This is a genomic window from Candidatus Pseudomonas phytovorans (genome assembly GCA_029202525.1).
In the GTDB taxonomy this organism is placed as follows: domain Bacteria; phylum Pseudomonadota; class Gammaproteobacteria; order Pseudomonadales; family Pseudomonadaceae; genus Aquipseudomonas; species Aquipseudomonas phytovorans.
In genome coordinates this window covers 3,461,811-3,519,481 of the sequence record CP119325.1, presented here as the reverse complement: position 1 = coordinate 3,519,481, position 57,671 = coordinate 3,461,811, and the positions used below count along the sequence as shown (strand labels likewise).

Sequence of the window (57,671 nt, the reverse complement as noted above, 5' to 3'; positions counted from 1 at the left end):
GCTGTATGCCCTGGTCACCTTTGCCCACCTGCTGGTCAACGACCTCAATTCGGCCATCGCCGTGCGTGCGGCCCACGGCATGGTCGGCGCGGCGCTCAGCTCGCTGGGGCTGTACTACATGATCCAGGCGTTTCCCGCGCAATGGCGGCTAAAGGCGATGGTATTGGGCCTGGGCGCCTCGCAGCTGGCGCTGCCGCTGGCGCGGATCTTTTCCGAAGACCTGCTGCAGATCGCCGAATGGCGTGGTCTGTACCTGTTCGAACTGGGCCTGGCGCTGGCTGCGCTGGGTTGCGTACTGATGCTCAAACTGCCGCCCGGTGACCGCTTCAAGACGTTCGAACCACTGGACTTCCTGACCTTCACCCTGATGGCCAGCGGCACCGCCCTGCTCTGCGCCGCGCTGTCGCTGGGGCGCATCGACTGGTGGCTGGAGGCGCCGTGGATCGGCGTGGCACTGGCGGCATCGATTGCGCTGATCTTCAGTGGCCTGGCCATCGAACACAACCGGCGCAACCCGTTGCTGATGACCCACTGGCTGGGCAGCGGTGCAATCATTCGCCTGGCCCTGTGTGTGGTGCTGATCCGCATGGTCACCTCCGAACAGTCCACCGGCGCGGTTGGTTTCCTGCAGGTGCTCAACATGGGCAGCGAGCAAATGCGCACGCTGTACTGGATCATGCTGCTGGGGGCAGTGGCGGGCCTGGCCAGCAGTGCCCTGACCATCAACCCCAACCACCTGGTGATCCCGCTGTTCGTCTCGCTGCTGGCCATGGCCACAGGTGCGTTTATGGACAGCAGCTCAAGCAACCTCACGCGCCCGGCACAGATGTACTTCAGCCAGTTTCTGCTGGCGTTCGGCAGCACCTTTTTCCTCGGCCCGTCGATGGCCCTGGGCATCAGCCATGTCCGCGCCAACCCGCGCAACCTGGTGAGCTTTTCGGTGTTGTTCGGCATCTGCAACAACCTCGGCGGGCTGATTGGCGCGGCATTGCTGGGCACCTTCCAGACCTGGCGCGAAAAGTTTCACTCCAGCCACCTGATGGACCGCCTCAGCTACCTGGAACCGTTGGTAACTGCCCGGGTACAAAGCGGCGGCAGCGCCTACGGTGGCCTGTTTGCCGACCCGGCACTGCGCAGCGAGGCCGGCATGCGTGTGCTGGCCAATGCCGCCACCCGCGAAGCCAATGTCATGGCCTACAACGATGTGTTCGTGCTGATCGGCAGCATCGCTATCCTGACCATGATCTGGATCTGCATCCGCAGCACCTGGCTCTGGCACGCAAGACGCCAGACCATCTCCACCGACTCCACCCCCGGCGCGCCCACCCGATGACCGACGACACCCGTACCACGACCACCACCGCCATCGCCGAAACCCCGGAAGGCGCCACACCACCCAGCGAGCCGACCAGCCCGGTGCGCTCCCGGCGGGTGCGCATCCTTTCAACCATCAGCTTCGCTTGCGTGGCCCTGGCCGGCATTCTGCTGGTGCTGTATGCCTGGCGCCTGCCGCCGTTCGGCAGCGCCATCGAGAGTACCGAAAATGCCCTGATACGCGGCCAGGTGACCATCATCGGCCCACAACTCAGCGGCTACATCGTCGACGTGCCGGTGCACGACTTTCAGTTCGTCAAGACCGGTGACCTGCTGGTGCAACTGGACGACCGCATCTACAAGCAGCGCCTGGCCCAGGCCAGTGCCCAGCTACAGCAACAGCAGGCAGCCCTGGCCAACAACCTGCAGCAGCGTAAAAGCGCGGAAGCGACCATTGCCCAGCGCCAGGCGGCCATCGGCGATGCGGCGGCCCAGGTAGCCAAGGCCAAAGCCGACCTTGGGCGCAATCAGGCGCTGGTCAATGACGGATCGGTATCGCGCCGTGACCTGGACCTGGCCCGGGCCAGTGAAGCCGCTGCGGTTGCCAGCCTGGATCAAGCCAGGGCGGCGCTGGAAATTGCCCGCCAGGACCGGGAAACGGTGGTGGTCAACCGGGAGGCGTTGCAGGCCTCGGTAGAGAATGCCAAGGCGGCTGTGGAACTGGCGCGCATCGACCTCGACAATACCCGGGTCACCGCCCCCCGCGACGGCCAACTGGGGCAGATCGGTACGCGCCTGGGGGCATATGTGAATTCCGGTGCACAGTTGATGGCGCTGGTGCCCGACACCCTGTGGGTGATTGCCAACATGAAGGAAACCCAAATGGCCAATGTACGCATCGGCCAACCGGTGAGCTTCACCGTGGATGCACTCAACCACCGCAAGCTGCTGGGGCACGTGCAGCAGATTTCACCCGCTGCCGGCTCGGAGTTCGCCCTGCTGCAGGCGGACAATGCCACCGGCAACTTCGTCAAGATTGCCCAGCGTATTCCGGTGCGCATCACTGTCGATGCCGACCAGCCGGAGGCCCGGCAACTACGGCCGGGGATGTCGGTGGTGGTCAGTATCGACACACGCAGCCAGGATTGATGGGGTGGCGACTGGCCCACGGGATGTCTGCCAAAGACATATTCATGTCGCCTTTGGACTGCGGCGTCTCGTCGCATGCCGATGCCCCTTGGGCAAACGCTTGCAAGCCCGTAGAATTGCGCCTCCTTTTCGCCCGTCGCCTTGAACGGTGGCAACCCGTAGCAATGACAGAGTCCGTGCCTGAACACATGAACGCACATGTGAAATAGGCTCAACCCTCCCCGCACAGCCCTGTTCCCGACAGGCCAGCGGTTGAGTCTTGCCCAGGTCGCATCCGTGTAGCCACTCGCCCCGTTGTCGGGTCGAGCCGGCGTGCGCGTCCGAGAAGGCGCTCATTCCGCTCATCCAACTAGAGGTTCGTATGTCTCCGCGTTTGCTGGCCATGGCGCTGGCGCCCCTGCTCGGGCTGTTCATCATTGCCCTGGGCAACGGCTTCATGTCTTCCCTGACTACCCTGCGCCTGGGCGCTGCCGGTGAATCGGCCACCACCATCGGTGTCGTCTCGGCGAGCTACTTCATCGGCCTGACCCTCGGTGCCGTCTTCAACGACCGGCTGATCTTGCGCATCGGCCACATTCGCGCATACACAAGTTTTGCTTCGCTGATCGCCGCGACCATCCTGCTGCAGGGGTTGTTCTACGACGTCACCTGGTGGTCGGTGTTGCGCCTGATCAACGGCTGGGCGGCAGTGGGCGTGTTCCTGGTAATCGAAAGCTGGCTGCTGCTGGCCGGCGATGCGAAGATCCGTGGCCGCCTGCTGGCGCTGTACATGATCGCCTTCTACGGCGCCGGGGTGATTGCCCAGGCAGGCCTTGGCGAAATCACCCAGCTCGGTGACACCGCACCGTTCATGCTGGCTGGCGTACTGGCTGCCCTGTCGGTACTGCCCATCGTGATCCTGCCGCGAGTATCGCCACTGCTGGATCAGGTCGAGCCGCTCAAGCCCCGCCAACTGCTGGGCGTTGCACCGTCCGGGCTGGTAGGCTGCTTTGGCTCAGGTGTGATCATTGCCGGCATCTATTCCTTGCTGCCCCTGTACTTGCAACGCATCGGCCTGGACGTGGGTGAGGTCGGCACGATGATGGCCTGGGTGATCCTGGGCGCCATGCTGTTGCAGTACCCGGTCGGGCGCTGGTCGGACCGCAAGGACCGCCTGGATGTGCTGCTGGCCCTGGCTGCATTGTGCGTGGTGCTGTCACTGATTACGGTGTTCCTGTCATCGGACTCGCTCTTGCTGCCTGCAGTGCTGTTCCTGCTGGGTGGGGGCGTGTTCACACTGTACCCGGTGGCGGTCAGCCATGCGGCCGACCGGGCGCCGTCCGATGCACTGGTACCCATGATTCAAGGCTTGCTGCTGATCAACTCGCTGGGTTCGGCCATGGCGCCACTGGCCATTTCGCCGCTGATGACCTCGTTTGGCGAGGTCGGTCTGTTCTGGGCATTTGCCGTGGTCAACCTGGGCATGGTGTGCTTCTTCATGTGGCGCCGCGGCAAGCGCCCGGCGGCAGAGCACCCGGCACCGTTCACCGCATCCACCACCTTCTCGCCAACCGGCGCCGAGCTGCGGGTAACCGAAGACCTGATGCACGCGGCGCAGGAGCATCCGCCGCTGGAGCCGGTGGAAAGCCCGGCGCCAGCGCAGCGTTCGGACTCTCATTGATTCCTGGGGCCGCTTCGCGGCCCCAGAACCCACCGCTCGTCGCCCAGAAGGCACCCCGGCACCACTACCCAGCCAAACGAATGACAGATCATCCGCAACGGAGAAATCCCATGATCCGCATTCGCCCTCTCTCCCTGTGCCTGGCGCTCGCGCTGGCGAGCCTCACCCCCACCACCTTTGCCGCCACCGACACCAACACCGACAGCCGTCCGCAAACCGACCAGTCTGGCGGCAAGACCGCAGGTGACGACAGCAGCGTCAACACCCCCGGCAGCGGCCAGGACAACGACAGCAGTGACACTGGCAGCAACAGCGACGCCGCCGACGGCGCCAGTGGCGGCTCCAACAGCACCGGTGAGGCCACGGGGTCTGGCGCCGGGCACACCGGCGGTACCGCCGAGGACCAGGACAGCCATTGAGCCAGGCCAGCCTGTAGCCCTACGCTACGACGGCAGCAACTGTTGCCCCCAGCACCGGTCCGGTATGTAACTTGATCAATGGCGCAACATCGAGAAACCCAATGGCCCTGAGGAAGGGGACCTGCGCAACCGTCTTGACGGTAAGCTGTGTTTTCAACCCTGCGATGGAGTCGCCATGAACCTCAAAGTTTGGCTGTTCGCAACCTTGCTGCCTTGCAGTGCCCTTGCCGCCGGTAACAATCAAGGGGCGCTTTCCGTCAACTCATCATCTTTCACCGACGGCGGCGTGATCGCTTTACAACAGGTCGGCCCGGAGCCGGCCTGCGGCGCCGGTGAAGGGCGTACCCCGCAAATCAGCTGGAGCAACCTGCCGGAGGGTACCCGGTCGCTTGCCCTGATCATGTTCGACCCGGACGGCGCCAAGGGTCTCGGCGTGGTGCACTGGCTTGCCTACAACATCGACCCGGAACAGGATGGGCTCAAGGAGGGTACGGCCGGCTCAAGCGGGCAATACGTGACCGTGGGCCGCAACTCGCGTGGCACGCTCAGCTATCGAGGCCCCTGCCCACCCGCTGGCGACAACCCGCATCATTACGCACTGACCCTGATTTCCACCGACCTGCCGTTAGGCACGCTGCCCGAGGGCCTGGACCGCAGTGGCCTTTTGCAGTTGCTGCAGAACCACGCATTGGGCGCGCAGAGCCTGGTCGGTCGTTACGGCCATTGAACCAACCAGTACAAAAATAAATGATCGGCCCCATCGCATTTATCCATTGAATGGCCCGGGGAAACTGAAGTAAGCTCGGGCTCATTCACTGGAGAGCAACATGCCGAAGCACACCCGCAAACACGCCAACCACACCGGTCGCAACCTGCGTCCTGTGTTGGCTGTTGCCGGCTGCGTGGCACCTGCCAGCTATTACTTTGGGTATTGGTTTAGCCACTAGGCGCCGATACCCACACGGCGCCCACCTTCGAGGGGCCGCCGAACATGAGAATACTCAACCCCCGGTCGGCTCCCCGACCGGGGGTTTTGCTTTTCAGGCCTTTGAACATCACCGATTCAAATTGAGGACACATTCATGAACTACGCCACTTATTACTACGCAAACACCTATGCATGGCGATTTAGCCAATCCCGTTCGGGCCAGCCTGCCGCCTCCGATCGGTCTTCTACAGGTGGCAACACAGCAGCCAATACGAATTCAACGATCTGTCGAACACCTCGATAGGGCCGACCACGCGGGCTTGAACCCGCCGTCCGCCCAGGGAAAAACGCCATGCAAGCATCCAACCTCGCCCTGCCCCTGCCCCTGACCCAGCCGCAAGCTGCCAATACCACCGTCAGCAAGCGCCTGCCCAGCCCGCACCTGCTCAAGCAGCAAATGCCGCTGCCCAGTGAACTGGCCCAGCAAGTCCAGGCCCACCGCCTGGCCATTCGCAACATCCTCGAAGGCCGCGACGAGCGCCTGCTGGTCATCGTTGGCCCGTGCTCGATCCACGACCCACGCTCGGCCCTGGAATACGCCGACCGCCTGGCCGCCCTCAGCCGCGAAGTCGATGACAAGCTGCTGCTGGTGATGCGCGCCTATGTCGAAAAACCGCGTACCACGGTGGGTTGGAAAGGCCTGGCCTACGACCCGCACCTCGATGGCAGCGACGACATGCACTCGGGTATCGCCTTGTCCCGCGGGCTGATGCTGAGCATGATCGAACGTGGCCTGCCAGTTGCCACCGAGCTGCTGCAACCGATGGCCGCCGGCTACTTCGACGACCTGCTGGCCTGGGCCGCGATTGGCGCACGCACCACCGAATCGCAAATTCACCGCGAAATGGTCAGTGGCCTGGAGCTGCCCGTCGGGTTCAAGAACGGCACCGACGGCGGCATCGCCATCGCCAGCGACGCCATGCGTAGCGCTTGCCACCCGCACCGCCACTTCGGCATGGATGCGCAGGGCCACCCGGCAATCATCGAAACCCTCGGCAACCCGGACACGCACCTGGTACTTCGCGGTGGCCACAAAGGCCCCAACTACGATGCCAACAGCATCGCCATGGCCCGCCAGGCACTGGCCAAGGTTGGCGTGCAGGCGCGGATCATGGTCGATTGCAGCCACGCCAACAGCGGCAAGGACCCGGCACGTCAACCTGCGGTGTTCAACGATGTGTTGGAACAACGCCTGGCCGGAGACCGCTCGATTGTTGGCGTGATGATCGAGGGGCACCTGTTCGATGGCTGCCAGGCACTGGGCAAGGGTGCGCTCAAGTACGGCGTGTCGATCACCGACGGCTGCCTGGGCTGGGTCTCGACTGAAACCCTGTTGCGTGAAGCGGCACAAAAACTGTAAGCCGAGGTTGCGAGCCTGGCGAGACATACGCCAAGCAAGTGCGCTAGGCTTGCATTTTTACCCCAAGGAGCAGTACCCATGGCCCGTGCAACCGCCCGCCACATCCTCGTTGCCAGCGAAGACAAGTGCAACGAACTCAAAACCCAGATCGAAGCGGGTGCCGACTTCGCTGAAATCGCCAAAGCCAACTCCACCTGCCCGTCCAGCCGCCAAGGCGGTGACCTGGGCTCGTTCGGCCCAGGCCAGATGGTCAAGGAATTCGACACCGTGGTGTTCAGCGCCCCGATCAACACCGTGCAAGGCCCGGTGAAGACCCAGTTCGGCTATCACCTGCTGGAAGTGACCAGCCGCCAGGACTAATTCACCTCTTAAGGTGATGAACCCCTTTGTAGGAGCGGCCTTGCGTCGCGAAAGGGCCGCGCAGCGGCCCCAGGATTTGCGTAGAAATGCAAAAATCCCTGGGTCTGCTTCGCAGCACTTTCGCGACGCAAGGCCGCTCCTACATAAATGTCTATCGGCTCTTCTGCTGTTTTTTATGAGTCCAATGGGTCAGGCCGCCCCCACCCACGCCCTCACCGTCTACGACGAAGCCCCCCGCTACTCCTCCGGCTTCCAGCATTTCGACTACGTAAACCCCGACGCCCCCAAGGGCGGTATCCTGCGCCGCTCGGCCATCGAGATCGGCCAGTTCGACCATATCCTGCCGTACATCGACAAGGGCATCGGTGTCAGCGAAGTCGACGGCCTGCTCTACGCGCCACTGGCCGTACGCTCGTTCGACGAACCCTACACCGTCTATGGCCTGATCGCCCGCAACATGGAGCGTGGCCCGGACGATGCCTGGCTGCGTTTCGAGATAGACCCGCGCGCCACCTTCGCCGATGGCAAGCCGGTGCGCGCTGAAGACGTGCGGTTCACGTTCGAGCTGTTGATGAGCAAGGGCAGCCTCAAGTACCGCACCCAGTTCGCCGACGTGACCGGCGTGACCGTGGAAGGCCGGCAACACGTGCGCTTCGATTTCAAACCCGACCATGGCCGCACCCTGGCGCTGGACCTCGCCAGCCTGCCGGTATTGCCCGAACATGACTGGCAGCAGCGCGACTTCGCCAATGGTGCAGGTTTCGACAAACCGATCGGCAGCGGGCCGTACCGCATCGGGCGCATCGACAACGGCCGCAGCATTACCTTCGAGCGCAACCCTGCCTGGTGGGCACGCAACCTGCCGGCCAGCCGTGGTCGCTACAATTTCGACCAACTGCGCATCGAGTACTTCGGCGACACCGAAGTGGCGCGGCAGGTGCTCAAAGGGGGTGGCTACGACTATAACCGCGAGTTCTCCGCCACCGCCTACACCCTGGGCTACAACGGCGCGCAACTGGACGACGGCCGACTGCAGCGCGCCCACCTGGGCCCGGCCAAACCGCAGGTTGCCCAGGGGTTCGTGTTCAACCTCGACCAGCCGCAGTTCAAAGACCGCCGTGTGCGCCAGGCGCTGGGCATGTTGTGGGACTACGAGTGGAGCAACCGGCAGATGATGCGCAACCTGTACATCCGCCAGCAGAGCATCTTCTCCAACACTCCACTGGCGGCCCGCAAATTGCCGGATGCCGGCGAACTCAAGCTGCTTGAACCGCTGCGTGGCAAAGTACCGGACGAAGTTTTCACCGCCGTATTCACCGCCCCGGTCACCGATGGTTCGGGCATTATCCGCAAGCAGCAGTTGCAGGCCTTGAGCCTGCTTGAACAAGCCGGTTGGCACCCCGAAGGTGACCGCCTGGTGAACAGCCAGGGTACACCGCTGGCATTCACCTTCCTCAACGGCCAGTCAGGGCTCGAGCGCCTGCTGCTGCCGTGGAAGCGCAACCTGGCACAGATCGGCGTCACCCTGAACATCCGCAATGTCGATTCGGCCCAGTACGTCAACCGCCTTATGGCCCGTGACTACGACATGATCGTCACCGGCTACCCGGTCACCCTGTCGCCCGGCGCCGAGTTGTACAACTACTTTGGCTCGGCAGCCGCCCACGACCCAGGCTCGAACAACCTGATGGTGTTACAGGACCCTGCCGTGGACCATCTTATAGACGGCCTGGTGCGCGCCGACACCCAGGCCGACATGCTGCACCACGCCCATGCCCTGGACCGGGTGCTGCAATGGAACTACTACTGGATCCCCAACTACTACCCGCCGGGCAGCTCCACTGCCTGGTGGAACCGTTTCGGCCTGCCCAAGGTCCAGGCCACTTACGACGAAGGCCTGGACACCTGGTGGGAGGTAAGCCCCACCCCGCTGACCAACGCGCAAATGGCCGAGCGCCGGAAGGTCTCGCCATGACCACCTACATCCTGCGCCGTCTGTTGCTGATCATCCCGACGCTGCTGGCGATCCTGCTGGTCAACTTCGCCATCGTCCAGGCCGCGCCAGGTGGCCCGGTCGAACAGGCCGTGGCGCGCTTGCAAGGCCTCGGTGGCGGCGCACCCGGCGCCCGCGCCGAAGTGGTGCACGGCGAATCGCGTGCCACCCGCGGCCTGGACCCGAAATTGATCGAAGAGATCAAGCGCCAGTACGGCTTTGACAAATCCGCCCCCGAACGCCTGTGGTTGATGCTCGGCCAGTATGCCCGGCTGGACTTCGGCAGTAGTTTCTTTCGCGGCGCCAAAGTCACTGACCTGATCCTCGACAAGCTACCGGTCACCCTGTCCCTGGGCTTCTGGGCCACGCTGATCACCTACCTGGTGTCGATCCCGCTGGGCATCCGCAAGGCGGTGCGCCACGGCAGCCGTTTCGATGCCTGGAGCAGCGCATTGATCGTGATCGGCTACGCCCTGCCCTCGTTCCTGTTTGCCCTGCTGCTGATCGTGCTGTTCGCCGGTGGCACCTCGCTCAACTGGTTCCCGGTACGCGGCCTGGTCTCGGAAAACTTCGACGAGCTCAGCCTGCTGGGCAAGGTCGCCGACTACTTCTGGCACCTGGTGCTGCCGGTCGGTGCTTTGGTGATTGGCGGTTTCGCAACCCTTACGCTGCTGACCAAAAACGCCTTTCTCGATGAGATTTCCCGCCAGTACGTGGTTACCGCCCGGGCCAAGGGCCTGAGTGAACGCAGGGTGCTGTATGGGCATGTGCTGCGCAATGCCATGCTGCTGGTAGTGGCCGGGCTACCACAGGCGCTGATTACGGTGTTCTTCGCCGGGTCGCTGCTGATCGAAGTGATCTTCTCGCTCGATGGCCTGGGCCGCCTGAGTTACGAGTCCGCTGTATCGCGGGATTACCCGGTGGTGTTCGGCACCCTGTTCATCTTCACCCTGGCAGGCCTGTTGATCCGCCTGATCGGTGACCTGTCGTACACCCTGCTCGACCCGCGCATCGACTTCGACACGAGGGCGCGCTGATGCTTTCACCTGTCTCGCGCCGCCGCCTGCAACGCTTTCGCCGCAACCGCCTCGGCTGGGTCTCGCTATGGCTGTTCACCGGCCTTCTGGTGCTGTGCATGGGCGCTGAGCTGGTGGCCAATGACAAGCCGCTGCTGCTGGGCTACAAGGGCGAGCTGTATGTGCCTGCGCTGAAGCGCTACACCGAACAGCAGTTCGGTGGCCAGTTGCCGTTCCAGCCCGACTACCGCAGCGCCTATGTGCGACAACTGATAGCCGATCAAGGCGGCTGGATGCTGTTCGCGCCCATCCCGTTCAGCGCCGACACCCCTAACTACGACCTGCAAGTACCGACCCCCAGCCCGCCCAGCGCCAGCAACTGGCTTGGCACCGATGACCAGGGCCGCGACGTGCTGGCGCGGGTGCTATATGGCACGCGGGTATCGCTGCTGTTCGCCTTTGCCCTGACCGTAGTCAGCGTGTTTATCGGCGTGGTGGCCGGCGCGTTGCAGGGCTACCACGGCGGCTGGGTCGACCTGTTCGGCCAGCGCCTGCTGGAGGTGTGGTCAGGCTTGCCGGTGCTGTACCTGCTGATCATTCTCAGCGGTTTTGTCGAGCCGGATTTCTGGTGGCTATTGGGGATCATGGCGCTGTTTTCCTGGCTTACCCTGGTCGATGTGGTGCGCGCCGAGTTCCTGCGTGGGCGCAACCTGGAGTACGTGAAAGCCGCCCGCGCGCTGGGGTTGCCGGACAGCCAGGTGATGCTGCGGCATATCTTGCCCAACGCCATGAACGCTACCCTGACCTATGTACCGTTCATGCTGACCGGGGCGATCACCACACTGACTGCACTGGATTTTCTCGGTTTCGGCATGCCGGCCGGGAGCGCCTCGCTGGGCGAGCTGGTAACCCAGGGCAAGCAGCACCTGGAGGCGCCGTGGCTAGGCTTTACCGCGTTTTTTGCGCTGGCGCTGATCTTGTCACTGCTGGTGTTTATCGGCGATGCATTGCGCGAAGCGTTTGATCCCCGAAGATGAGTTTTCACGCCCGCCCTTTACTTGATAAGGAGCTTTGCATGGCCCTCACAGGCAAGACTGCACTCATCACCGGTTCCACCAGCGGCATCGGCCTGGGCATCGCTCAGGTGCTGGCCCGCGCTGGCGCCAACATCGTGCTCAACGGCTTTGGCGACCCGGCACCCGCCATCGCCGAGATCGCCCGCCATGGGGTGAAGGTTGTCCATCACCCGGCCGACCTGTCGGACGTGGCCCAGATTGAAGCGTTGTTCGCACTGGCCGAACGCGAATTCGCGGGCATCGACATTCTGGTCAACAACGCCGGTATCCAGCATGTGGCGCCGGTAGAGCAATTCCCCCAGGAAAGCTGGGACAAGATCATCGCCCTCAACCTGTCAGCCGTGTTCCATGGCACACGCCTTGCGCTGCCGGGTATGCGCACGCGCAACTGGGGGCGCATCATCAACATCGCTTCCGTGCATGGCCTGGTCGGCTCCACCGGCAAGGCGGCCTACGTGGCAGCCAAGCACGGTGTGGTCGGCCTGACCAAGGTGGTGGGCCTGGAAACTGCCACCAGCAACGTCACCTGCAACGCCATCTGCCCCGGCTGGGTGCTGACACCGCTGGTGCAAAAGCAGATCGACGATCGTGCTGCCAACGGTGGCGATCCGCTGCAAGCACAGCATGATCTGCTGGCCGAGAAGCAACCGTCGCTGGCGTTTGTCACCCCCGAGCACCTGGGTGAACTGGTACTCTTCCTGTGCAGCGAGGCCGCAAGCCAGGTTCGTGGCGCCGCCTGGAACGTCGATGGTGGCTGGTTGGCCCAGTGACTGGCGGCGGGTTCGCGTTCGATTATTTGCATGGAGGCCCTATGCGCCATACCCCGATAACCGCAATTCTGGCTCTCACCCTGGCTGCCGCCGCGCCTGCGATGGCTGCCAGCCTGAAGGACGTCGCGCCTTACCCAGCGGCGGAAAAAGGCTTTACCCGGCAGGTCATCCACCTGCCGGTACAGGCCGATGAGTCGGCATACAAACTGGAAATCCTCGCCGGCAAAACGTTGCAGGTCGACTGCAATCACCAGCGCCTGGGCGGTAGCCTGGAAGAACGCACTCTGGAGGGCTGGGGGTACAACTACTACCGTCTGGACAAAGTCAGCGGCCCGGTGAGCACGCTGATGGCTTGCCCGGACGGCAAAAAGACCGAGGCCTTCGTGCCGGTGGTGGGCGACGGCTTCCTGCTGCGCTACAACAGCAAGCTGCCGGTGGTGGTCTATGTGCCCAAGGATGTCGAGGTACGCTACCGCGTGTGGTCGGCGTCGCAGGATGTGCAAAAGGCCAAAGTAGAGTAAAGACCGCCGATCATGTAAGGGGCGGCTAGCAACTTGCTCGGAAGCTGGACGCTTACGCGGTCCAATCAGGCATAATGCGCCCCTTTTTTGCGCCACGAAGCACAGGTACCCCATGAAAGCCCAAGCCCGCCACATCCTGGTCAAAACCGCTGACGAAGCCGAAAAGCTCAAACAGCGCATCGCCAACGGCGAGGCTTTCGATGTGCTCGCCAAAAAATTTTCTATCTGCCCTTCCGGCAAGCGCGGCGGCGACTTGGGCGAGGTGCGCCCGGGCCAGATGGTCGGCGCTATCGACCAGGTGATTTTCAAGAAGCCTTTGCGTGTAGTGCACGGGCCGATCAAGAGCAAGTTCGGCTACCACCTGGTGCAAACGTTCTACCGCGATTGATGGCAGCGGGCCACCTGACATTATTGCCAGTTGCCCCGTCACCGCACATTACATACAACTCAGGCAGGGCCGAAGCCGCCCCGCTGGCGTCGCTTCAGGTAGTGGACCCTTCAAAGGACCCGGAGACCTGCCTATGCGATGCACCCGCTTGCTGTTGCCTGTTGCCTTTCCCCTGCTGGCACTGCCATTGCTGGCCCACTCCCAATCCCTGACGGTTACGCCCGGTGAGAATCTTGGCGCCCTTGTGCAAACGCCGGCTGCTGACGACTTCACCATCAGCGGCGGTACAGTGCAGTCGTTGCAACAAGGCGATGGCCAGGACACCTTCACCATGTCTGGCGGTACGCTAGGGTCTTTAAACCAGGGCGGTGACATGGACACGTTCACCATGACCGGCGGCACCATCACGGGCGCGTTTGAAGATGGCGACACGGCGTGGTTCAAAGGCGGCAGCATTGGCCGAATAGACCTCAAGCTCGCTGACAACTTCCTGGAGATATCCCAAGGGCTCGGGGTCGACACAGTTGTTGTTGGCAACGTAGTCAGCGGCCTTGGTAACGACACGATCATCCTGACTGGCGGCACCATCGGAGGTGACATCAGTACCAGTAGCGGCGTTGACAAGATAACCATCAGCGGCGGCACGCTCAAAGGCGAAATACGAACGGGCAACGGCAAAGATGAATTTACCTGGACCGGTGGCCAGATCGGTAAGCGGGTCATCATGGAGAATGACGACGACACCGCCATCGTCCGCGCCCTCGACCTTGGCAACTCTACCGTCATCCTGGACGGCGGCACCGGCACGGACACGCTGACGTTCGAGCAGAGCCAGGTCGGCCAAGGTGCGTTGTACACCAACTGGGAGGCCATCAACCTCAAGCAGGGTAGCCAGCTTACCCTCAACGACACCCTGACGCTGGGCGACCTTGGCAGTGATCAGCCACGCGTGATCCCGGCCACAGGCACCGGCACCTTGCAAATCGATGCAAGCAGCTCGCTGATCAGCCGCCAAGGCAGCATTGTCAGTATCCAGAGTGACAACAAGGCATCGCTGATCAACGCCGGCACCGTCGACCTGAGCCGTGGCAACGACGCTCAGGGCCGCCTTACCCTGCAGGGCGATTACACCGGCAACAACGGCAGCCTGCGCCTGAATAGCGTGCTGGCGGGCGATGGCGCTGCCTCCGACCGCCTGGTGGTCAGCCGTGGCGCCATCAGCGGCTCCACTCGCTTGCTCATCAACAACCTCAATGGCGCAGGTGCGGCGACTGCACAGAACGGCATTCAGGTCGTCGAAGCGCGTGACGGTGCCACCAGCACTGCCACTGCATTCGTGCAGACCCAAACGCTGTCGGTGGGTGCCTATGACTACCGCCTGTTCAAAGGTGGCGTGACCGCTGGCAGCGAAAACAGCTGGTATCTGCGTTCGACCCTGGTCGCGCCACCTGCTCCGGCACCGGTCACAGATCCCGAACAGCCGACACAACCCTCGGAACCGGGCGAGCCACCCGTGATAGCACCTGCCGAGACGCCACCGGTTGCCGCACCGGCACCCGGGCAGGTGGACCTGCCGGCCCCCGTGCAAGGCGAAAGCCTGCCGCTGTATCGCCCGGAAGTTCCGGTGTATGCCGCAGCCCCACGGGGCGCCGCAATAATCGCCCGCCAGGCATTGGGTACCTTCCACCAACGCCAGGGCGACCAGCAATTGCTGCAAGGCGAAGGCGCCCTGCCTGCCAGTTGGGGGCAGGCCTACGGCGGCACGCTTCACCAGCAATGGAGCGGTACGGTCAGCCCGAGCCTGGATGGCGACCTGTACGGTTTCAAAGTCGGCCAGGACCTGTACGCCAAGGTTGGCGGCAATGGATATCGCCAGCATGTCGGCTTTTACGTCAGCCATAGCCGCCTGGACGCCGATGTAAAAGGCTTCGCCCTTGCTGTGCAGGACCGCAGCGTGGGGGACCTGAAACTCGATGGCGACAGCTTCGGCACTTACTGGACGCTGGTAGGGCCACAAGGCACATACCTGGATGCAGTGCTGCAGTACACCCGCCTCGATGGCCGGGCCCGCTCTGAGCGTGGTGACAAGCTGAACATCGACGGCCACGCCTGGACGGCTTCGCTGGAGTCCGGCTACCCCATCGCCCTGTCCGAACGCTGGACGCTGGAACCGCAAGCCCAGCTGATTGCGCAAAAGGTCTCGCTCGACAGCGCCAGCGACAGCATCTCACGCATCAGCCACGACGCCCAGGTTGAGCTGACTGGCCGGTTGGGGGTACGCCTGGAGGGTGCGTTCAAAGGCAGCAGCGGGCGCCTGTTGCAGCCCTATGCGCAGGTGAACCTGTGGCACGGCGACGGCGGCCGCGACACCTTGACCTTCGATGATGTAGACAAGATCAAGACCGACTACCGCTACACCTCGGTGCAACTGGAAAGCGGCGTGGTAGCACAGGTCAACGAAGCGCTGAGCCTGCATGGCGGCGTGCAGTACACCGCCAACCTGGACAGCCGCCAGCAGGAAGCCAGCGGCATGAACCTGGGGGTGCGCTGGCAGTTCTAGCGGCGCGCCGCCAGCAAGCCGAGGCCGGCGCAGCCCAGCAGGGAGGCGCTGACCCGGTTGAATACGCGGCGCGGGCCCGGCTGGCTGAACCAGCGCTGCAGGTAGGCGCCCAGGCCGGCGTAGATGGCAATGGCGGCCCATTCAAACTGAATCTCAAATTTTGCCGATTTTGAGATGATGAGGTAAGGTTATCTCAAATTTCCGGGAATTTGAGACATGTTCAAGCACCCACCCCAAACCCTCGCGAACCCGTTTGACAGCTTCGACACCGCCGACATCATGAGCTATTTCGGCTATCATTCGATTATTGACGGTGACGGCAAATATCTGCATTTCGATCAGCTTCGCCGGCGGCTTCCAAAAAACATTGATCCGACCGTGGCCTGGTCCCTGATCAAGGACGCGCGGAGGCAACAACAATCCGTGCCTATCATGCTCGGGGAGCCGGAAGAACCTTGCCGTTTCGTTGCAACGCCGGCCATCTTACGGGCTATATCTCTGTGTGATCAGAAGACGACTACAGCCGCCCTCACCTACATGACGTCCCAGATTGGTGAAGGAAAGCAAATCCAATACTTGATGACCGATCTTATCAATGAGGAGGCGATCAGCAGCAGCCAGCTAGAAGGTTCGGCTACGACTACAAAGGTCGCAAAGAACTTGCTGCGAACCGAACGCAAGGGAAAAGACGAAGGCGAAAAAATGATCATCGGGAATTACCGGATGATGGAATGCGCTTGGAAAAACAGGGATGAATCGCTAACCATTGAATTGATGCTGGAGTTGCACCAGGTCGGCGTTGAGGGGATAGACGATGAGCACTATCACCCAGGAACGTTGCGCAACAACGATGACATTGAAGTAAGGGACGGGGATGGAAATATAGTCCACCAGCCACCGTCGGCGGCAACATTGAAATATCGACTTACTGAAATCATAGATTGGATCAATCAGGATCATACCAACAAAAACGATGGCAATTATATCCACCCGATGGTCAAAGCCATCATTATTCACTTTGCTATAGGGTACGAACACCCGTTCCACGATGGTAACGGCCGGGTGGCACGTGCGCTGTTTTATTGGTTCATGTTCAGGGAAGGGTTTTCGGCGTTTCGGTACATCGCTATCAGCACGCTATTGAAAGCTGCACCTAAGCGTTATGGTATGAGCTACGTCTATACAGAAACCGATGACATGGACCTGACCTATTTCGTGGACTACCAGTGCCAGATGATCACCAGGGCAATCACGCTTTTCCTCAAAAACTATGATGCCGCCTTGAAATCAATCAATGACTTTGAACAGTTCCTGTTCAAGTCTGGCCTCTTTCGCAAGCTCACAACTAACCAGCGGATAGTGTTCAATTTCGCGAACAGTAAAGAGGCAACTGACTTCACTGCCAAAAACGTTATGACCAACCTAGGCTGCTCATACAACACAGCTGCATCAGTCCTGAATGGCCTGGTCGAACACAAGGTATTCACGAAGCGCAAAGACGGCAAAACCTGGGTCTATTCGATGGAAACCCAGGAAGCCATAAGAGAAGCATTGGCCTAAGGCCTACCGTCCTTGGTGGTCATGACCGTCACGGGATTCAGATTGCCTCACTCAATCGCGTTGAAAGCCTGCCCAGCCGTGCCACCAAAGTCTCAAAGAATTCTAGCGGCGCGCTGCCAGCAGACCAAGGCCGGCGCAGCCCAGCAGGGAGGCGCTGACCCGGTTGAATACGCGGCGCGGGCCTGGCTGGCTGAACCAGCGCTGCAGGTAGGCGCCCAGGCCGGCGTAGATGGCAATGGCGGCCCATTCCAGCAGCAGGAACAGCACGCCCAGCCACAAGAACTGCTCGCTCACCGGGGTGGCGCTGCCGACCGTAACGAACTGCAGCAGGAAGGCGGTGAAGATCAGGATGGCCTTGGGGTTGCCGGCCGCCACCCAGAACTCCTGGCGCGTCAGGCGCCAGGTGCCACGCGGGTGATCCATTGCCGCCACGGCCTCGCCTACCGGTGCCCGCCACAGTTGCCACGCGATGTAGAACAGGTACGCCGCCCCCACTACCTTGATGGCCAGGAACAGGTATTCACTGGTGTGCAGGACCACGGCCAGGCCCATGGCCGCCAGGGCGATCATGCCGCTGAAGGCGACGATACGACCACCACCTGCCACGCACGCCGTGCGCAGGCCGTAGCGGCTGGCATTGTGCAGCGACAGCAGGTTGTTCGGCCCCGGCGCCATGTTGAGGGCGAAGCAGGCGGGGATGAAAAGCAGCAGGCTTGAAAGATCCATTGTTGTTTTCCTTGGGCAACAGGCGTCTATTTCGGCGTGTACAGCGGTTGCGGTCAAGCTACAGCCAGCGATAAAAACTGTACGGGTGCGCGGCACCTGCTACGCTGCCGGCGAAATCGAGGACCTTGTGATGCCCCGCTCCCACGCCGCGCTGTGGCGCGACCCGGCACTCCCGCATGTGGAAAGCCGCCGCGCCTGCCATAGCCGGGCCTGTTACAAGGCCCACAGTCACCCGACGTTTTCCATCGGTGCGGTGGATGCCGGTCACAGCCTTTTCAGCGGTGCCGCGAATGGGCAGGAACGGCTGACGCCCGGCACCCTCGTACTGGTGCCAGCTCACCGTGTCCACGCCTGTAACCCTGAGCCCGGGCAAGCCTGGAGCTACCAGATGCTGCATGTGGATCCCGACTGGCTAACACACGTGCGCCTGGAGTCGGGGCTGGGCGGCGCCAGCCCTGGTGAGCCGGCGCGTATCTGCCGGGTGCCGGCGGTGTATGCGCAGTTCTGCGCGCTGAACAGGTTGCTGTTCTCCAGCGCCAGCACTCATGAGAAGGATGCGGCGCTGATTGCCTTTGTGGGTGACCTGGACTTTTCCGCCCAAGCGCCACTGGCAGCGGCGCCCGCCTTGGGGGCGACCGCGTTGTGCGGATTGATCGCACGCGTCGAAGGCCAGGACCCCGCGCAACTGAGCCTGGACGTGCTGGCCGGCGAGGCCGGGCTTGGGCGCTACCAGTTGATCCGCGCATTCCGCACGGCCACCGGGTTCACGCCGCATGCCTACCTGCTCAACGCCCGGGTCAATCGCGGGCGGCGGTTGCTGGGTGAAGGGCTGGCACTGGCGGAGGTGGCCTACCGGCTCGGCTTTGCAGACCAAAGCCATTTCCAGCGGGTGTTCAAGGCCCATGTGGGGGTGACACCGGGGCAATATCGAGGAAACTGAAGGCCTGCCGCTTGGGGGTGCAATATTGTTCAATACGCTGTGGCAGGCCCGGCAGCAGACTGCGGTTTTTCCCGCAGAGCCGACCCCCATGCAACAGTTCCTGATCATCGCCCTCGCCCACTTCCTCGCGCTGCTCTCACCTGGCCCGGATTTCTTCCTGGTCGCCCGCAGCTCGATCAACAGCGGCTGGCGCATCGCCAGCGGCGCCTGCCTGGGTATTGCCCTGGCCAATGGCGCGTTCATCGCCATGGCCTTCACCGGCCTGTCGATACTGCAGGAAGGCAGCCTGCTGTTCACCACCCTGCAACTGGCCGGAGCCAGCTACCTGCTGTACATCGGCGTACTGTTCCTGCGCCATGCAGGGCAAACCAGCTTACGCTCAGTCGCTGACAACCAGCGGGGTCATGGCTGGTGGCACACTTTGGGCATGGGCTTCTTGTCCGGCATCCTCAACCCCAAGAACGCGCTGTTCTATGCCAGCCTTGCCAGCATGGTCGCCAGCGCCAGTGCTGGCTGGAAATCGGCCTACGCCCTGTGGATGTTCAGTATCGTCCTGCTCTGGGACCTGCTGGTGGCCGTGGCCATCGGCAACCAGCGTGTACTGCGGCGTTTCGCCCGCAGCCTGCCGTGGCTGGAGCGGGCTTCAGGGGTCATGCTGGTGCTAGTGGCTGCGGCGTTGTTGCTGCATCTGGCCCGGGGCTGACCAGTTGCAGGCTGCGCATGTCCATCAAGGTGAAATGGCCACTGGCCCAGCCCCCCGTGTCCAGGTGCCAGACGTTACCCAGCAGTTTCGCTTCCAGCACCGGTGTGTGGCCGACCAGCAAGGCACGCAGGCCCTGCACCGGTTGGGTATCACCTTCCTTCAGGCGCCGCCGCGACCACTGGCACACCTCTTGTACCTTGGGGTCGTCATCCAGCTCCAGCCAGGAACGCAGCACTGCCCAATCAGCAAACGGGCTGTCGGCATGCAGCAACCCGACGAGGCCGGCCGCGCTTTCCACTTCAATGGCAATCGGCAATTGCTCGAAGCGTTCCACGAAGCGCAATTGCGCGTTGCGCGGCATGTCCAGGAACCAGCTTCCACCCGCTGCGCGGTACATGTCCAGGTCAAGCCGCCCCCCTCGCACGCGGGTGATTGCCAGCGCCTCATGGTTACCTTGCACCGCATGGAACCAAGGCTGCGCGAGCCAGTCCAGCACGGCCTCGCTGTGCGGCCCACGGTCGACCAGGTCACCCACACTGAACAGGCGGTCTACGGCCGGGTCGAACCCCACCGCTTGCAGGCACTGCTCCAGGCGTTCGAAGTGACCATGGATGTCGCCCACCGCCAGGTCACGTCCGCGGATATTGGCGAGTAACCGCCGAAACCGTCCCATTACAATCTTCCTCTGCAGGTGCTGCCATGGCAGGCGTAAAATGGAGACACCCCCATCTACCCCGGAGGTGCATCATGCGTACCGCCCTCGTGTGTGCCGTGCTCATGGCGCTGTCACTGGACAGCATGGCACAAGGTGCCCCGGCCGCGCAGGTCGAGGTGCATTTCGACCACCCGGAAAAATTCCGCGATGCCAGCCTGGACAGCCACGGCTATGAGCGTGGCGCCGACGCCTATGTGATGAAATCCCTTACCCAGTACCTGCAAAAGCTCGGTCAGCGTTACCTGCAACCCGGCCAGCAACTGGTCATCGACATCCGCGATATCGACCTGGCCGGGCGCTTTGAGCCTTGGCACAGCCAGGCCTACGATGTGCGCTTCATGCGCGAGATCACCTGGCCGACCATCGACCTGACCTACACCCTCAGCCAGCCAGGCAAACCCGCCCAGCAGGCCGAGGAACGGGTCAGCGACAAGATGTACCTCAGCCGCCCCGGCCGGGTCGCCAGCAGCAGCGACCGCCTGTACGCCGAGAAGGCCATGCTCGACGACTGGTTCCGCCAGCGCTTTGCGCCGCACCCGGCCACCTGAAAAACCCTTCACTGGTACAGGCGTTGGTGCCGAGAGTATGCTCGGCCCTTCAACCTGCACCAGGGAAGGGTTTTTCATGAAACTGTGCGCCGTGCAACTGGCGTCGCTCAAGGGCGATTTGCCAGGCAACCTGCAGCGTCATCTGGCCTGCATCGAACAAGCCGCGGCCCTTGGCGCCGAGCTGGTGGTGTTCCCCGAGTTGTCGCTGACCGGCTATGAGCCAAGCCTTGCGCGCCAGGCCGCCTTGCCGGTCAGCTCTGCGCGGCTGGGCCCGCTGCAGGCTGCCTGTGACCGCCTGGGTATCACCGTGGCCGCAGGCCTGCCGTTACCGACCCCCGACGGTATTCGCATCGGCATGCCAGTCTTCAGCCCCGGGGCACCGCCCCAGGCCTATGCCAAACGGCGCCTGCACGAGGACGAGCTACCCTATTTCACCCCGGGCGATAAGGCATTGCTGCTGCAGGTGGGCGAGCACCGGGTGGCGCCGGCAATCTGCTACGAATCAATGTTCATGGCGCACGCAGCAGCCGCCCGCGAACACGGCGCCGACTTGTATCTGGTCAGCGTGGCGAAAACCGCCAAGGGCATCCGCGAGGGATACGCGCATTACCCAGAGGTGGCACGTGAACTGGGCATGCCGGTGTTGATGGCCAACTGCGTAGGGCCGGCCGACACGTTCATCGGGGCCGGCGGCTCCGCGGCGTGGGACAGCCAGGGGCGCTTGCTGGCCAGCCTGGATGACCACAGTGAAGGGCTGATCATGCTGGACACTGGCAATGCCAGCGCAATGGCCCTGCCCTTGGACCCGCACCCGGCATGATCTATCTGTTTCTGGCATTGCTGAGCTACACCGGCACTTATTACCTGGTCGGCTTGCTGATCCAGGGCCAGCTTGCCGATGTGGCCGAGGGATTGCGCCATCGGCCCGATGCCCCGACGCCGGGCGAGTACCTGCGCACGGTCAAGGCCCACGCACGCCGGGCTCAGCGGCAGTACACCCTGATGGCGGGCTCGGCGCTGGCGCTGCTGGCCTGCCTGGCCGCCAGCTGGTTCAGCTGATACCTACAGGTCCAGTGCCAGGCTTTGCCGGCCCTCCAGCGCCAACAGGTATTGCTTGGCCGCCAGGCCACCGGCAAAGCCGGTCAGGCTGCCCGAAGCACCAATCACGCGGTGGCACGGGGCAATGATCGAGATCGGGTTGCGGCCGTTGGCCGCACCTACTGCGCGCACCGCGCTGGGGTTGCCGATCTGCCGGGCGATGTCGCCGTAGCTGCGGGTTTCGCCGAAGGGTATCGCCAGCAGTGCGGCCCACACCTGGCGCTGGAACGCGGTACCGGCAAAATCCAGCGCCAGCTCGAAGCGCTGGCGGTTGCCTGCAAAGTACTCGCCAAGCTGCCGCGCGGTGTCCAGCAATACCGGATACTGGTCATCACGGTGCAAGGCTCCCAGGCGCACGCGGTTTTCCCGCTCATCTTCCCACAGTACGGCGGCCAGGCACTCGCCGCGGGCCACCAGGGTCAGGGTGCCGACAGGCGACTGCATAAGGGTGAATGCACTGGACATGAGCGGTTTCCTGCGTGTTTGCGTTCAGGGTACTGTACGCATCCACAGCCCTGCGCGCACCCGCTTTCTTGCTCAGGTAATTGCGCAACCGGCAATCCGCCGCGCTTCCTTGAGGTTGACCTTGGGAATCAGCTCGGCGGGGATCCGCGAGATCGGCGACAGGTTGTAGACATGGAAATGCTCGTTTACCACCTCCCTGACCATCAGCGTCAACGACGGCAAAATGCGGCTGTCCCAATGCTGGTCGAGCCCGCAGGGCGAACACTGGCCTTGGCCGTTTTCGTAGAAGCGCCCGACGCTCTGGTCGAGGTCCACGCCTACCAGCAACACTTCTTCAAAACCAAGGTGATAGGCCAGCTGCAAGGCCACATAGGCCACTGTGCGGGCATCGAAGAAGCCATGGGCCAAGTCTTTGCTGAAGGCAATCGAGCGGCTGCGTTTGCTCCACAGCGCGCGGTTGCACACGCAACTGTCACCATGGCCACGCAAACCGTCCAGCAAGCCCGGCGTGTCGGCTTTGTGCAAGGCATAACACTCGGTGTCGGCAGGCACATCGGCACCCACATACTGCTCAGGCCAAAGCGCAAGTCGCTCACTGTCGCGCAAGGCCGTGGCGAACAAGGCCGGCTGTTGCTGACGGAAGCTTTTATCGGTGCACACGTAGAAGAAGGGCTGAATGCCGTGCTCGGCGGTCATCGCGACCGAACCGTTCATGGCGATGATGGGCAAATGCGCGAATTCGCCCAGCGGAAAGTGTTTGGCAGAGGCGCCGGAGGCAAGGATCACCACGGGGCCCTGCTGGGTGTTGCGACACGCCTCGAAACTGGAGAACGCCCCGCGTTCAGCGCTTGGCTGCGACGGAAGTGTGTTCATCAATGGCATCTTTAACTGGACAGTACAAACCACAATACTGATCCATGTATATGCCGTGGCCGCTTTTACCTAACTTTACCTACCTGAACACAATCGACCGCCAAGTCCCTGAATGGCGGGGTTCTGAGGGGCTACACAGCGCTCGAACGGTGCTGGCCCGCCACAGCAGACCTCCTGTGCCAAAGGTTGTTCCCACACTGTGGATGAGGAATTGCGATTACCGCCGTCAAGGCGACAGACGGGCGCTGCTCAAATGCAGACGCCCGGTGCCCAAGTAGATCAGCCGTCAGCCCAGGAATAGCGTGTACGCCGGGTTGTCAGTCTCGTCCCAATACCGATACCCCATCTCGTGCAGCGCCAACGGCAAGCCGGCCAACTCATCCCCTGGCACCTCCAGCGCGGCAAACACCCGGGCCTCCGCCGCACCGTGGTTACGGTAATGGAACAGGCTGATGTTCCAGCGCTTGCCCAACCGCTCCAGGAAGCCCAGCAACGCCCCCGGGCGCTCGGGGAACTCGAAGCGCAGCACCCGCTCATCGGCACCCGGGGCAGCGTGTCCACCCACGGTATGACGTACATGCAGCTTGGCCAGCTCGTTGTCGGTCAGGTCCAGCACGCTGTAACCCTGCTCGCGCAGGTTGGCCAGCAGCTGGTCACGCGGGTCGTGCACCGGGTGAGTCTGCACCCCGACGAACAGGCGCGCTTCCTTACCCGGGTAATAGCGGTAGTTGAATTCGGTGATCTGCCGCTTGCCCAGTGCCTGACAGAAGGCGCGGAAGCTGCCTGGCTGCTCGGGGATGGTCACGGCGATGATTGCCTCGCGCTGCTCGCCCAGTTCAGCCCGCTCGGCCACATGGCGCAGCCGGTCAAAATTGACGTTCGCCCCGGAATCAATGGCCACCAGGGTTTGCCCATGCACGCCATCACGTGCCACATACTTTTTGATCCCGGCCACGGCCAGGGCACCGGACGGCTCGGTGATGGAGCGGGTATCGTCGTAGATGTCCTTGATTGCCGCACACAGCTCGTCACTGTTGACGGTCACCACTTCATCAACAAAATGCCGGCACAGCTCGAAGCAGTGGGCGCCGATCTGCGCCACCGCCACACCGTCGGCAAAGGTGCCGACCTGCGGCAGGATCACCCGCTCGCCGGCGGCCATGGCGGCCTGCAGGCAGTTGGAGTCCTCTGGTTCGACGCCAATCACCTTCACCTCCGGGCGCAGGTACTTCACATAGGCGGCGATACCGGCGATCAGCCCGCCACCGCCCACCGGCACGAAAATGGCGTCCAGCGCGCCCGGGCGCTGGCGCAGGATTTCCATGGCCACGGTGCCCTGCCCGGCGATCACGTCCGGGTCATCGAAGGGCGGCACAAAGGTCGCGCCTTCGCTGTCCGCCAGTTTCAGCGCGTGGGCGAGCGCGTGCGGGAAGCTCTCGCCATGCAGCACCACATGCCCGCCCCGCGAGCGTACCCCTTCAACCTTCAGTGACGGCGTGGTGGTGGGCATGACGATAGTGGCCTTCAGGCCCAGGTGCGACGCAGCCAGGGCCACGCCCTGGGCATGGTTGCCTGCCGAAGCCGTGATCACCCCACGCTCGCGCTGCACAGCACTCAGGCGTGACAGGCGGGTATAGGCACCGCGGATCTTGAACGAGAAGGTAGGTTGCAGGTCTTCGCGCTTGAGCAGCACCTGGTTACCCAGGCTGGCAGACAGCGCAGGCGCAGCTTGCAGCGGCGTTTCGATGGCCAGGTCGTACACCGGCGCGGCCAGAATGCGCCGTACCTGCTCCGACAGCAGTTGCTGGGGGGTGACGGTAGGGCGAGGGACGCTGAAGCTGGTCATCGATAACTCCTTGGCTGTTTTCACGTTGCCCAGGAGTCAGAGAGAAAAAACCCGCCTCCAGGGCGGGTTCGGTGCACGTACGCGCTAGCCCGCCAAGCTGATAATGGCGGTAATAATAATGGCGTTCACATGCGGGAATGTATTCATGGGGTAGGAACTTAGCCGGTAGTACGGCACAAAGTCAACACTTGGCCTGCTGCGCCGAAAGCGGCACATCAAACACCTTGTCGAACCCCCACTGGAAGGCAAAGGCGTACACGAAGAAGAACGCGAACAACGCCAGGTTGGTCAGCAGCGCCGCCCACAGGCTCACATCCAGCCAGTACGCCACCAGTGGCAGCAGGATCACCACCAAACCGCCCTCGAAGCCCAAGGCATGCAGCAAGCGCCGCAGGAAGGTGCGCTCACGCTGGCGCTGGCGCGCTTCCCAACGCTCGAACACCCAGTTGTAGCCCATGTTCCAGCTCATCGCGATACCCGACATCAGCACCGACAACATGGCCGATTGCGCCATGCCGGCACCAAATGCCAGTTCCAGCGCAGGCGCCACGCAGGCGACGGCGATGGCTTCGTAAAGAATGGCCTGGACGATCTTGCGGGCCTTGCCTTGCATGTTCAGCTCCGTGGGTAAACGACCTGTAAAGCTACAAGATGTCGCCCGCAAGAAAAAGCCCGAAATTTGGACAATGGCGCGTTCGGCTGCTTGTATCTATCCCGTACAAACGGCGACATCTCGTACAACTTCGTCCAGGGAACCGAGCGAGGATAAAGACGATGGCCCACTGCGCCCTGCCGGGGACTGCTGCATGAACCTGGCATTCATCGATTTTCTCACCTACGTATTGTTCGGCTTGAAGATCCTGGCGATCATCCTCGCCTCGCTGATGTTCCTGCTGGGCCTGGACGATCTGTTCATTGACCTGTGCTACTGGGGCCGCAAGCTGATCCGGCGCTTTCGCATCTATGACAAGTACGAAAAGGCCGACGAGAAGCGCTTGTACGAAGTCCCTGAAAAACCCTTGGCCATCATGGTCCCGGCCTGGAACGAAGTGGGCGTGGTCGGTGAAATGGCGCGCCTGGCCGCCTCCACCATCGACTACGAGAACTACCAGATTTTCGTCGGCACCTACCCTAACGACCCGCAAACCCAGGCCGATGTCGACGCGGTGTGCCTGCACTACCCCAACGTGCACAAAGTGGTGTGCGCACGCCCAGGCCCTACCAGCAAGGCCGACTGCCTGAACAACATCATCGACGCCCTGTTGCGCTTCCAGCAGGACGCCGGTATCGAGTTCGCCGGTTTCATCCTGCATGACGCCGAAGACGTGATCTCGCCGATGGAGCTGCGCCTGTTCAACTACCTGCTGCCGAACAAGGACATGATCCAGATCCCGGTCTACCCCTACGCACCGGAATGGAAAGGCTTCACCGCCGGCCACTATGTCGACGAGTTCGCCGAAAACCACGGCAAGGACGTGATCGTGCGCGAAGCGCTGACCGGCCAGGTGCCCAGCGCCGGGGTCGGCACCTGCTTCAGCCGCCGTGCCATCAGCGCCCTGCTGGAAGACGGCGACGGCATTGCTTTCGACGTACAGAGCCTCACCGAAGACTACGACATCGGTTTTCGCCTGAAGCAAAAGGGCATGAAGTGCATTTTCGCCCGCTATTCCATCACCGACCCGGCGCTGACCCTGAAGCAGGAATGGCGGCCGGGCATGAGCCGGGAGTTTTCCCAGGTGATTTGCGTGCGCGAGCACTTCCCGCGTGACTGGCAGCACGCCATCCGGCAGAAGTCACGGTGGATCGTTGGTATCGTGTTCCAGGGCACCAGCAACCTCGGCTGGAGCCGTACTGGCGCGCTCAACTACTTCCTGTGGCGTGACCGCCGCGGGCTGTTCGCCTACTTGCTGAGCTTTTTGGTCAACCTGTTGCTGCTGGTGTTGCTGGCCATGTGGCTGGTCACGGTGATTGCGCCGGATGCGTGGCGTTTCATGTCGATCCTCAGCGACAGCTGGCTGCTGTCCACCCTGCTGTGGCTGAACGGGCTGATGCTGTTCAACCGCCTGTTCCAGCGGGGCTGGTTTGTCACCCGTTTCTATGGCATTGGCGAAGGCCTGCTGTCGGCACCGCGGATGATGTGGAGCAACTTCGTCAACTTCTTCGCCAACCTGCGTGCGCTGCGCCAGGTGATGGAGATGGGCGACTCGCGGCGTGTAGCCTGGGACAAGACCACCCACGAGTTCCCTGCCATCGCCGCCCCTGCCCGCACACCGCTGGGCCAGCGTCTGGTGGCCAAAGGGCTGATCACCGAGGAACAGTTGCAACAGGCAATTACCAGCCCGGTACGCCGGCGCCTGGGCCGCGAACTGCTGCTGCGTGGCTGGGTGAACAGCGAACAACTGGTAGCCACCCTGGCCGAACAACTGGACCTGCCCTGGGCGCCGCTGAACCCGTTCAAGCTCGACCCGCAACTGATTGCCAGGCTGCCACGCAAACTGGCGACGCACTATGGCGTACTGCCCGTGGCCGAAGACGGCGACACCCTGATCCTGGCCAGCGAAAGCCCGGTGAGCCAAGTGTCACTGGGGGTAATCAGCCGCCAGCTGAAGCGCCCGGTGCGCGTGCGCCTTGCGCCACAGGGCCGGGTAACCCTGGGCCTGCGCCATCACTATCCAAGCCCCTGGCAGAAGCCGGAAACCCGCGACATGCTGGCCGTGCTCGAACGCCATCAGGACGACGAAGCGCTGCTGGAACGGGTCAGCCATCACCAGGTCATGCTCGGCACCCTGTTGCAGGTGCGCGGCATGGTCCCGGCCACCCTGTTCAACCAGGCACTGATCGACTTCGATCCCGAGCAGCAAAGCCTGGGCGAGCACCTGATCGCCCGCGGCATCATCACCGAACAAGTGTTGCAGCAGGCGCTCATTGAGCAGGCCAGCGAGCAGCAGGCCGCCCTTGATCTGACCCGGGAGGTGGCATGAAGCCGCGCCTTTCCATTACCTTCAGTGGCCTTTTACTGTGCTGCGCCGCACTGCCTGTCGCCGCCTCGGCGCCGATGACCGACTTCCAGCGGTTCACCAGCTTTCCGTTCATGGACCGCAGTTATCGTGAGGCCAAGAAAGACAACTGGGCCGAGGTCGAACGGCTGACCCGCCACGTGCTGAACCGGGTGCCGAACAACGACGAAGCCCGCGCCCTGCTGGTAGAGGCCCTGGCCCATCAACGCCGCTACAAGGATGCCGAAGCGCTGGCCGACCAGTTGAGCGGCAGCCCCGAATACGCCGACGCCCTGCTCGAACTGCGCCTGACCTGGATCGAACAGGACCCACCGCCCGCCAGCCAGGTGGAACAATGGCTGGCTACCAGTGAGGGTAATCAACGCGTTCGCCTGTGGCAGGCCTACAGCCTGAGCCTGGCCAAATTCGGTGGTGCGGGCAAGGCGCTGGACTGGCTCAGTCAGTTGCCGCCCAGGGATGACGGACAGGTATTGCGCCTGGCACGGGCCAATTTCGCCGAACAACTGCGCAACTGGAAGGAAACCATCGAGCAACTGCAGCCGCTGGCCGACAAGGGCCAGTTGCCGGCCGAAGACTGGCAACGCCTGGCCAATGCCTATGTCCAGCAAGTGGATGAAAAAGGGCTGAACACGCTGCTGCCCAGCGCGCCCTCCCCTCAGTTGGCTAACCAGGCGCGCTTGGCCATGGCCAACCGCGCCATCGCTGTTGGCCACAACCAGCAAGCCCAGCGCTGGTTGCAGTCGCTGCCGCCTGATCAACTGAGCCAGCCCGACCAGCGTCAGCAACTGTGGGAGCTGGCCCGTGAAGGCGATGATGCGGTGCTGGTGCGGCGCCTGAGCAACGACCTGCAGCGGCCCTGTCTGGACACCGTCGACTGGCTGTCACGCCATGACCCGGACCTTGCCCGCGAACAGTTCAAAGGCTGCACGGCCACTGCCGATTCACGCGCCTACGCGGTGCTCAAGCAACGCCTGTATGGCGATCCGCCGCAATCCCCACAACCGCGCACGGCCACCGAGTGGGAAAAACACTACCGGCAAACCGGCGACCTGGCCGCACTGGAGCAAGCCACCTTTCTGTTGGTGGACCATGACCAGACCACACACGCCCGGCGCCTGCTGGAACAGGCCTACGACCAACGCCAAGGCCGCCTCAGCCCGTCGCTGCTGCAACGCCTGGGCAACTTGTATGCCCGCAACGACGGGCCACTGGACAGCCCCCGCATACGCAGCCTGATCCCCCGGCTCGATGCTAATACCCGTGCCCAGTTGCTCGGCCGCCTGGCCGAGGCCGGCCGCTGCGACGCCGTGCGCCAAGCGGTGCCGGCCACCCCGAGCGAGCCCGGTCAGTACCGCGCCCTGGGCCGCTGCGCCATGCCCGACCAAGCCGGTGAAGCGGTGGTCTACTACCAGGCTGCCGAGCGCCTGGGTGACGCCAGCAATCGCCTGCCTTTGGCCTATGCACTTGAAGCGGCCGGCGATTCCCAGGCCGCGCTGCCTATCTGGCGCAGCCTGCCAGACAGCGCCTGGACCGACAACGCCCGCCTCACTGCGGCCAGTGGCGCGCTTAGCGCAGGTGACGCTGAAGCGGCCCGCCGCTATTGGGACGCCGCCGCGCACCACAGCGCCGATGACTGGGCACTGGGCGCAGCCATTGCCCAGCGCCAGGGCGATTACCAGGCTGCTTTGGGCTTCCAGCGCCAGGCATTGGCAAGCAACCCACGGCCCGACCACTACTACGCAGCTGCCAGCACCGCGCAACTGGCCGGCGACCGCGAGCAGAGCATGGCCTGGTTGGCCGAAGCCGTGCGCCTGGCCCCCGATCAGCCGCGCTACCGCGCCGACTATGGCATGCGCCTGGCTGGCTCGGCGGACAAAACCCAGCGCCGCCAATCTATCCCCTACCTGGAACGTGCCACCCACGACTTCCCCGAAGATTATCGCCTCGGCGAAACCCTGGCCCTGCGTTACGACGAAGCCGAAGACAGCGCCTCGGCTCGCCGCGAACTGCGCCGAATCCTCGATGTTGAGCAGAATCTGGTCGACGGTGACGACGAGTACGGCAGCCTGGAAGCTCGCAAGTACCGCCAGCGCCGTGCTCACGAAAGCCTCTCACGGCGCGACACCATCACCCTGGCCAGCACCTGGTCACCCGCCGGCACCTCGACCAACGACAAGTTCCTCGACAACGGCCAGCGCAGCGGCAGCTCGCGCCGTGCCCAGTCCCAGAACGTGCAACTGGCCATGTGGGACCATGCACTGGGCGAGGAGCCCAGCCGTAACGGCAGCACCCTGTCGGTGTACGGCCGGGTGCTGTTCGGTGGCCAGAGCCGCACCGACTATGCGCAAAGCATGGGCACCGGGGTCGGCCTGCGCTACAAGCCGCTCGGCCAGGCCAACCTCAACCTGTACGCCGAGCTGTACCATCAGCGGCAGATCGACGAAGAGCACTACGGCGGCCTGAGCCTTGGCCAGTTGCTGAGCCCGGCCAAGGTCGGTGGCAACTGGGGCGACCTGCGCCACCATGCCGAATCGAGCAACGACCTGCTGTTGCGCGCCACCGCCTCGTTCCTTGACCAGGGCAACTGGCGCAATGACTGGCGTGTGGACGAGGACGACTGGAACGAGCGCTTCCTCTACCTCGACGCCGCCTGGTGGACCCGCGCCGGCGACCACGCCTGGCTGTCGCGCTACCAGCAAGGCCATGCCTGGAAGCTCCCCGGCAGCGCCCCGCAAACAATCATGCCCTATGGTTTTGTCGAATTCTCCAGCCAGGACCCGAGCAACGACTGGCGCCAGGACGCCCGGGCCGGGGTTGGCGTGCGCTGGCAATGGTGGTTCGATGACGACCGCTACAACGCCTACCGTGGCTCGCTGAAAGTGCGTGCCGAGTACCAGCAGTCGCTGGGCGGCAACCTGTACGAGCGCGCCAACGGCGTGCTGGTCGGTGCGGAGATGACCTTCTGATGCGTACGATCCTCGCCTTCTGCCTGCTTGCCCTGTGCCTGCCCGCCACGGCCGACCAGCGCCTGTTCTACCAACCCCTCAACCGCGACGCCAATGTCACCCCTGCCCAGTGGCAACAACTGTGGCATGCCACCGTGGCCCAAGGGGGCAAAACCCTCATCGTGCAATGGAGCGCCTATGGCGACAGCGACTTCGGTGGGGCCCAGGGCTGGCTGGCCGACAGCCTGCGCACCGCACGTGCCCAAGGCCTGCAGTTGGTGCTGGGGCTGTACATGGACCCCGCCTACTACCAACGCCTGGACGAACTGGACGGCGAAGGCCTGAACAGCTACTGGAAAGCGCAGCTGGGGCGCTCACTCGGCCAATACCGGCAACTGCGCCAGGCCTGGGAACTGCCGGTGGATGGCTGGTACCTGCCCATGGAGCTGGACGACCAGCATTTTCGCGAACCCGCGCGGCGCGAAGCCCTGTTCAGCCAGTTGCAAGCCTTCAAGCGCCAGCTCGACAAGCCACTGCACATCAGTGCCTTCAGCGCAGGCAAACTGTCGCCCCGGGTCAATGCCGCGTGGCTGGATCAACTGGCAGGCCTGGGCCTGACGGTGTGGTGGCAGGATGGCGCCGGTACCGGACGGCTGCCGCCATTGGTGCGCCAAGGTTACGAACAGGCCTTGGCGTGCCGCATCGGTGTGGTGCGCGAGGCGTTCCGCCAGGTGAGCGCACCCGGTCAGGCATTCCGGGCCGAGCCTGCCGAGCCGAAGCTGGGCAGCGGGTGCCATGCCGAAGCCGTGTTTGACCTGCGTTATCGGCCTTGGGCCCGGGGTGCCCTACCTCAAGATTGAGTCGCCGTACGCCCAGGAGACCCCATGTTCAAAACCATCGAAGAACACGTGCGCAAGCAGGTCGCCCCCGCCGCCCTGCGCGCCGAGTTCCGGCAGCACGAATTCGAGTCCATGCGCCCGTTCTGCCTGCTGATATTCTGCGTCAGCATCCTGATCTGGCTGGTCTTCGACCTGATCGTGAGCTTCCTCGGCGGCCAAGGCTTTACCTGGCTGTCTTACCTGTTCATTGCCCTGCTCGGCTGCCTCACCGTGGTGCTGCACTTCACTCGCCGCAGCCATCACTTCGACGTGCTCAACCTGCTGTTTGTCGCAGTCATCACCCTGGGCATGCGCCTGGTGATCGAAGGTATCCCCGTCACCCTGCGCCCGGTCTGGCTGGTACTCGGCGTCTCCACCGTGCTGTATGCGGTGTCGGTGCTGCCGGTGCGGCGCTGGTCGTTCTTCTGCGCCATGGTCATTACCTGGGTGGTGCTCAGCCCGTTCTACCACACCCGCATCGAGCCCGACGAACTCGAAGGTGCCATGCTGCTCAGCTACGCGGTTTTCCTCAGTGGCCTGGTCATCTACAGCTACCTGCAAATGCGCAAGGCCAAGCTGCATAACTTCTACCTGTCGAAAGTACTGCTGGAGCAGGCCTATGTCGACGCCCTGACCGAAATCCCCAACCGCCGTTCGTTCATGGCCATCGCCAACCGCCAGTTGCACTCGGCCGCGACTGGGCAATACCTGGCCATGATCGACATTGACAACTTCAAGCGGGTCAATGACCGCTTTGGCCATGACGTTGGCGACGAAGTACTCAAGCGCGTGGCCCTGCATATCAAGGCGAGCATGGCCGGCCACGCGTTTGCCCGACTGGGTGGCGAAGAGTTCGCCATCTTCCTGGAAGGCCTCGATCAGCAGGGTGCCGAGCTGCAGGTGGCGGCGCTGTGCAGGCGGGTACGCGAGGACATTGGCGAGCACCCGGTCACCATCAGCATCGGCCTGGCCCAGATAGACAGGGGTGACAGCCTGAGCACAGCGCTGATTCGCGCCGACCAGGCGTTGTATGAAGCCAAGCACACCGGCAAGGACCGTGTGGTGCTGTGGACTACCCGGCTGGCAGACGAATCCTGAACTGCGCGCCGCCCAACGCCGACTGCGCCACGGTCAAGGTGCCGCCCTGCCCCTCGATCGCCCGCCGGCTGATCGCCAGCCCCAGGCCAAACCCACCGGTGTTGCGGTCGCGGCTGCGGTCCAGCCGGTAGAACGGCTGGAAAATCCGCTCGCGCTCCTCCACCGGAATACCAATCCCGTCATCCTCCACCGTCAGCAGACAGGCACCATCGCCTTCCAGGCGCAAGCGCAGCAACAGGCTTTCATCGCAATAACGCATGGCATTGCGCACCAGGTTCTGCACCGCCCGTGCCGTCAGCCGTGGGTCCAGCACAAACCGCGGTAAATCGCCCTCGGCCCGCACTTCCCACTGGATACCGCGGCCATCGAGTTCTTCGGCAAAACCACCGAGTACACTGTCGACCAGCTCCAGCAACGACACCTCGACCCGCTCGCGGGCCTGGTCGGCGTTGTACAGCCGGCTGTAGGACAGCAGCTCCAGCACCAGCTCATCCAGCTCACGCACATGCCCCACCAGTTCCAGCAGGCGCTTTCGGCTGGTCGGCGGCACTTCGTCGAACAGCAGCACCAGGCCGAAGTCCAGGCGGGTCAGTGGGGTGCGCAGCTCATGGGACACCGCGTTAAGCAGCTCGCGCTGCTGGTTGACGTGGCGCTCCAGGTCACTGGCCATGGTGTCGAACACCCCGGCCAGTTCACCAATGTTGGAATGCGGCGATATGTGAGTGCGCTCGGCCATCTGCCCCTGGCCCAGGCGCCGTGCGGTTTCCTTCAGGCGCTCCAGGTCGCGCCAGTGCGGCCATACCCATAACAGCAGGCACCCCAGCATTGCTGCACCGATGAGCACGGTCACGCCCCACGACAGCACGTTGATGTCCAGCGGGTCTGGCGGTGAATGCAGGCGCACCAGCCATTGCTTGTCCAACGGTGCCAGCACGGTTTCGTAATAGCCCCACTCGGCAATGCGCACCGCATGCAGGCCATGCTCCAGGCGCGCCTGCTCTTCATCGCTCAAGCCGGCCTGGTCCATGCGTAGCAGCTGCAGTTGCAGCGGCGAGAAATCATTGGCCAGTTCCTGCGCCACCGCTGGCCACTGCTCGGGCGGGGCCTGGCGGAATTGGCGCACGATCAGCGCCTGTACACCCTTGGCCTGGTCCAGGTTGTAGGCCATGAAGCGGTCGCGGAACAGCCCGACGATGGTGTCAGGGATGAACAGCAACGCACCGGCATAGGCAACGATGATGACCAGGTACAGCCGCACCAGGATCTTGAGCATGAGCGGTCAGCACTCCCACTCGACGCGGCTGAACAGGTAGCCCTTGCCCCAGACTGTCTTGATCTTGCGCGCCTCGCCGGCGTTGTCGTCGAACTTGCGCCGCAGCTTGGAGATGGCCACGTCTACCGAGCGGTCGGTGCCGTTGAATTCGATACCACGCAGCTGCTGCAGGATGCGGTCGCGGTTCAGCACTTCGCCGGCATTGCGCGCCAAAACCACCAGCAGGTTGTACTCGCCGCTGGACAACTCCACCTCTTCGCCGCGCCAGCTCACCGTGCGCTCGGCCAGGTCGATGCGCAGGCCACCGATCAGGATCAGATCGTTGTCCAGCCGCGGCTCGTTGACGCTACTGCGGCGCAGCAGCGTACGCACGCGGGCCAGCAGCACGCGCGGCTCGCAGGGTTTGGTCACGTAATCGTCGGCGCCCATCTCCAGGCCCAGTACCTGATCATGGCTGTCGTCGCGGGCGGTCAGCATCAGGATCGGCAGGTTCTGCGACTCCTGGCGCAGCAGGCGGCACAGTTGCAAGCCATCGATACCTGGCAACATCAGGTCGAGAATAACCAGGTCAGGTTTTTGCCGACGATATTCGTCCAGCACATGATCGCCCCGGGCGATCACCTGGACATGGAAGTCGTTGCGTTGCAGGTAGCTGGCGATCAGCTCGGACAGGGCGCTGTCGTCTTCGACCAGGAAAATATTTGGCATAGGCGGTTGAGATCTAGGTTGGGGTAAACCTCTCTGGCCTCTTCGCGGGCTCGCCCGCTCCCACAGGTATTGCACACGTTTCAGGAGCAGTGTGACCCTGTGGGAGCGGGCAAGCCCGCGAAGAGGCCAGCTCAGGAATACTCAGGATATAGAACACTGCACCACCACAGGATTGTTCTTCACACTTTTTCACACTCGTCCTACAGGTGTTAACAGCCGCTCGGCCCACACCTGCCGTACCATATGCACGGTCATCATCGGAAGATCCGTATGCCTACTACCCTCTCTCCTCGCCTGCGTCCTGTGGCGCTCATGGCGTTTCTGAGCCTGGCCCTGGCCGGCTGCAGCGACAGCACCGAGCAAGACGAAAAAGCGCCTACCCCGCAAGTGCGGGTGGAAACCCTGCAACTGCAGCCGCTGGCCATCAGCAGCGAACTCAGCGGCCGCATCCTGGCGCCGCGCACCGCCGAGGTGCGCGCACGCGTCGCGGGCGTGGTACTCAAGCGGGTGTACCGCGAAGGCAGCGATGTCAAACAGGGCGATGTGCTGTTCCTGATCGACCCCGCGCCGTTCAAGGCCGACCATGACAGCGCACGCGCCACCCTGGCCAAGGCCGAGGCCACGTTGTACCAGGCGCGTTTGCAGGAGCAGCGCTACCGCGAGCTGGTCGACGACAAGGCCGTCAGCCGCCAGGAATACGACAACGCCAAAGCCGGCTTCCTGCAGGCTGACGCCGACGTAGCCGCCGCCAAGGCGGCCCTGGAACGCGCCCGCCTGAACCTCGGCTACGCCACCGTCACCGCGCCGATTTCCGGCCGCATCGGCCGCGCCCTGGTCACCGAGGGCGCACTGGTCGGGCAAAACGAAAGCACCCCGCTGGCGACCATCCAGCAACTGGACCCGATCCACGCCGACGTTACCCAGTCTACCCGCGAGCTCAATGCCCTGCGCCGCGCCTTGCGCGCAGGCGAGTTGCAACAGGTGGGCGACGGCCAGGCCCGCGCCACGCTGATCCAGGACGATGGCAGCGCCTACCCGTTGCCAGGCAAGCTGCTGTTCTCCGACATCAGCGTCGACCCCACCACCAACCAGATCACCCTGCGCAGCGAGTTCCCCAACCCGGACCTCGACCTGCTGCCCGGCAGCTATGTGCGCGTGCGCCTGGAGCAGGCCGTGCAACCCAAGGGCCTGAGCGTGCCGCAGCGCGCCATCCTGCGCGACAGCGCCGGCGTACCCAAGGTGTTGGTGGTCGACCAACAGGCCCGGGTCAGCGACCGCCAAGTGGTGCTGGGCAGCGCCCAGGGCGACCGCTGGATCGTCAGCGAAGGCCTGGCCCCCGGCGAGCGGGTGGTGGTCGAGGGCCTGCAACACGTCAAGGCTGGTGACCAGGTGCAGGTCGACAACGCATCCACAGCACCGCCCATCGCACAGCATACCGGCCAGTGAGGGCCTGACTCATGCCGCAATTCTTTATCGACCGCCCGGTATTCGCCTGGGTGGTCGCACTGTTCATCCTGCTGGCCGGTGCGCTGGCCATCCCGCAACTGCCGGTGGCCCAGTATCCCAACGTGGCACCGCCGCAGGTGGAGATCTACGCCGTGTACCCGGGCGCCTCGGCGGCGACCATGGACGAAAGCGTTGTGAGCCTGATCGAGCAGGAACTCAACGGGGCCGACAACCTGCTGTACTTCGAGTCGCAGAGCAGCCTGGGCAGCGCCACCATCACCGCCACCTTCGCCCCGGGTACCCACCCGGACCTGGCCCAGGTCGACGTGCAGAACCGCCTGAAGGTAGTCGAGTCGCGCCTTCCGCGGCCGGTCACCCAGCAAGGCCTGCAGGTAGAAAAGGTGTCCACCGGCTTCCTGCTGCTGGGCACCCTTACCTCCGAAGACGGCAAGCTCGACGAAACCGCATTGTCGGACATTCTTGCGCGCAACGTGATGGACGAAATCCGCCGCATCAAGGGCGTCGGCAAGGCCCAGCTGTACGGTTCGGAGCGCGCCATGCGCATCTGGATCGACCCGGGCAAGCTGATCGGTTTCAACCTCACGCCCAACGACGTGGCCGAGGCCATCGCCGCTCAGAACGCCCAGGTCGCGCCTGGCAGCATCGGCGACCTGCCCAGCCGCAGCACCCAGGAAATCACCGCCAACGTGGTAGTCAAGGGCCAGCTGAGCACACCAGAAGAGTTCGCCGCCATTGTGCTGCGCGCCAATCTCGACGGTTCCACGGTGACCGTCGGTGATGTCGCCCGGGTCGAGATCGGCGCCCAGGAATACCAGTTCGGCACGCGCCTGAACGGCAAACCGGCCACCGCGTTCAGCGTGCAGCTCTCGCCGGGTGCCAACGCCATGGAAACCGCCACCCTGGTACGGGCAAAAATGCAGGAGCTGGCGCGTTACTTCCCGGAAGGCGTCAAGTACGACATCCCCTATGACACCTCGCCGTTCGTCAAGGTGTCGATCGAGCAGGTCATTACCACCCTGTTCGAAGCCATGCTGTTGGTGTTTGCGGTGATGTTCCTGTTCCTGCAGAACCTGCGCTACACCCTGATCCCCACCCTGGTGGTGCCGGTGGCGCTGATGGGTACCTTCGCGGTGATGCTGGCCATGGGCTTCTCGGTTAACGTGCTGACCCTGTTCGGCATGGTCCTGGCCATCGGCATTCTGGTCGACGACGCCATCGTGGTGGTGGAAAACGTCGAGCGCATCATGGCCGAAGAGGGCTTGCCACCCAAAGAAGCAACGCGCAAGGCCATGGGCCAGATCAGCGGTGCGATCGTCGGCATCACCCTGGTGCTGGTGGCAGTGTTCCTGCCCATGGCCTTCATGCAAGGCTCGGTGGGAGTGATCTACCAGCAGTTCTCAGTGTCGATGGCCGTGTCGATCCTGTTCTCGGCGTTCCTGGCTCTGAGCCTTACCCCAGCGCTGTGCGCCACCCTGCTCAAGCCGGTGGCGAAGGGTGAACACCATGAACGCAAAGGCTTCTTCGGCTGGTTCAACCGCCGCTTCGAAAGCATGAGCAACGGCTACCAGCGCTGGGTGGTGCAGGCGCTCAAGCGCAGCGGCCGCTACCTGCTGGTGTACGCGGTGCTGCTGGCGGTGCTGGGCTATGGCTTCAGCCAGTTGCCCACGGCATTCCTGCCCACCGAAGACCAGGGCTACACCATCACCGACATCCAGCTGCCGCCAGGGGCCAGCCGCATGCGCACGGAACAGGTGGCTGCGCAAATCGAGGCGCACAACGCCGAAGAACCCGGTGTGGGCAATACCACGGTGATCCTCGGCTTCAGCTTCTCTGGTAGCGGGCAAAACGCGGCACTGACCTTCACTACCCTCAAGGACTGGTCCGAGCGTGGTGCCGACGACAGCGCCCAGTCGATTGCCGACCGCGCCAGCGCAGCCTTCTCCCAGCTCAAGGACGCCGTGGCGTTTTCGGTGCTGCCGCCGCCTATCGACGGCCTGGGCGAGTCGACCGGCTTCGAGTTCCGCCTGCAGGACCGCGGCGGCATGGGCCACGCCGAGCTGATGGCCGCCCGCGACACGCTGCTGGCCAATGCTGGCAAAAGCAAGGTGCTGACCAACGTGCGCGAGGCATCGCTGGCCGAAAGCCCGCAGGTGCAGTTGGAGATCGACCGCCGCCAGGCCAATGCCTTGGGCGTGTCGTTTGCCGATATCGGTTCGGTACTGGACGTGGCGGTGGGCTCCAGCTACGTCAACGACTTCCCCAATCAGGGCCGCATGCAGCGGGTCGTGGTGCAGGCCGAAGGCGACCAGCGCAGCCAGGTCGAAGACCTGCTGAAAATCCACGTACGCAACAACAGCGGCAAGATGGTGCCACTGGGCGCATTCGTCCAGGCCAGGTGGGTCAGCGGCCCGGTGCAGTTGACCCGCTACAACGGCTACCCGGCGGTGTCGATTTCCGGAGAGCCGGCAGCTGGCCACAGCTCGGGCGAAGCGATGGCCGAAATCGAACGCCTGGTGGCTCAGCTGCCGCCCGGCGCTGGCCTGGAATGGACCGGCCTGTCGCTGCAGGAGCGCTTGTCCGGCAGCCAGGCACCGCTGCTGATGGCATTGTCGTTGCTGATCGTGTTCCTGTGTCTGGCAGCGCTGTACGAAAGCTGGTCGATCCCCACCGCCGTGCTGCTGGTGGTGCCGCTCGGTATGCTGGGTGCGGTGCTGGCCGTGACCCTGCGAGGCATGCCCAACGACGTGTTCTTCAAGGTTGGCCTGATTACCCTGATCGGCCTGTCGGCAAAGAACGCCATCCTGATCATCGAGTTCGCCAAGCACCTGGTCGACCAGGGCGTGGACGCCGCCGACGCTGCCGTGCAGGCCGCCCGCCTGCGCCTTCGACCGATCGTGATGACCTCGCTGGCGTTCATCCTCGGCGTGGTGCCACTGGCCATCGCCAGCGGCGCCAGCTCGGCCAGCCAGCAGGCGATTGGCACCGGGGTGATCGGCGGGATGCTCAGCGCCACTTTGGCGGTGGTGTTTGTGCCGGTGTTCTTCGTGGTGGTAATGCGGCTGTCCGGGCGACGCCAGGCGCATAGCAGCAAACAAGCGGTGGCTGGTGAAAGCTGACTGGACAAGCCCTGCGTGAAATGGGAGGGTTCTCGGCAATGACTGCCCGGAGCCCTTTTTCATGCCTGCTGCACTGCCCCCCTGCTCCATCCTCATTCTCGCCGGTGGCCGCGGGCAGCGCATGGGCGGTCGTGACAAAGGGTTGATCGCCTGGCAGGGCGAACCGCTGGTGGCGCATGTGCGGCGGGTCGTCAGGCCATTGAGCGATGATCTGGTGATTTCCTGCAACCGCAATCAGGACGCCTACCAAACGTATGCCGACCAGTTGGTGGGCGATGCCGAAGCAGATTTCCCCGGGCCGTTGGCGGGGGTGATTGCCGGGCTCAAGGTGGCACGGCATGAGTGGATGGTGGTGCTGGCCTGCGATGCACCACGGGTTGACCGGGTGTTAATTGAAGATCTGCTACAGCTGGCGGTGGCCAATGACAGTGCGGCCATGGTGCGCCAGGGTGGGTATTGGCAGCCGATGTTCAGCGTGCTGCCGCGGCGGGTGCTGCCGATGCTTGAACAGGCTTGGGCCGCGGATGAGCGAAGCTTGCAGAAGGCGCTGCTGCGCGAGGCGGTTCAGGGTTTGGAATGTGTCCAAAATGATCCCCGGTTAAGCAATTTCAATAGCCCGGAGTTGCTACAAGATTAAGGCCACGCGCCGGCCAGTGTGGGAGCGGGCTTGTCCCGCGAAGCAGGCGACGCGGTGAATGGCGCCGGCTTTGCCGGTGTTCGCGGGACAAGCCCGCTCCCACAAGAACCGCACAACGGCATAGATGTGATTATCCAGCGGAGAGCTCATCTATACTGATCTCGCGCATCCTGAACTTCTGCACCTTGCCGGTCACCGTCATCGGGAACTCGTCGACAAAGCGGAAGTACCGAGGCACCTTGAAGTGCGCAATCCGCACCCTCGCCCACTCGCGCAGTTCTTCCTCACTGGCGGTATGCCCCGGGTGCAGCCGCACCCAGGCGACAATCTCCTCGCCATACTTGCTGCAAGGCACGCCAATCACCTGCACATCGGCCACCGACGGGTGGGTGAAGAAAAACTCTTCCAGCTCGCGCGGGTAAACGTTCTCGCCGCCACGAATGATCATGTCTTTACTGCGCCCGACGATGCGCACATACCCCTGCTCGTCCATCACCGCCAGGTCGCCGGTGTGCATCCAGCCCTCGCCATCGATGCTTTCGGCCGTGGCCTTGGGGTTGTTCCAGTAGCCGAGCATTACGCTGTAGCCACGGGTGCACAGTTCACCTATTTCGCCACGCGGCACGGTGTTTCCGTCGACATCGACCACCTTGTTCTCCAGCCGTGGCTGGGTACGGCCAATACTGGTCACCCGGCGTTCCAGGTCATCATCGGGCCCGGTCTGCAGCGACACCGGGCTGGTCTCGGTCATGCCATAGGCAATCTGCACTTCGGCCATGTGCATTTCGCCGATCACCCGGCGCATTACCTCGATCGGGCAAGTGGCGCCGGCCATGATCCCGGTGCGCAGGCTCGACAGGTCGAATTCACCCCGCTGCGGGTGGTCCAGTTCGGCGATGAACATGGTCGGCACACCGTACAGCGCGGTTGCCTTTTCCTCGGCCACCGCACGCAGCGTGGCCAGCGGGTCGAAGGCATCGTTGGGGTAGATCAGGGTGCTGCCGTGGGTCATGCAGCCAAGGTTGGCCATGACCATGCCGAAACAGTGATACAACGGCACTGGCACCACCAACCGGTCGTGCTCGGTCAGGCCCAGGCTTTCGCCGACCATGTAGCCGTTGTTCAGAATGTTGCTGTGGCTGAGGGTGGCGCCCTTGGGGAAGCCGGTTGTGCCCGAGGTGTACTGGATGTTGATCGGGTCGTCGCAGCGCAGTTGTGCCTGGCGCTCGCCCAGGGCCTCACGGCTGACAGCTTCGGCGCGGGCCTGCAACGCGTGCCAGGCCAGAAAGCCCGGCGGTGGCGCAGCCGCCAGGCTGACCACGCCGCGTAGTTCGGGGAACCGATCGCAGGTCAGCGCCCCCGGTTGGCCGCTGGCAAGGCCCGGGATCAGGCTCAGCAGCATGGTGTGGTAATCGGAGGTTTTGAACGCGTCGGCGCAGATCACCCAGCGGCACCCGGACTGGCCGAGGGCGTAGTCGAGTTCGCTGGAGCGGTAAGCCGGGTTGATGTTGACCAGGATCGCGCCAACCTTGGCGCTGGCAAACTGGGTGATGCACCACTCGGCGCAGTTGGGCGCCCAGATACCCAGGCGGTCACCGGGTTGCACGCCTAGGGCCATGAGGGCGCGGGCGTGCTGGTCGACGGCCTCGGCCAGTTGCTGCCAGGTGTAGCGCTGGGCCTGATGGCGGACCACCAGGGCTTCGCGGTCCGGGAAGCGCGCGACGGTGGTGTCGAAGGCGTCGCCGATGCATTGGGTGAGCAGGGCTTTGGCCTGGTCGCCCTGGGAGTAGCTTGGCTGGGGCATGGGCGTTCTCTTGTTGTTTTTGTGTTGTTTTTGGCTGGCCTCTTCGCGGGACAAGCCCGCTCCCACAAAGGACGCACAAGATCCGAATGCAGTGCAGTCTTGTGGGAGCGGGCTTGCCCCGCGAAGGATCCAGCACTGAACTACCTGATGAACACCTGTGGCGTAGTGGTAGACATGTCACCACCCGGCAGCTTGATGTTCTTCACCTTCTCCAGCGTATCCGGGTTGAACACCGCCAGATCGTTGAAAGTGCCGCCCAGGTAAAGCTTGTCGCCCTTTTTGTCGAAGGTTACGCAGTAGTAAGTGTGCTCAAGGTTAGCCGCCTTGATCAGCTTGCGCTGTTTGATGTCGTACTTGGCCAGGCGGTTGAGCACGCCGTAGATCTGGTTCGGATCCTTGGGCGAGCGCAGGCCGGTGAAGTACAGCTCGGTCAGGTCGGCAAACTCCTGGGTATGGGTCTTGCCGGTCTTCAAGTCGACGCTCAGGTAGCCGTACAACAGCTCGGCCTCGTTCGGATCCTGTTTCTCATCCTTGAACTTGGCGATGGTGTACAACATCGAGAACTCGTGGCGCGGGTTCTGGTGCGGCCAGAAATACAGCACGTCCGGGGCGCTGTAGCCCTTGCGGTTCCAGTTGCGCAGCGGCAAGGCCACTGTGTATTTGCCGGTCTTCACGTCCATCTTGTAGATGTCCGGCCCGGCGAAATACAGCATGCCATCGTCGGCGGTGCGCATCAGGTACACCTGGCGCGGCATCGGGAACGTACGCACCGGCTTGGCCTGCAGCCCGTCGGTGGTGCTGAACACCTCAAGCCGCGGTGGTTTCACCACGTAGTGGTCGTTCAGCATCTGGGTCGGGTTGACCGTGGCGTACACTTCCTTGCCGTCCGGGCTGATGGCGAACGAGTACATCGACCTGCCCACTTCACCCGCCACGCTCGACAGGTTGGCGTGGAAGGTGTTCTTGCAGGTGTCAAGGTCGATGCCGTAGATGTCGCCGTAATGGTTGTTCAGCACGTAGGCCGTGCGGTTGTCCGGCGCCATCATCGCGGTGCCGGGGCCGAACCTGTCGGGCATCTGGCAGCTTTTGTAGACCGTGTCACTGGCCACATCGACCACATGCAGGTTGTTTGGGTAGTTGGTCACGATCATGTATTCGTGGCCAGCCTTCAGCGCAGGCCCGGTATCGTCAGCCTGAACCAGCCCGGCGCAGGCCGTGGCGGCGATGGTGAGCGCGAGTTGCGCGCAGCGTCCAGCTTTCATGCGGTTTCCCCTTGTCATTCTTGTTGGGCCGGTCACTTGTCTTTCGGGAACACAGTGCCGAGGTTGCGCCAGTCATCCGCCGAGTTGGTCGCCTGGGCGTTCCAGTCCTGATAGGTGCTCATCATGTCCGGCACCTGGGCCGGCCACCAGCAAGGGTCGGAACAGCCATACAAGTCAGCCTCCATCGGCTGGCACAGCGAGCTCACGCCACCAAAGGCATCCACTTCCCAACCCGGGTCGGTGGTGGCCGTGCAGCCGGCCACCGCACTCATGGCCATGACTTCTTCGACGCGGTCTTCGGCAGCGGCCTGCTCAAGGATGCGCGCCTTGTTGTTCAGGGGCTTCAAGTGCTTCATGTCAGTGCGCCTTCCGCGGGGTGATGTAGCGGTCGATGAAGGCCGGGTTGGCGGCCATGATGCGGCTGTAGACTTCGATGCCGAAGTCGACCCAGTCGCGCATCAGTTCGCAATAGTGGTAGGTCGGGTGCTGCGGGTCGCCGTAGCGGGCGTAGCTTTCGTGGTAGCAGCCGCCGGAGCACAGGTTGCGGATGCGGCAGCTCTCGCAGCCAGTGTTGCTGCGGTCCAGGCGCTGCGACAGAAAGTCGTTGAGCTCCGCCTGCTTCACGCCCTGGTGCACATTGCCAAAGGTCGGCAGGTTGGAGCCGGTGAAACGGTGGCACAGGTTCAACTCGCCCTTGTGGTCCACCGCCAGCATTTTCAGCCCTGCACCGCATGGCAGGGCCTTCTTGTGGCCCTCGTGAATGTCGGTGATCAGCTGGTGCAGGTTGGAGAAGCCGATGTTGCGGTGTTCCAGCGCAGCTTCCAGGTAACGGCGGCCCAGCGCCTTCATGTTGGCGAAGACTTCTACCAGTTCTTCGCCGGTGAGGTTGAAGTCCGACATGTCGCCAGAGGTGACCGGGGCAAAGCCGACTTCGGCAAAGCCCATCTCGTTGAACAGGTGGTTCCAGATGGTCTCGATATCGGTAATGCCACGGGTCAAGGTCACCCGCGCGCCCACCGGGCGGCTGTTGTAACGCGACAACAGCATGTCGGCCTTGCGCCGCACCACGTCATAGGTGCCCTGCCCGCCCACGGTGATGCGGTTGCGGTCGTGCACGGTCTTGGGGCCGTCGATACTGATCGACAGGCCAAAGCGGTGGGCATTGAGCCAGTCGATGATCTCTTCGGTCAGCAGCGTGGCATTGGTGGTCATGATGAACTCCACCTGCTTGCCCGCCTCGGCGAACCGCCGTTCGCAGTAGGCCACCATGTGCTCGATCAGCGGCCGGTTGGATAATGGCTCGCCACCGAAGAACACCACGCTGTAGCGTTCTTCGTCAGGCGATTCCGTCAGCAACATTTCCACCGAGGCTTCGGCGGTGGCAGTGCTCATCTTCTTGCCGGCTGACGGCTTGTCCAGGTCTTCCTTGTAGCAATAGGTGCAGCTGAGGTTGCAACCGGTGTTGACGTTGAGCACCACGGTATTGAGTGCCGTGCGCTCGACCCGCTTGAGGGCGATTTCCGGGGTCAGCGGCGAGCCATCGCTGACCAGTTCAAGCGCGATCAGCTCGTGCAGGGTTTCCTGGATATCGTTGCCGGCAAACTGCTGGCCAAGGCGCTGCATCAGCTCCTCGGCCGAGCAGCCTTGCTGGCGCAGGGTGTCGATGATGCCGCCGGTTACCGCATCGGCGGTGAACAGCGAACTGCTTGGGATATGGAACAACATGCGGTCGGCGTCGACCTGCACTTCGTGCAGGTTGCGCTCGACAAGGTTAAGTAGTGCGCCCATGGCGACCTCCCGGTAATCGATGCGTTGGTAAACCGTTGCGTCCTGCCGTTACGGCAGCGGCGGGTTGTTCCAGCGCTGAACGGTGACGATCATGTGCCCTTCGCCCGTCTGGCCACCGTCGGCCAGCGTGGCGATGACCTTCAGGTTGCCAGCGTTGTTGGTCATCATCTTGCGTTCAGGGTTGGGGCCGGCACCGCCTGGCACGAACACGCCATCGGCCTGCATCTTGCCGGCGAACTTGACGTCTTCATCCTCGACCGCACGCTCATTGAACGGCTCGACCTTCCAGGTGGCCGGCAGGTAGCCAATGCGCAGCGGCTGGCCACTTGCATCTTTACCCCAGGCTTCGGCTTCGAAGCGGCCCTGTACTTTCGGCACCGAAGCACCGTTCTCGCCAATCCGGGCAATGGAGAAGGCCGGCACTACCTTCACTTCATCAACCTTGTCGTACACCGCCAGGTTAACGCCCTTGAGCGCGCCAACCGCAACTTCACGCTGGCCAGGCTTGGCGTCCGCAGCTGCGCGGGCCTTGACCCGTATCAGGGTCGGGGTCTGCTCCAGCACTTCGGTCACTTGCACCCCGGCACCCAAGTCGGGCTTGCCGTCCAGGCCGCTGCCGACCAAGGTGATTTCGCTTTCGCCACCGGCCTTGATGAATGCAGGTTGCACTGCCAACAGGCGTGCCTTGCCTTCCTTCGCAGCGGTGAAGTCCAGCCCGCGTTCGTCGTGCTCGGCCTCGAACATGCGGCCTTTCATCTCGCCATCCAGCGCCGCGAATACCTGACGCAGGTTGGTGTCGCCGACCTTGACGTTGCCGCGCCACTCATAGCCGTTGTACAGGATCGCCGTGCCGCTGCCGTTGAACGGTGTACCGTCGGCATAGGCACCCTTGACCTCGACCTTGAAGCTGTCGCCCTCCCCGGCTGTGACGCTCATCACCCCGCGCACATCGCCCTTGGCCAGCATGTGGCCGCTGAACGACCACTGCCCCGGCAATGCGTCGGCCTTGGGTTTGGCTTTCTGCCATTCGGCCCACGCTGCGTTCTCCAGCGGGTAGCGCTTGGCCAGTTCCGGCACCACTTGTTGCAGGGCAATCGGCAGCCAATCGCGGTCGCGCGCCTGGGCCTGGTATTCAAGGGACGGCCATTGGCCGAGGTGGAAGTTGACCAGGTGCTCCCACTCCTTGGCCGGGCGGCGCTGCAAGGCGACGCGAGCACCGGAGTGGCAACGGCCACAGGTTTCGCTGAGCTGGGTGTCGAAATGCTCGACAGTATTGAGCCGGCGCTCCATGGCGTAGCGCACGCCATCGGTTTCGCTGGGCGCCAGGCCCTGTTTGTCAGCCAGGTACTTGACCAGCGTGCGACGGTCGTCGTCGCTGATTTGCAGGCCATGCATCACCTGCATGCGGGCGATGCTCATCAGCCAGCCTTCCGGGGTTTTGCGCTGGTGGCTGATGCGACTGTAAGTATCGTTGCCTTCGGGGATATGACACCCCATGCACTTGTTCTGCAACAGGCTCGGGCCCTGCTCGGCCGCCATGGCCTGGGTGCTCAGCAGCGCGGCGGCGAACAGCGCCAGTTTACCCGCATGCCGCCGGAGTCGAGTCGTCTTCAAGGTCAGACCTCCACGGTTGTTGTTCTTATCGTTTTTCGCACGCTTTGGTACAGCAGGTGTGCTTGTGGCAGTTGTGATACAGAAACTGTGCCATGTGCTGTAAAAGCGTTTTATTTCAGTATTTTAGCGGTTTTCATCAACGCCGCTCGGCAGTTACCCGTGTGGTTGAAGCGTGCCATTTCGCGACAGGGTGTTTCATCCTGAGACAGGGCCTGCTGCGCAGGCCATTCGCGGGGCAAGCCCGCTCCCACAGAAATTTTGCAGCGCCTGAATTCGGCTCTATCCCTGTGGGAGCGGGCTTGTCCCGCGAAGAGGCCCGTACAGCCACTGTTTCATAACCGTCTCACACCGTCTCAATGTGCAACAGCGCATGCCCGCAATGACAAACTTGCACCCAGGCAAAACCCAATGACCACAACGCTTCAACGCCACCTGCCCAAATTGGCACGGCCATTGCGCCTGTGCCCGTCACATCCAATGACAAGAGGCACAGCCCCATGCTTTCCGACCTGCCCATCCTGCCCGCCACCCGCGCCTTTCTCGAACGCAAACTGAAGATGCGCATCGGCGCCGACTGGCAGGACGCCGCCAGCGGTCGCACCCTGTCGTTCCGCAACCCGGCCACCGGCGAGGTACTGGGTGAAGTGCCCGCCGCCGACGCCGAGGATGTCGACCGCGCCGTGCGTGCGGCACGCCAGGCCTTCGACGATTCGCCGTGGAGCCGCCTGCGCCCGCGTGAACGGCAGAACATGCTGTGGCGCCTGGCCGACCTGATGGAGCGTGACGCCCGCCAGCTGGCCGAGCTGGAATGCCTGAACAACGGCAAGAGCGCCGCAGTGGCCCAGGTGATGGATGTGCAACTGGCCATCGACTTCCTGCGCTACATGGCTGGCTGGGCCACCAAGATCGAGGGTAGCACCGTCGAAGCCTCCATGCCGTTGATGCCCAACGACCAGTTCCACGGCTTCGTGCGCCGCGAGGCTGTCGGCGTGGTCGGCGCCATTGTCGCCTGGAACTTCCCGCTGCTGCTGGCCTGCTGGAAGCTCGGCCCGGCCCTGGCCACTGGCTGCACCATCGTGCTCAAGCCTGCAGATGAAACCCCGCTGAGCGTGCTCAAGCTTGCGGAGCTGGTAGACGAAGCCGGCTACCCGGCCGGCGTGTTCAACGTGATCACCGGCACCGGCCTGAACGCCGGCGCCGCGCTCAGCCGCCACCCCGGTGTGGACAAACTGACCTTCACCGGCTCCACCGAGGTCGGCAAGCTGATCGGCAAAGCGGCCATGGACAACATGACCCGTGTCACCCTTGAGCTGGGCGGCAAGTCGCCGACCATCGTCATGCCTGACGCCAACCTGCAGGAAGCCGCTGCTGGCGCGGCCACGGCAATCTTCTTCAACCAGGGCCAGGTGTGCTGCGCCGGCTCACGGCTGTACGTGCACCGCAAGCACTTCGACAACGTGGTGGCCGACATCGCCGGCATCGCCAACGGCATGAAGCTGGGTAGCGGGCTGGACCCGGCCGTGCAGATGGGGCCATTGATCTCGGCCAAGCAGCAGGACCGCGTTACCGGCTACATCGAACTTGGCCGCGAACTGGGCGCAACCATCGCCTGCGGTGGCGAAGGTTTCGGCCCAGGTTACTTCGTCAAGCCGACGGTGATCGTCGATGTCGACCAGCGTCACCGCCTGGTGCAGGAAGAAATCTTCGGGCCGGTGCTGGTGGCGATGCCGTTCGATGACCTGGACGAAGTGATCGGCATGGCCAACGACAACCCGTATGGCCTGGGCGCAAGCATCTGGTCCAACGACCTGTCGGCCGTGCACCGCATGATCCCGCGTATCAAGTCGGGGTCGGTGTGGGTCAACTGCCACAGCGCGCTGGACCCGGCGCTGCCGTTTGGTGGCTACAAGATGTCTGGCGTCGGGCGTGAGATGGGGGCCGCGGCCATCGAGCATTACACCGAGCTCAAGTCGGTGTTGATCAAGCTCTGATCACTCTCCTGATCTGGCCTCTTCGCGGGCTCGCCCGCTCCCACAGGTAACCACTGCCCTGAGGTCCTGTGACGTACTTGTGGGAGCTGGCTTGCCGGCGATAGGGCCAGCACAGGCAATCCAAAAACAACAATAAAAACCATGGAGCAAACCCATGAAGCACACACTCGCCTGCACATTGGCCCTGCTGTTGACCGCACCCGCCACCCAAGCCTACGAGCTGTACAACCAGAACGGCACCACCCTCAACGCCGACCTCGAAGCACTGTTCGGGGTCTTCCACAGCGACGAAAGCTTCAACCAGGCCGGCAACCGCCAACCCGGCAGCACCGCCTGGCAGGAGGGGTACGTCAAGTACGGCCTCAGCGGCAGCCAGGCCCTTGCAGACAGCGGAACCCTCTACAGCGCTTTCAACCTGCTCAGCTCCGCCACCTGGGGCGACGGCGACGCTGCCGGCCTGACCCTGGGCGACGAGCGCCGCACCGCCATCGAAGACCTGTACCTGGGCTGGCGCTCAAGCAACATGTTCCCGGCGTTGGGCGAAGACGGCGTGGACATTTCCGGTGGCCGCCAGGTGGTGACACTGGGTGACGGCTTTCTGATCCAGGGCGACCCGGTCAACCTGGGCAAGGTCGACCTGGGCGCCAACTTCGACCGCGGCGGCGCCTACTACCTGGCCGCCCGCAAGGCCTTCGACCGTACCGCCGTGCTGCGCCTGGGTGGCAAGCAAGGCTGGCGCGGCGATCTGATGTGGCTGAAGTCCGACAACCATTACCAGGCCGACACCTCAATGGCGGTGGCCAATCTGGAGCATGTCGGCGACAACGGCACCGTCGGCCTCAGCTGGATCCGCGGCCTCGATGTGGACCAGCGCTACGCGCAGATCATGGGCCTGGAGCACCGCGACGGCATGGACACCGCCAGCCTGCGCGGGCGCGGCAACCTCGGCGTAAAAGACCTGGAGCTGGCCGCCGAATACGTCACCCAGGACAAGACCGGCGGGCGCGAGAACGCCTGGTACCTGGAGGGTAACTGGACCTTCTCCGAACTGCCCTGGACCCCCACCGCCACCTACCGCTACAGCCGATTTTCCGAGGGCTTCGACCCACTGTTCTATGGCCTGAGCCGAGGTTACGGCACCTGGTTCCAGGGCGAAGTGGCCGCCAACTATGCCGGGCCGTTCAACAAGAACAGCCAGGTCCACCATGTGGCGTTGAAGGGCAAGCCACGCGATAACCTGACCGTCGGTGCGCTGTACTTCGATTTTGATACGCTGGATACCGACCAAGGCAACCTTGGAGGGCGCGAGCTGGACCTGTATGTGGAATGGATGGTCAACGACCACTTGCTGATCAGCCCGGTGGTGGGGTTCTACAAGCCGGAGCGCAGTGCGGCCAATGGCGGCACGCAGCTGGGTGGTACGGACACCGGGACCTATCTGCAACTCATCGTCGGCACCTTCTTCTGATTCGAGATTTTGGGGCCGCTTTGCGGCCCCGGCAATCTCAAACCAACCCTTGCTCCAACAGCCAGCGCCGCACCGTCATCTGCTGCTCACCCGCCAAGCCAGACAACACGGTCTCAACCGGCCGGCCACTGCGAATTTCCCGCACCACAGGCGCCAACTCCGCCCCCTGCAAATGCCACACCCCCAACGGCTGGTCCGCCGTCACCACCACTTCGGCCTCATCCACCAGCCCATTACGCAGCACTGGCCGCCACTCAACCCGCACGGCCTGCCAATCCGCCGCCTGATGCAGTGGCTGCGCATCCGGCCAGCCTTGTCGTCGCTCCCAGAACGGCTGCCCTGCGCGCTCCTGCTCCTGCGCGTAGAAATCCCGCCCAATCCGGGCAAAGCGCAAGAACAGCTGCTCGACCCGTTGCTGGTGAAACTGACGCGCCAACGCAGCCCGCTCAGGCCTGCGCAGCAACGTATTGATCACCACCGGCGCCTGCAACGCCGAAGACAACGACTGGAAAATGCCGTTCCCCGACAGCGGGTCAACCGCCATGGCGGCATCACCCACCCGTATCCAGTCCTGTCCGACGCATTCTCCGGCCAGAATCGCGGTACTGCTGCGTGCATGCACCTCTGCCGGCATCAGCGCCCGGGCATCGAACAGCTCGGCCACCAGCGCGCTAGGGCCACGCCGCGCCGCGCAGTAGTCCGCCAGCCCGGACTTGCCTGGCAGCCCAGCGGCGTCCAGGGTGACCTGCCAGTAACAGCGGCCATCCTCAAGACGCGCCATCCACGCCCAACCATCCTCCAGGCTTTCCACTGCCGAAGCAGGCGTCCCGGGGCTCCCCTGCCAGACATTGAGCAGGCTGACTGTCTCCGGCCCGCGAAGGCGATCTGAGGGCAGCGGTGCCTGGCGGCCCCGGGCCTCGACGAGGAAATCAGCGATCAGCACCTGCCCATCGTCCAGACGAACACGGTGACAACCCTCGTGCACCACCTCACGCACGCGGCCCTCGACCATGTGCACCCCTGCTCGCTGAAGGTCGTCACGCAGCGCCCGGTCAAACCGTTGTCGGTCGAGCAAAAACTCCTGGTTCATATGCAGATGCTGGCCATTCCAGTGCACCTGCCGGGTAGCCGGCATGGCCGCCTGGCTCAAGGCACCGCCAAGGCCCGCATGCCGCAAGCCCTCCAGGACCCGCTGCGAAACCCCCTCAACCGCTGCGAAACGGCGCCACTCGGACACCACCGTCACGGTGTAGCCCAGCCGCCGCAGGCCAATGGCCGTGGCAGCACCCGCAGGGCCGGCGCCCAGCACCACTATGCGCGGCTCAGCCATGCCTGGCACCCCGCCGTTCCGGGCCGATGAACGTCGCGTGATCGCGTAACCAGTCATGGATCTGCTGGCGATCCATACCCGGTTCGTCACGCAGCAACGCCGCAATCCTTCCGGTCAAAGCCGCACAGCCCAGGCTCGCACCCGCTCTGCCGCCCGCGCCAACATAACCGCCAAAGTCCGCCTGCCGGGTGCCAAGCCAGGACCACTCGCCAGGCGCGCAACGCGCGTCTCCGGTCAGTCGAATCACCCCAGGGTAGCTAGCCGGGTACACCGCCCCACCTTGCGCCGGGCTGGATGCACACAACAGCACGCCAGCCGCCAGCGCTTCGGCGCAGGCCTGGTGCAGCACGGGCCGGTCCTGCTGCAACCCCAGGCTGAGGTTGACCAGCGTGGCCCCGGCCTCCACCAGCCACAACAGCGCGGCTGCCACCTGCAAAGCACTGGTACTGGCCTGGTCGCTGAACACCTGGGCCACCAGCAACGGTACCGGACCGGCTTCGCGTTCCAGGCCGGCCAGTACCGCACTGCCATGCCCGAGCTGATCGGGCAGCATTTCGCCTTCACGCAACTGGCCGTCTTCCAGCCAGAAACGCCGCGCGCCAAGCAGACCACAGGCCTGCTCCGGCGAGCAGCCGCTGTCGATGATGCCAACGCATACATCAGTGCCCATGCTTCAGCACCTCCTGCGCCAGCACCTGCAACTGACCATCATGCAGTTGCAAGTGCAGGTCGGCATCGGCCAGGGTCGAAGCCCGGTGGCTGATCAGGATGCGCGTGCGGCCGGCGAATAGCTGGTCGATGGCCGCGATCACTTCGCGCTCGGTGGCTTCGTCCACTGCCGAGGTGGCCTCGTCCAGCACCAGAATCGCCGGGGCCTGCAGCACTGCGCGGGCGATGGCGATGCGTTGCTTCTGCCCACCAGACAACTGCTGGCCACGCTCGCCCAGCAGGCCGTCCAGGCCCAACGGCAGGCTTTCGACCAAGCTGTCCAGTCGCGCCAGATGTACCACCCGCTCCAGTTCGGCACGGCTGGCTTCGGGTACGCCGTAGGCCAGGTTCTGCGCCAGGGTGCCACGGAACAACACGATGTCCTGGCTGACCACCGCGATGCGCCGGCGCAGCGCGGCCAGGTCCAAGTCGCGCAGATCGGTACCATCCAGCAGGATGCGCCCGGCGTCAGGGTCGTAGAAACGCTGCAGCAGGTCGATCAGGGTCGACTTGCCCACCCCCGAGGCACCGCTGATGGCCACCTTAAGGCCGCCCGGTACGCACACCTGCACGTTCTGCAGTACGGCGCCTTGCCGCCCTTCATGGGCAAAACTCAGCGCCTCGAGGCGCAACTCGCCCGGCCCGTCGGGAATGGGCTGCGGGTTGGCTGCCGGGCGCACGGCCACGGCCTCACGCTTCAGCTCCATCACCCGCCCCAGGCTAACCGCCATGCGCTGCACTGCCACATACAGGCCAAGCAGACTCTGTACCGGCCCCACCGCCATGCCCATGTAAGTGGAAAAAGCGATCAGAGCACCCAACTGCCAGGTGCCCTGAATCACCCACCAGCCGCCGACCAGGAACGCGCAGGCACGGCACCAGGAGGTGAGCGTGCCGGGGATGGCCTGAGTGAAGAATTCGGTAACCTGTACCTTCAGCAACTGGCGCATGTAACCCTGGCCAAGCTGATCCAGCCGCCCTGCCTCGCGGCCTTGCTGGCCGGCCGCCTGAATGAACTTCATCGCCGGCAAGGTCTCGACCAGAAACGAGGACACATCTGCCGAACGCTCACGCAGGTTGCGCACTTCGCGCTCCACCTTGCGCCGCATCCAGCGCAGCCACAGCACTTCAATCGGCACCAGCAATGCCAGCAACAATGACAATTGCCAAGACAGCATCAGCATCAACGCCACCGCGCCCACCAGACCAATCACTGCCGACACCGCCGAGAACAGTGAATCCACGGCAAAGCGCTGGATCTCGGCCACATCGCCGTCCAGCCGCGAAAGAATGTCGCCCATGCGCCGTCGCCCATAAAACGTCGGCGACAATTGCTGCAGGTGGCGGTACAGGTCATCCCGCAGGGCAAACAGAATGCGCCCTGACAACTGCGTATGCAGGTAACGGTTGACCCCGGCCAGCACGGTGCCAAGCAGCCCGACCCCGATCATGATTGCCGCCATGTGCCAGAGGGTCTGGTAGTCCTTGGCCAACAGCCCCTCGTCGATCAGCGTCTTGACCAGCCAGGGCTGTGCCAATGCCAGTAGCGAGGCGCCCAGCGACAAGCCGAGCAACAGCCCAATCGCACGCCGGTGCGGGCGCACGAAGCTATACAGCCAGGCCAGCGCCTGGCGCATGAGTACAGGGTCGCTGGAGTCCACCAGCCTTGCGAACAGTCCGCCCACGTCAGCCACGCAACTGTTTGAGCTTGCGGTAGAGCGTCGCCCGGCTGATGCCCAGCGCCTCGGCAGCGGCGGAAACGTTGCCCTGGTGGCGCGCCAGCGCCCCACGGATCTGTTCCAGCTCGTTGTCCTTCAGGCTGCCGGAGGGCGCTGTGCTGCTGGCCAGTTCATCCAGCAGGCAGTCTGTAAGGTGATCCAGAGTGAGCACATGCTCGCCCTCTTCACGCATGGCCAGCGCGGTACGCACCACCATTTCCAGCTGGCGGATGTTGCCTGGCCAGTCGAAGCCTTCGAGCAAGGCACTTAACGCTGGGTCCAGAGTGACACCACGTGCATCGGACTTGTCCAGCAAGCCCTGGATGATCGCCGTCAGGTCGTCACGCTCGCGCAACGCCGGCAGACGCAACGACACACCGTTAACCCGGTAGTACAGGTCTTCACGGAAGTGTTGTTCCTGCACCAGGCGTTTGAGGTCGCGGTGGGTAGCGCAGATCAGCGCTACATCGATATCCTGTTCGTCACCCGCCCCCAACGGTGCAACCCGGCGCTCCTGTAACACCCGCAGCAGACGCGCCTGCAAGGCCAGCGGCATGTCGCCGATTTCGTCGAGGAACAACGTGCCACCATGGGCCTGCATCAGCCGCCCGACCATGCCACCCCGGCGCGAGCCGGTGAACGCACCCTCGCGGTAGCCGAACAGCTCGGATTCGATCAGCCCTTCGGGGATGGCCGCGCAGTTGACGGCCACAAACGGTTTGTCGGCGCGCGGACTGGCCTGGTGCAGCGCCCGGGCGACTACCTCCTTGCCGGTCCCAGTCTCGCCCAGTAGTAGCACCGGCAGGCCATTGCCCAGCCCCTGACGGGCCATGCGCAGGTTGCGCGCCAAACGTGGGTCACCACCGGCCAGCGCTTCAAGTGCCGGCGCCTGTCTGCCCTGCGCCGGCTTGCTCGCCAGCGTGCTGCCATTCACCCGGCCATGGCGCGGCAGCTGCAGGGCACGGAAATAGAACTCGCCCTTGGCCGTCTGCACACTGCTCACACCGCCCTGCCAAAGGCGCGCAATAAACGCAGGTGAGCGTTCACCGAGCAGGTCAGCGCTGCGTCGGCCAATCAGCTCCTGGCGCGGCACCTGCAACAACTGGCAGGCGCTGTCGTTGGCCGCCAGCACTTCACCGTCCAGGCTCAGCGCAAGCAGGCCATGCCAGGCACTGTTGAGGTATTGCGGGCGGCTGTGGAACGCCAGCACGAGTTGTTCCGGGTGGCACAGGCCGAACATGCGGCTTTCGATGTTGCCGGCCGCCAGCATCAGCGTCGACAGGCTGTCCTGCGGTTGCGCCATCACCCCTTCGCGGGTGATGTCGAGCACACCGATCACCTCGCCATGCGGGTCGCGCAGGGGGACGGATGTGCAGGAGAACGGGCTGAGGCGGTCTAGATAATGCTCGCCGCAATTGATGAGTGTAGGGCGGCCTTCCACCACCGCTGTACCGATGGCATTGGTGCCACGCAGTGTTTCGCTCCAACAGCTACCCGGTTGCAGGTCGCGCAGGCCCTCGCGGCTGAGCACATGGGTCTGGCCCTCGATGGCCAGCACGTTGGCCTTGGCATCGCCAAGGATGATGATGCCAGCCTTGCCCTGACGCGAGACAAGGTAGTCGAGTTCGGGAGTAACGGCATCGACCAGCAGGCGGTTGCGTTCCAGCAAGGTACGCAAGTCATGGCCGTGTTCCAGGCCCAGGCCAACTTGCTCGCCTTGCAGGCTGTCCAGGCCATGGCCCAGGCTGCGGCGCCAGGAGGCGTCGATCTCGTCGCGCAGCATGCCCAGCGGCAGCTCGCCTTCACTGGCCAGCTTCAGGCGGGCCTGGCGGGATTCGTGCAGCGGGTCGTGGGCGTTTGTTATTAATTGTCGCGCCATTTTCTACTCCGGCTGTGCCCCGCAAGGTGGCGGGAGACGGGCTTGGGAATTTTCCGCAGTGTGCGGGAGAAATGGCCGGGCGTCATCTGGTAGTGGATGGATTGGGGTATAGCTGGGCTGGTTACTTGAAGCTGGCGCAATCCCTGTGGGAGCTGGCTTGCCGGCGATCACCGGCGTTGCCGGTGCCGTCCACCGCGTCGCCTGCTTCGCGGGCTTGCCCGCTCCCACAGGTACGGTGTGCCCTCAAGAACGACGCCGTACTTCTGGGAGCGGGTTTACCCGCGAAGAGGCCCTCAAGGTCGATCAAGGCTGCTGATTCTGGCTCAAGAACTTGTCCACCGTAGCCTTGCCATCCCCCGCATCCCCCGATACCTGCCACAACCGCCGTTCAATCCCCTGCGCCAGCAAATGCCCCACCGCCGACTCGATCGCCGACAGCACGCACAGCTGCGCCGGCTCATTGGTGGTGTACCCCACCTCAGCCTCCAGCAGCTTCTTGAACTCGATGAACTTGAACACCCCGGCACTGCGCCCGACCGAGTAGATGGTCTTGCTGGTCATCACGTTGGCCAACACCTGCCCGGTACGCACGTCCACCGCGCGCAGGTTCACGGTCACCTGGTCGACGCGGTACTCGCGGGAGATGTCGATCCCCAGGTAGCGGGCACCCTCGCCGCCGCTGCGCACGTTGGTGTCGTAAGCGATGATGCCGCCTTCGAGCATCAGGTTCGCGGCCTGCAGTGGGGGCAGTTCAGCCGCGATGTTCTCCGCCACGTCAGGCTTTTTCTGCGAAGCGCGGATGATCTTGCGCTCGGTCAGCAGGTTCTGCAGGCCTTCACGCTCCAGTACCACAAACCAGCCACTGGCGCTCAGGGCGTCCATCAGCATGCTGGCCGCGCCTTGGGTGACGCTGGTGGAGAACGAGCTGGCCGGGGTGGGTTTGTACTGCCCGGTCTGGTCGCGGAAGCCGTACACCACGGCCATAAGCCGGCCTTTGGGCCGTGGCATGTTGATCAGGTCGTAATAGGTCGAGGCCCGGGGTGTCAGGGTCGGGGTTTCCGAGTCCTGTTCGGCCGACATGGGTTCGCGCAGGCTGCAACCACTTTGCAGGCCCAGGGCGGTGAGGATCAGCAGCGTGCTCAGCAGACGTTTCATGGTGTTCTCTCCCCAACATAAAAGCCTTTCCCTCTCAGGGGTTCAGGCCGCTGACCTCAATGATCGAAATTTCTCCCGTGGCGCGATCGGTGACCTTGATGCTCAAGGCCCCGGAATCGTCGATGACGTCGATGAGAAACGCATCGGTCGCCATGCTGCCGGTGCTGCCGTTACTGATGTTGTCCAGCAACTGCGACAACATCCGCGACTCCAGCTGGTTGCTGAAGCGCTCCAGGGCGGTGGTGCCGGTAAAGGCGGAGGCACGGTCCTTGAGGTCGGGGTCGTCGTAATCGTTTTGCGCCTGGGCGTTGTTCAACAGCCAGGTGCCGTTCAACGGGTTGCCGCCAAACGCCGGGTTGACCGGGGTGTACACCAGCTCGGTGGCCTGGGCAGCACAAGCGCTGGCCAGCAGGCAGGCGGCAATGCAACGTGAAATACGGTGGTTCATAGCTCGTCCCTCTCCAAGTCGGTGGTGTCCTGTAGCAGGCGTTGCAGCTTGCGTTGAATGATTTGCTGCTTGACCAGGTCGGCGGCTGCAACGGCCTCGCCTTTAAGCTCGGTGGTGTTCGGTGGCAGGAAGCGGCGGTACATCACTTCGCGCTCGAACTCCACGGTCACCAGGCTGCCCCAGCGGGCGTCCGGGCGTTCGCGTACCACCAGGTTGAAGTCCAGCCGGCTGGTGGCGCGCAGGCGGTCGGCGAAGTAGTAGTAAAAGTCGTGGCCGATGTGCGAGATGGTGTTGTCGACGATGAAGCCCTGCATCTCAT

The 57,671-nt window shown here is 63.5% G+C and carries 49 protein-coding genes and 1 pseudogene (2 of these 50 cut by a window edge); 29 read left to right on the top strand and 21 right to left on the bottom strand.

Annotated elements, in window-relative coordinates; all coding sequences use genetic code 11:
* The 14 genes from P0Y58_15675 to P0Y58_15610 all read left to right on the top strand — a co-directional run.
* Positions 1-1,333 carry the 3' portion of an MFS transporter gene (locus P0Y58_15675; GenBank protein WEK28349.1) on the top strand. The gene continues 317 nt to the left of window position 1, outside the view, so only the last 1,333 of its 1,650 coding nucleotides appear in the window; the start codon falls outside the window, past its left edge; the stop codon is at positions 1,331-1,333.
* Positions 1,330-2,463, top strand: coding sequence for an HlyD family secretion protein (locus P0Y58_15670; GenBank protein ID WEK28348.1), 1,134 nt, complete (start codon positions 1,330-1,332; stop codon positions 2,461-2,463). The genes P0Y58_15675 and P0Y58_15670 overlap by 4 nt, the downstream gene beginning before the upstream one ends.
* Before the next feature lie 361 nt (positions 2,464-2,824).
* Positions 2,825-4,123: an MFS transporter gene (locus P0Y58_15665; GenBank protein ID WEK28347.1), complete on the top strand. Its 1,299-nt coding sequence runs from the start codon at positions 2,825-2,827 to the stop codon at positions 4,121-4,123.
* Positions 4,124-4,233: 110 nt separating this feature from the next.
* Positions 4,234-4,542: a hypothetical protein gene (locus P0Y58_15660; GenBank protein ID WEK28346.1), complete on the top strand. Its 309-nt coding sequence runs from the start codon at positions 4,234-4,236 to the stop codon at positions 4,540-4,542.
* Between the two features lie 175 nt (positions 4,543-4,717).
* Positions 4,718-5,269 carry a YbhB/YbcL family Raf kinase inhibitor-like protein gene (locus P0Y58_15655; protein ID WEK28345.1) on the top strand — a complete coding sequence of 184 codons (552 nt, stop codon included), beginning with the start codon at positions 4,718-4,720 and terminating at the stop codon, positions 5,267-5,269.
* A gap of 553 nt (positions 5,270-5,822) precedes the next feature.
* A complete protein-coding gene (locus tag P0Y58_15650; protein ID WEK28344.1) occupies positions 5,823-6,890 on the top strand; it encodes a 3-deoxy-7-phosphoheptulonate synthase in 1,068 nt (355 codons plus the stop codon).
* 78 nt (positions 6,891-6,968) lie between these two features.
* On the top strand, positions 6,969-7,250 hold the full coding sequence (locus P0Y58_15645; GenBank protein ID WEK28343.1) for a peptidylprolyl isomerase: 282 nt from the start codon (positions 6,969-6,971) through the stop codon (positions 7,248-7,250).
* Between the two features lie 184 nt (positions 7,251-7,434).
* Entirely contained in the window at positions 7,435-9,225 is a 1,791-nt protein-coding gene (locus tag P0Y58_15640) for an extracellular solute-binding protein (protein WEK33338.1), read from the top strand.
* Positions 9,222-10,280, top strand: coding sequence for a microcin C ABC transporter permease YejB (locus P0Y58_15635; GenBank protein ID WEK28342.1), 1,059 nt, complete (start codon positions 9,222-9,224; stop codon positions 10,278-10,280). The genes P0Y58_15640 and P0Y58_15635 overlap by 4 nt, the downstream gene beginning before the upstream one ends.
* Positions 10,280-11,296 (top strand): ABC transporter permease, encoded by a 1,017-nt coding sequence (locus P0Y58_15630; protein WEK28341.1) that lies wholly within the window; start codon positions 10,280-10,282, stop codon positions 11,294-11,296. The genes P0Y58_15635 and P0Y58_15630 overlap by 1 nt, the downstream gene beginning before the upstream one ends.
* Positions 11,297-11,334: 38 nt before the next feature.
* Positions 11,335-12,105, top strand: a complete 771-nt coding sequence (gene hbdH / locus P0Y58_15625) for a 3-hydroxybutyrate dehydrogenase (protein WEK28340.1) — start codon at positions 11,335-11,337, stop codon at positions 12,103-12,105.
* 41 nt (positions 12,106-12,146) lie between these two features.
* Positions 12,147-12,626 carry a serine protease inhibitor ecotin gene (gene eco / locus P0Y58_15620; GenBank protein ID WEK28339.1) on the top strand — a complete coding sequence of 160 codons (480 nt, stop codon included), beginning with the start codon at positions 12,147-12,149 and terminating at the stop codon, positions 12,624-12,626.
* 112 nt (positions 12,627-12,738) lie between these two features.
* The gene (locus P0Y58_15615; GenBank protein ID WEK28338.1) at positions 12,739-13,014 is read left to right on the top strand and encodes a peptidylprolyl isomerase; all 276 of its coding nucleotides are present in this window, start codon (positions 12,739-12,741) and stop codon (positions 13,012-13,014) included.
* A 133-nt stretch (positions 13,015-13,147) separates the two neighbouring features.
* On the top strand, positions 13,148-15,574 hold the full coding sequence (locus tag P0Y58_15610) for an autotransporter outer membrane beta-barrel domain-containing protein (GenBank protein ID WEK28337.1): 2,427 nt from the start codon (positions 13,148-13,150) through the stop codon (positions 15,572-15,574).
* Here P0Y58_15610 and P0Y58_15605 read toward each other — a convergent pair.
* Positions 15,571-15,717: pseudogene (locus P0Y58_15605) on the bottom strand (LysE family translocator). The gene P0Y58_15610 and the pseudogene P0Y58_15605 overlap by 4 nt on opposite strands.
* A 73-nt stretch (positions 15,718-15,790) precedes the next feature.
* Here P0Y58_15605 and P0Y58_15600 point away from each other — a divergent pair.
* Positions 15,791-17,134: a Fic family protein gene (locus tag P0Y58_15600; protein ID WEK28336.1), complete on the top strand. Its 1,344-nt coding sequence runs from the start codon at positions 15,791-15,793 to the stop codon at positions 17,132-17,134.
* A gap of 102 nt (positions 17,135-17,236) precedes the next feature.
* Here the strand turns inward: P0Y58_15600 and P0Y58_15595 are convergent, their stop codons facing one another.
* A complete protein-coding gene (locus P0Y58_15595; protein WEK28335.1) occupies positions 17,237-17,860 on the bottom strand; it encodes a LysE family translocator in 624 nt (207 codons plus the stop codon).
* Positions 17,861-17,990: 130 nt separating this feature from the next.
* On the opposite strand from P0Y58_15595, the gene P0Y58_15590 reads away from it, so the two are divergent.
* Positions 17,991-18,800, top strand: a complete 810-nt coding sequence (locus P0Y58_15590) for an AraC family transcriptional regulator (protein ID WEK28334.1) — start codon at positions 17,991-17,993, stop codon at positions 18,798-18,800.
* A gap of 88 nt (positions 18,801-18,888) precedes the next feature.
* Entirely contained in the window at positions 18,889-19,503 is a 615-nt protein-coding gene (locus tag P0Y58_15585; GenBank protein ID WEK28333.1) for a LysE family translocator, read from the top strand.
* Here P0Y58_15585 and P0Y58_15580 read toward each other — a convergent pair.
* Positions 19,451-20,176, bottom strand: coding sequence for a metallophosphoesterase (locus P0Y58_15580; GenBank protein WEK28332.1), 726 nt, complete (start codon positions 20,174-20,176; stop codon positions 19,451-19,453). The two genes, P0Y58_15585 and P0Y58_15580, sit on opposite strands and share 53 nt — an antisense overlap.
* A 74-nt stretch (positions 20,177-20,250) precedes the next feature.
* Between P0Y58_15580 and P0Y58_15575 the strand changes: the two genes are divergently transcribed.
* The 3 genes from P0Y58_15575 (at position 20,251) to P0Y58_15565 (ending at position 21,825) form a co-directional block, all read left to right on the top strand.
* Positions 20,251-20,766 (top strand): DUF3016 domain-containing protein, encoded by a 516-nt coding sequence (locus P0Y58_15575; GenBank protein WEK28331.1) that lies wholly within the window; start codon positions 20,251-20,253, stop codon positions 20,764-20,766.
* A 76-nt stretch (positions 20,767-20,842) separates the two neighbouring features.
* A complete protein-coding gene (locus tag P0Y58_15570; protein WEK28330.1) occupies positions 20,843-21,586 on the top strand; it encodes a carbon-nitrogen hydrolase family protein in 744 nt (247 codons plus the stop codon).
* On the top strand, positions 21,583-21,825 hold the full coding sequence (locus P0Y58_15565) for a hypothetical protein (GenBank protein ID WEK28329.1): 243 nt from the start codon (positions 21,583-21,585) through the stop codon (positions 21,823-21,825). The genes P0Y58_15570 and P0Y58_15565 overlap by 4 nt, the downstream gene beginning before the upstream one ends.
* 3 nt (positions 21,826-21,828) lie before the next feature.
* Here P0Y58_15565 and P0Y58_15560 read toward each other — a convergent pair whose 3' ends face one another.
* The 4 genes from P0Y58_15560 to P0Y58_15545 form a co-directional block, all read right to left on the bottom strand.
* On the bottom strand, positions 21,829-22,329 hold the full coding sequence (locus P0Y58_15560; protein ID WEK28328.1) for a methylated-DNA--[protein]-cysteine S-methyltransferase: 501 nt from the start codon (positions 22,327-22,329) through the stop codon (positions 21,829-21,831).
* Positions 22,330-22,401: 72 nt separating this feature from the next.
* The gene (locus P0Y58_15555) at positions 22,402-23,202 is read right to left on the bottom strand and encodes a lipopolysaccharide biosynthesis protein (GenBank protein WEK28327.1); all 801 of its coding nucleotides are present in this window, start codon (positions 23,200-23,202) and stop codon (positions 22,402-22,404) included.
* 286 nt (positions 23,203-23,488) lie between these two features.
* Positions 23,489-25,048 carry a threonine ammonia-lyase, biosynthetic gene (gene ilvA, locus P0Y58_15550; GenBank protein ID WEK28326.1) on the bottom strand — a complete coding sequence of 520 codons (1,560 nt, stop codon included), beginning with the start codon at positions 25,046-25,048 and terminating at the stop codon, positions 23,489-23,491.
* A gap of 181 nt (positions 25,049-25,229) precedes the next feature.
* Positions 25,230-25,661, bottom strand: coding sequence for a PACE efflux transporter (locus tag P0Y58_15545; GenBank protein WEK28325.1), 432 nt, complete (start codon positions 25,659-25,661; stop codon positions 25,230-25,232).
* 193 nt (positions 25,662-25,854) lie between these two features.
* Here P0Y58_15545 and nrfB point away from each other — a divergent pair, with 193 nt between their 5' ends.
* From nrfB to P0Y58_15525, 4 genes are read left to right on the top strand one after another with little or no spacing between them, the layout of a single operon-like run.
* Positions 25,855-28,029 carry a cyclic di-3',5'-guanylate-activated glycosyltransferase NrfB gene (gene nrfB, locus P0Y58_15540; protein ID WEK28324.1) on the top strand — a complete coding sequence of 725 codons (2,175 nt, stop codon included), beginning with the start codon at positions 25,855-25,857 and terminating at the stop codon, positions 28,027-28,029.
* The gene (locus P0Y58_15535; GenBank protein ID WEK28323.1) at positions 28,026-31,031 is read left to right on the top strand and encodes a phage receptor; all 3,006 of its coding nucleotides are present in this window, start codon (positions 28,026-28,028) and stop codon (positions 31,029-31,031) included. Before nrfB ends, P0Y58_15535 begins: the two co-directional genes overlap by 4 nt.
* Entirely contained in the window at positions 31,031-31,870 is an 840-nt protein-coding gene (locus tag P0Y58_15530) for a DUF4434 family protein (GenBank protein WEK28322.1), read from the top strand. Before P0Y58_15535 ends, P0Y58_15530 begins: the two co-directional genes overlap by 1 nt.
* 24 nt (positions 31,871-31,894) lie before the next feature.
* Positions 31,895-32,986 (top strand): GGDEF domain-containing protein, encoded by a 1,092-nt coding sequence (locus tag P0Y58_15525; GenBank protein WEK28321.1) that lies wholly within the window; start codon positions 31,895-31,897, stop codon positions 32,984-32,986.
* Here the strand turns inward: P0Y58_15525 and P0Y58_15520 are convergent.
* Both P0Y58_15520 and P0Y58_15515 read right to left on the bottom strand, forming a co-directional pair.
* Complete coding sequence (locus P0Y58_15520; GenBank protein WEK28320.1) at positions 32,961-34,259, bottom strand: ATP-binding protein; 1,299 nt, start codon at positions 34,257-34,259, stop codon at positions 32,961-32,963. The two genes, P0Y58_15525 and P0Y58_15520, sit on opposite strands and share 26 nt — an antisense overlap.
* A 6-nt stretch (positions 34,260-34,265) precedes the next feature.
* Positions 34,266-34,967, bottom strand: a complete 702-nt coding sequence (locus P0Y58_15515) for a response regulator transcription factor (protein WEK28319.1) — start codon at positions 34,965-34,967, stop codon at positions 34,266-34,268.
* Positions 34,968-35,237: 270 nt separating this feature from the next.
* Between P0Y58_15515 and P0Y58_15510 the strand changes: the two genes are divergently transcribed.
* The 3 genes from P0Y58_15510 to mobA all read left to right on the top strand — a co-directional run bounded on the left by P0Y58_15510 (position 35,238) and on the right by mobA (position 40,187).
* Entirely contained in the window at positions 35,238-36,413 is a 1,176-nt protein-coding gene (locus P0Y58_15510) for an efflux RND transporter periplasmic adaptor subunit (protein ID WEK28318.1), read from the top strand.
* Positions 36,414-36,424: 11 nt separating this feature from the next.
* Positions 36,425-39,550 (top strand): efflux RND transporter permease subunit, encoded by a 3,126-nt coding sequence (locus P0Y58_15505; protein ID WEK28317.1) that lies wholly within the window; start codon positions 36,425-36,427, stop codon positions 39,548-39,550.
* A gap of 61 nt (positions 39,551-39,611) precedes the next feature.
* Positions 39,612-40,187 carry a molybdenum cofactor guanylyltransferase MobA gene (gene mobA, locus P0Y58_15500; protein WEK28316.1) on the top strand — a complete coding sequence of 192 codons (576 nt, stop codon included), beginning with the start codon at positions 39,612-39,614 and terminating at the stop codon, positions 40,185-40,187.
* 130 nt (positions 40,188-40,317) lie between these two features.
* On the opposite strand, the gene P0Y58_15495 is transcribed toward mobA, so the two are convergent.
* The 5 genes from P0Y58_15495 to peaA form a co-directional block, all read right to left on the bottom strand.
* On the bottom strand, positions 40,318-41,991 hold the full coding sequence (locus P0Y58_15495; GenBank protein ID WEK28315.1) for a fatty acid CoA ligase family protein: 1,674 nt from the start codon (positions 41,989-41,991) through the stop codon (positions 40,318-40,320).
* A 140-nt stretch (positions 41,992-42,131) separates the two neighbouring features.
* Positions 42,132-43,253: a quinohemoprotein amine dehydrogenase subunit beta gene (peaD, locus tag P0Y58_15490; GenBank protein WEK28314.1), complete on the bottom strand. Its 1,122-nt coding sequence runs from the start codon at positions 43,251-43,253 to the stop codon at positions 42,132-42,134.
* A 32-nt stretch (positions 43,254-43,285) separates the two neighbouring features.
* On the bottom strand, positions 43,286-43,609 hold the full coding sequence (qhpC, locus tag P0Y58_15485; GenBank protein WEK28313.1) for a quinohemoprotein amine dehydrogenase subunit gamma: 324 nt from the start codon (positions 43,607-43,609) through the stop codon (positions 43,286-43,288).
* Position 43,610: 1 nt separating this feature from the next.
* Positions 43,611-45,041, bottom strand: a complete 1,431-nt coding sequence (peaB, locus tag P0Y58_15480; GenBank protein WEK28312.1) for a quinohemoprotein amine dehydrogenase maturation protein — start codon at positions 45,039-45,041, stop codon at positions 43,611-43,613.
* A 48-nt stretch (positions 45,042-45,089) separates the two neighbouring features.
* Positions 45,090-46,655: a quinohemoprotein amine dehydrogenase subunit alpha gene (gene peaA, locus P0Y58_15475; GenBank protein WEK28311.1), complete on the bottom strand. Its 1,566-nt coding sequence runs from the start codon at positions 46,653-46,655 to the stop codon at positions 45,090-45,092.
* 497 nt (positions 46,656-47,152) lie between these two features.
* On the opposite strand from peaA, the gene P0Y58_15470 reads away from it, so the two are divergent.
* Positions 47,153-48,646 (top strand): aldehyde dehydrogenase family protein, encoded by a 1,494-nt coding sequence (locus P0Y58_15470; protein ID WEK28310.1) that lies wholly within the window; start codon positions 47,153-47,155, stop codon positions 48,644-48,646.
* A gap of 154 nt (positions 48,647-48,800) precedes the next feature.
* Positions 48,801-50,114 carry a hypothetical protein gene (locus P0Y58_15465; GenBank protein ID WEK28309.1) on the top strand — a complete coding sequence of 438 codons (1,314 nt, stop codon included), beginning with the start codon at positions 48,801-48,803 and terminating at the stop codon, positions 50,112-50,114.
* Positions 50,115-50,151: 37 nt separating this feature from the next.
* Here the strand turns inward: P0Y58_15465 and P0Y58_15460 are convergent, their stop codons facing one another.
* From P0Y58_15460 to csgE, 7 genes are all read right to left on the bottom strand, one after another.
* Positions 50,152-51,444: a tryptophan 7-halogenase gene (locus P0Y58_15460; GenBank protein WEK28308.1), complete on the bottom strand. Its 1,293-nt coding sequence runs from the start codon at positions 51,442-51,444 to the stop codon at positions 50,152-50,154.
* Positions 51,437-52,114: a peptidase S8 and S53 subtilisin kexin sedolisin gene (locus P0Y58_15455; GenBank protein ID WEK28307.1), complete on the bottom strand. Its 678-nt coding sequence runs from the start codon at positions 52,112-52,114 to the stop codon at positions 51,437-51,439. The genes P0Y58_15460 and P0Y58_15455 overlap by 8 nt, the downstream gene beginning before the upstream one ends.
* Complete coding sequence (locus tag P0Y58_15450) at positions 52,104-53,837, bottom strand: ABC transporter ATP-binding protein (GenBank protein ID WEK28306.1); 1,734 nt, start codon at positions 53,835-53,837, stop codon at positions 52,104-52,106. Before P0Y58_15450 ends, P0Y58_15455 begins: the two co-directional genes overlap by 11 nt.
* Position 53,838: 1 nt before the next feature.
* Positions 53,839-55,749 (bottom strand): sigma-54-dependent Fis family transcriptional regulator, encoded by a 1,911-nt coding sequence (locus P0Y58_15445; GenBank protein WEK28305.1) that lies wholly within the window; start codon positions 55,747-55,749, stop codon positions 53,839-53,841.
* 303 nt (positions 55,750-56,052) lie between these two features.
* A complete protein-coding gene (locus tag P0Y58_15440) occupies positions 56,053-56,904 on the bottom strand; it encodes a CsgG/HfaB family protein (protein WEK28304.1) in 852 nt (283 codons plus the stop codon).
* Positions 56,905-56,938: 34 nt separating this feature from the next.
* Positions 56,939-57,352, bottom strand: a complete 414-nt coding sequence (locus tag P0Y58_15435) for a curli assembly protein CsgF (protein WEK28303.1) — start codon at positions 57,350-57,352, stop codon at positions 56,939-56,941.
* On the bottom strand, positions 57,349-57,671 hold the 3' portion of the coding sequence (gene csgE / locus P0Y58_15430) for a curli production assembly/transport protein CsgE (protein WEK28302.1). 79 nt of this gene lie beyond the right edge of the window; the window shows 323 of its 402 coding nt (coding positions 80-402); its start codon lies beyond the right edge, outside the window; the stop codon is at positions 57,349-57,351. The genes P0Y58_15435 and csgE overlap by 4 nt, the downstream gene beginning before the upstream one ends.

Excerpts from the sequence above, each read along its gene's own strand:
- qhpC (WEK28313.1), bottom strand. The coding sequence starts at position 43,609 with ATGAAGCACTTGAAGCCCCTGAACAACAAGGCGCGCATCCTTGAGCAG.
- P0Y58_15565 (WEK28329.1), top strand. The coding sequence starts at position 21,583 with ATGATCTATCTGTTTCTGGCATTGCTGAGCTACACCGGCACTTATTAC.
- P0Y58_15615 (WEK28338.1), top strand. The coding sequence starts at position 12,739 with ATGAAAGCCCAAGCCCGCCACATCCTGGTCAAAACCGCTGACGAAGCC.
- P0Y58_15510 (WEK28318.1), top strand. The coding sequence starts at position 35,238 with ATGCCTACTACCCTCTCTCCTCGCCTGCGTCCTGTGGCGCTCATGGCG.
- P0Y58_15660 (WEK28346.1), top strand. The coding sequence starts at position 4,234 with ATGATCCGCATTCGCCCTCTCTCCCTGTGCCTGGCGCTCGCGCTGGCG.
- P0Y58_15525 (WEK28321.1), top strand. The coding sequence starts at position 31,895 with ATGTTCAAAACCATCGAAGAACACGTGCGCAAGCAGGTCGCCCCCGCC.
- P0Y58_15465 (WEK28309.1), top strand. The coding sequence starts at position 48,801 with ATGAAGCACACACTCGCCTGCACATTGGCCCTGCTGTTGACCGCACCC.
- P0Y58_15595 (WEK28335.1), bottom strand. The coding sequence starts at position 17,860 with ATGGATCTTTCAAGCCTGCTGCTTTTCATCCCCGCCTGCTTCGCCCTC.
- P0Y58_15640 (WEK33338.1), top strand. The coding sequence starts at position 7,435 with ATGGGTCAGGCCGCCCCCACCCACGCCCTCACCGTCTACGACGAAGCC.
- P0Y58_15440 (WEK28304.1), bottom strand. The coding sequence starts at position 56,904 with ATGAAACGTCTGCTGAGCACGCTGCTGATCCTCACCGCCCTGGGCCTG.
- P0Y58_15435 (WEK28303.1), bottom strand. The coding sequence starts at position 57,352 with ATGAACCACCGTATTTCACGTTGCATTGCCGCCTGCCTGCTGGCCAGC.
- P0Y58_15585 (WEK28333.1), top strand. The coding sequence starts at position 18,889 with ATGCAACAGTTCCTGATCATCGCCCTCGCCCACTTCCTCGCGCTGCTC.
- P0Y58_15610 (WEK28337.1), top strand. The coding sequence starts at position 13,148 with ATGCGATGCACCCGCTTGCTGTTGCCTGTTGCCTTTCCCCTGCTGGCA.
- P0Y58_15495 (WEK28315.1), bottom strand. The coding sequence starts at position 41,991 with ATGCCCCAGCCAAGCTACTCCCAGGGCGACCAGGCCAAAGCCCTGCTC.
- P0Y58_15630 (WEK28341.1), top strand. The coding sequence starts at position 10,280 with ATGCTTTCACCTGTCTCGCGCCGCCGCCTGCAACGCTTTCGCCGCAAC.
- P0Y58_15455 (WEK28307.1), bottom strand. The coding sequence starts at position 52,114 with ATGGGCACTGATGTATGCGTTGGCATCATCGACAGCGGCTGCTCGCCG.
- P0Y58_15665 (WEK28347.1), top strand. The coding sequence starts at position 2,825 with ATGTCTCCGCGTTTGCTGGCCATGGCGCTGGCGCCCCTGCTCGGGCTG.
- P0Y58_15560 (WEK28328.1), bottom strand. The coding sequence starts at position 22,329 with ATGTCCAGTGCATTCACCCTTATGCAGTCGCCTGTCGGCACCCTGACC.
- P0Y58_15470 (WEK28310.1), top strand. The coding sequence starts at position 47,153 with ATGCTTTCCGACCTGCCCATCCTGCCCGCCACCCGCGCCTTTCTCGAA.
- P0Y58_15650 (WEK28344.1), top strand. The coding sequence starts at position 5,823 with ATGCAAGCATCCAACCTCGCCCTGCCCCTGCCCCTGACCCAGCCGCAA.
- P0Y58_15535 (WEK28323.1), top strand. The coding sequence starts at position 28,026 with ATGAAGCCGCGCCTTTCCATTACCTTCAGTGGCCTTTTACTGTGCTGC.
- P0Y58_15520 (WEK28320.1), bottom strand. The coding sequence starts at position 34,259 with ATGCTCAAGATCCTGGTGCGGCTGTACCTGGTCATCATCGTTGCCTAT.
- P0Y58_15460 (WEK28308.1), bottom strand. The coding sequence starts at position 51,444 with ATGGCTGAGCCGCGCATAGTGGTGCTGGGCGCCGGCCCTGCGGGTGCT.
- ilvA (WEK28326.1), bottom strand. The coding sequence starts at position 25,048 with ATGACCAGCTTCAGCGTCCCTCGCCCTACCGTCACCCCCCAGCAACTG.
- hbdH (WEK28340.1), top strand. The coding sequence starts at position 11,335 with ATGGCCCTCACAGGCAAGACTGCACTCATCACCGGTTCCACCAGCGGC.
- P0Y58_15570 (WEK28330.1), top strand. The coding sequence starts at position 20,843 with ATGAAACTGTGCGCCGTGCAACTGGCGTCGCTCAAGGGCGATTTGCCA.
- P0Y58_15645 (WEK28343.1), top strand. The coding sequence starts at position 6,969 with ATGGCCCGTGCAACCGCCCGCCACATCCTCGTTGCCAGCGAAGACAAG.
- P0Y58_15530 (WEK28322.1), top strand. The coding sequence starts at position 31,031 with ATGCGTACGATCCTCGCCTTCTGCCTGCTTGCCCTGTGCCTGCCCGCC.
- P0Y58_15545 (WEK28325.1), bottom strand. The coding sequence starts at position 25,661 with ATGCAAGGCAAGGCCCGCAAGATCGTCCAGGCCATTCTTTACGAAGCC.
- P0Y58_15575 (WEK28331.1), top strand. The coding sequence starts at position 20,251 with ATGCGTACCGCCCTCGTGTGTGCCGTGCTCATGGCGCTGTCACTGGAC.
- nrfB (WEK28324.1), top strand. The coding sequence starts at position 25,855 with ATGAACCTGGCATTCATCGATTTTCTCACCTACGTATTGTTCGGCTTG.
- peaB (WEK28312.1), bottom strand. The coding sequence starts at position 45,041 with ATGGGCGCACTACTTAACCTTGTCGAGCGCAACCTGCACGAAGTGCAG.
- P0Y58_15670 (WEK28348.1), top strand. The coding sequence starts at position 1,330 with ATGACCGACGACACCCGTACCACGACCACCACCGCCATCGCCGAAACC.
- P0Y58_15590 (WEK28334.1), top strand. The coding sequence starts at position 17,991 with ATGCCCCGCTCCCACGCCGCGCTGTGGCGCGACCCGGCACTCCCGCAT.
- P0Y58_15515 (WEK28319.1), bottom strand. The coding sequence starts at position 34,967 with ATGCCAAATATTTTCCTGGTCGAAGACGACAGCGCCCTGTCCGAGCTG.
- P0Y58_15600 (WEK28336.1), top strand. The coding sequence starts at position 15,791 with ATGTTCAAGCACCCACCCCAAACCCTCGCGAACCCGTTTGACAGCTTC.
- peaD (WEK28314.1), bottom strand. The coding sequence starts at position 43,253 with ATGAAAGCTGGACGCTGCGCGCAACTCGCGCTCACCATCGCCGCCACG.
- mobA (WEK28316.1), top strand. The coding sequence starts at position 39,612 with ATGCCTGCTGCACTGCCCCCCTGCTCCATCCTCATTCTCGCCGGTGGC.
- P0Y58_15580 (WEK28332.1), bottom strand. The coding sequence starts at position 20,176 with ATGGGACGGTTTCGGCGGTTACTCGCCAATATCCGCGGACGTGACCTG.
- P0Y58_15505 (WEK28317.1), top strand. The coding sequence starts at position 36,425 with ATGCCGCAATTCTTTATCGACCGCCCGGTATTCGCCTGGGTGGTCGCA.
- P0Y58_15635 (WEK28342.1), top strand. The coding sequence starts at position 9,222 with ATGACCACCTACATCCTGCGCCGTCTGTTGCTGATCATCCCGACGCTG.
- P0Y58_15445 (WEK28305.1), bottom strand. The coding sequence starts at position 55,749 with ATGGCGCGACAATTAATAACAAACGCCCACGACCCGCTGCACGAATCC.
- eco (WEK28339.1), top strand. The coding sequence starts at position 12,147 with ATGCGCCATACCCCGATAACCGCAATTCTGGCTCTCACCCTGGCTGCC.
- P0Y58_15655 (WEK28345.1), top strand. The coding sequence starts at position 4,718 with ATGAACCTCAAAGTTTGGCTGTTCGCAACCTTGCTGCCTTGCAGTGCC.
- P0Y58_15555 (WEK28327.1), bottom strand. The coding sequence starts at position 23,202 with ATGAACACACTTCCGTCGCAGCCAAGCGCTGAACGCGGGGCGTTCTCC.